51 protein-coding genes and 1 pseudogene are annotated in these 56786 nt (G+C 73.4%); 22 read left to right on the top strand and 30 right to left on the bottom strand.

What is annotated here, in order from left to right:
• Together ACIG0D_RS23510 and ACIG0D_RS23505 are read right to left on the bottom strand one after the other, a co-directional pair.
• Positions 1-977, bottom strand: a 977-nt coding sequence (locus ACIG0D_RS23510) for a maltotransferase domain-containing protein (protein ID WP_399804111.1), incomplete at its 3' end; no start/stop codon positions are given.
• Between the two features lie 71 nt (positions 978-1048).
• Positions 1049-1345 (bottom strand): DUF5133 domain-containing protein, encoded by a 297-nt coding sequence (locus tag ACIG0D_RS23505; protein ID WP_365765129.1) that lies wholly within the window; start codon positions 1343-1345, stop codon positions 1049-1051.
• Between the two features lie 310 nt (positions 1346-1655).
• On the opposite strand from ACIG0D_RS23505, the gene ACIG0D_RS23500 reads away from it, so the two are divergent.
• Both ACIG0D_RS23500 and glgX read left to right on the top strand, forming a co-directional pair.
• Complete coding sequence (locus ACIG0D_RS23500; protein ID WP_399804108.1) at positions 1656-2168, top strand: pep a2; 513 nt, start codon at positions 1656-1658, stop codon at positions 2166-2168.
• A complete protein-coding gene (gene glgX, locus ACIG0D_RS23495) occupies positions 2165-4315 on the top strand; it encodes a glycogen debranching protein GlgX (protein ID WP_399804105.1) in 2151 nt (716 codons plus the stop codon). The genes ACIG0D_RS23500 and glgX overlap by 4 nt, the downstream gene beginning before the upstream one ends.
• 62 nt (positions 4316-4377) lie before the next feature.
• Here the strand turns inward: glgX and ACIG0D_RS23490 are convergent, their stop codons facing one another.
• A complete protein-coding gene (locus tag ACIG0D_RS23490) occupies positions 4378-5181 on the bottom strand; it encodes a VOC family protein (RefSeq protein ID WP_399804102.1) in 804 nt (267 codons plus the stop codon).
• 126 nt (positions 5182-5307) lie between these two features.
• Here ACIG0D_RS23490 and ACIG0D_RS23485 point away from each other — a divergent pair, with 126 nt between their 5' ends.
• Positions 5308-5652 (top strand): ANTAR domain-containing protein, encoded by a 345-nt coding sequence (locus ACIG0D_RS23485; protein WP_399804099.1) that lies wholly within the window; start codon positions 5308-5310, stop codon positions 5650-5652.
• Between the two features lie 36 nt (positions 5653-5688).
• Here ACIG0D_RS23485 and ACIG0D_RS23480 read toward each other — a convergent pair whose 3' ends face one another.
• Positions 5689-6489, bottom strand: a complete 801-nt coding sequence (locus ACIG0D_RS23480; RefSeq protein WP_399804096.1) for a SigB/SigF/SigG family RNA polymerase sigma factor — start codon at positions 6487-6489, stop codon at positions 5689-5691.
• 437 nt (positions 6490-6926) lie between these two features.
• Between ACIG0D_RS23480 and ACIG0D_RS23475 the strand changes: the two genes are divergently transcribed.
• Positions 6927-7448, top strand: coding sequence for a hypothetical protein (locus tag ACIG0D_RS23475; protein ID WP_399804093.1), 522 nt, complete (start codon positions 6927-6929; stop codon positions 7446-7448).
• A 76-nt stretch (positions 7449-7524) separates the two neighbouring features.
• On the opposite strand, the gene hemC is transcribed toward ACIG0D_RS23475, so the two are convergent.
• The 5 genes from hemC to ACIG0D_RS23450 all read right to left on the bottom strand — a co-directional run bounded on the left by hemC (position 7525) and on the right by ACIG0D_RS23450 (position 12180).
• On the bottom strand, positions 7525-8460 hold the full coding sequence (gene hemC / locus ACIG0D_RS23470; protein WP_399804090.1) for a hydroxymethylbilane synthase: 936 nt from the start codon (positions 8458-8460) through the stop codon (positions 7525-7527).
• Positions 8461-8575: 115 nt separating this feature from the next.
• On the bottom strand, positions 8576-9094 hold the full coding sequence (locus tag ACIG0D_RS23465; protein WP_399804087.1) for a hypothetical protein: 519 nt from the start codon (positions 9092-9094) through the stop codon (positions 8576-8578).
• A 28-nt stretch (positions 9095-9122) separates the two neighbouring features.
• Positions 9123-10139 (bottom strand): questin oxidase family protein, encoded by a 1017-nt coding sequence (locus ACIG0D_RS23460; RefSeq protein WP_399804084.1) that lies wholly within the window; start codon positions 10137-10139, stop codon positions 9123-9125.
• Between the two features lie 139 nt (positions 10140-10278).
• Positions 10279-11055 carry an NPP1 family protein gene (locus ACIG0D_RS23455; protein WP_399804081.1) on the bottom strand — a complete coding sequence of 259 codons (777 nt, stop codon included), beginning with the start codon at positions 11053-11055 and terminating at the stop codon, positions 10279-10281.
• Positions 11056-11199: 144 nt separating this feature from the next.
• A complete protein-coding gene (locus ACIG0D_RS23450; protein ID WP_399804078.1) occupies positions 11200-12180 on the bottom strand; it encodes an ATP-dependent DNA ligase in 981 nt (326 codons plus the stop codon).
• A 407-nt stretch (positions 12181-12587) separates the two neighbouring features.
• Between ACIG0D_RS23450 and ACIG0D_RS23445 the strand changes: the two genes are divergently transcribed.
• The 3 genes from ACIG0D_RS23445 to ACIG0D_RS23435 all read left to right on the top strand — a co-directional run bounded on the left by ACIG0D_RS23445 (position 12588) and on the right by ACIG0D_RS23435 (position 14692).
• Positions 12588-12968: a hypothetical protein gene (locus tag ACIG0D_RS23445; RefSeq protein ID WP_399804075.1), complete on the top strand. Its 381-nt coding sequence runs from the start codon at positions 12588-12590 to the stop codon at positions 12966-12968.
• On the top strand, positions 12965-13432 hold the full coding sequence (locus ACIG0D_RS23440) for a peroxiredoxin (protein WP_399804072.1): 468 nt from the start codon (positions 12965-12967) through the stop codon (positions 13430-13432). The genes ACIG0D_RS23445 and ACIG0D_RS23440 overlap by 4 nt, the downstream gene beginning before the upstream one ends.
• A gap of 189 nt (positions 13433-13621) precedes the next feature.
• The gene (locus ACIG0D_RS23435) at positions 13622-14692 is read left to right on the top strand and encodes a LacI family DNA-binding transcriptional regulator (RefSeq protein ID WP_399804069.1); all 1071 of its coding nucleotides are present in this window, start codon (positions 13622-13624) and stop codon (positions 14690-14692) included.
• Between the two features lie 403 nt (positions 14693-15095).
• On the opposite strand, the gene ACIG0D_RS23430 is transcribed toward ACIG0D_RS23435, so the two are convergent.
• From ACIG0D_RS23430 to ACIG0D_RS23415, 4 genes are read right to left on the bottom strand one after another with little or no spacing between them, the layout of a single operon-like run.
• Positions 15096-16454, bottom strand: coding sequence for a glycoside hydrolase family 32 protein (locus ACIG0D_RS23430; RefSeq protein ID WP_399804066.1), 1359 nt, complete (start codon positions 16452-16454; stop codon positions 15096-15098).
• The gene (locus ACIG0D_RS23425; protein WP_399804063.1) at positions 16451-17305 is read right to left on the bottom strand and encodes a carbohydrate ABC transporter permease; all 855 of its coding nucleotides are present in this window, start codon (positions 17303-17305) and stop codon (positions 16451-16453) included. The genes ACIG0D_RS23430 and ACIG0D_RS23425 overlap by 4 nt, the downstream gene beginning before the upstream one ends.
• A 14-nt stretch (positions 17306-17319) precedes the next feature.
• Positions 17320-18273 carry a carbohydrate ABC transporter permease gene (locus ACIG0D_RS23420; protein WP_399804060.1) on the bottom strand — a complete coding sequence of 318 codons (954 nt, stop codon included), beginning with the start codon at positions 18271-18273 and terminating at the stop codon, positions 17320-17322.
• Positions 18270-19676, bottom strand: coding sequence for an ABC transporter substrate-binding protein (locus tag ACIG0D_RS23415; protein ID WP_399804057.1), 1407 nt, complete (start codon positions 19674-19676; stop codon positions 18270-18272). The genes ACIG0D_RS23420 and ACIG0D_RS23415 overlap by 4 nt, the downstream gene beginning before the upstream one ends.
• Before the next feature lie 183 nt (positions 19677-19859).
• On the opposite strand from ACIG0D_RS23415, the gene ACIG0D_RS23410 reads away from it, so the two are divergent.
• The gene (locus tag ACIG0D_RS23410; protein WP_399804054.1) at positions 19860-21419 is read left to right on the top strand and encodes a glycoside hydrolase family 32 protein; all 1560 of its coding nucleotides are present in this window, start codon (positions 19860-19862) and stop codon (positions 21417-21419) included.
• A gap of 96 nt (positions 21420-21515) precedes the next feature.
• Here the strand turns inward: ACIG0D_RS23410 and ACIG0D_RS23405 are convergent, their stop codons facing one another.
• From ACIG0D_RS23405 to ACIG0D_RS23390, 4 genes are all read right to left on the bottom strand, one after another.
• Positions 21516-23015 carry a metallophosphoesterase family protein gene (locus ACIG0D_RS23405; protein ID WP_399804051.1) on the bottom strand — a complete coding sequence of 500 codons (1500 nt, stop codon included), beginning with the start codon at positions 23013-23015 and terminating at the stop codon, positions 21516-21518.
• Between the two features lie 90 nt (positions 23016-23105).
• Positions 23106-24308, bottom strand: a complete 1203-nt coding sequence (locus tag ACIG0D_RS23400) for a glycoside hydrolase family 64 protein (RefSeq protein ID WP_399804048.1) — start codon at positions 24306-24308, stop codon at positions 23106-23108.
• Positions 24309-24444: 136 nt separating this feature from the next.
• Positions 24445-25191 (bottom strand): dienelactone hydrolase family protein, encoded by a 747-nt coding sequence (locus tag ACIG0D_RS23395; RefSeq protein WP_399804045.1) that lies wholly within the window; start codon positions 25189-25191, stop codon positions 24445-24447.
• A 107-nt stretch (positions 25192-25298) separates the two neighbouring features.
• Complete coding sequence (locus ACIG0D_RS23390) at positions 25299-25919, bottom strand: L-threonylcarbamoyladenylate synthase (protein ID WP_399804042.1); 621 nt, start codon at positions 25917-25919, stop codon at positions 25299-25301.
• Positions 25920-26261: 342 nt separating this feature from the next.
• On the opposite strand from ACIG0D_RS23390, the gene ACIG0D_RS23385 reads away from it, so the two are divergent.
• The 4 genes from ACIG0D_RS23385 (at position 26262) to ACIG0D_RS23370 (ending at position 29520) form a co-directional block, all read left to right on the top strand.
• A complete protein-coding gene (locus ACIG0D_RS23385) occupies positions 26262-26849 on the top strand; it encodes an NADPH-dependent FMN reductase (RefSeq protein WP_399804040.1) in 588 nt (195 codons plus the stop codon).
• 33 nt (positions 26850-26882) lie between these two features.
• Entirely contained in the window at positions 26883-27365 is a 483-nt protein-coding gene (locus tag ACIG0D_RS23380) for a MarR family winged helix-turn-helix transcriptional regulator (RefSeq protein WP_399804037.1), read from the top strand.
• A gap of 175 nt (positions 27366-27540) precedes the next feature.
• Positions 27541-29130 (top strand): MFS transporter, encoded by a 1590-nt coding sequence (locus ACIG0D_RS23375; RefSeq protein WP_399804034.1) that lies wholly within the window; start codon positions 27541-27543, stop codon positions 29128-29130.
• Positions 29131-29283: 153 nt separating this feature from the next.
• Positions 29284-29520 carry a hypothetical protein gene (locus ACIG0D_RS23370; protein ID WP_365765181.1) on the top strand — a complete coding sequence of 79 codons (237 nt, stop codon included), beginning with the start codon at positions 29284-29286 and terminating at the stop codon, positions 29518-29520.
• Positions 29521-29664: 144 nt separating this feature from the next.
• Here the strand turns inward: ACIG0D_RS23370 and ACIG0D_RS23365 are convergent, their stop codons facing one another.
• The 4 genes from ACIG0D_RS23365 to ACIG0D_RS23350 all read right to left on the bottom strand — a co-directional run bounded on the left by ACIG0D_RS23365 (position 29665) and on the right by ACIG0D_RS23350 (position 37249).
• Entirely contained in the window at positions 29665-32277 is a 2613-nt protein-coding gene (locus ACIG0D_RS23365; RefSeq protein ID WP_399804030.1) for a SpoIIE family protein phosphatase, read from the bottom strand.
• Positions 32278-32553: 276 nt separating this feature from the next.
• Positions 32554-35541 carry a SpoIIE family protein phosphatase gene (locus tag ACIG0D_RS23360; RefSeq protein WP_399804027.1) on the bottom strand — a complete coding sequence of 996 codons (2988 nt, stop codon included), beginning with the start codon at positions 35539-35541 and terminating at the stop codon, positions 32554-32556.
• Between the two features lie 42 nt (positions 35542-35583).
• Positions 35584-36285 (bottom strand): lipoprotein, encoded by a 702-nt coding sequence (locus ACIG0D_RS23355; RefSeq protein ID WP_399804024.1) that lies wholly within the window; start codon positions 36283-36285, stop codon positions 35584-35586.
• A 91-nt stretch (positions 36286-36376) separates the two neighbouring features.
• Positions 36377-37249, bottom strand: coding sequence for a fructosamine kinase family protein (locus ACIG0D_RS23350; protein ID WP_399804022.1), 873 nt, complete (start codon positions 37247-37249; stop codon positions 36377-36379).
• A gap of 211 nt (positions 37250-37460) precedes the next feature.
• Between ACIG0D_RS23350 and ACIG0D_RS23345 the strand changes: the two genes are divergently transcribed.
• The 3 genes from ACIG0D_RS23345 to ACIG0D_RS23335 all read left to right on the top strand — a co-directional run bounded on the left by ACIG0D_RS23345 (position 37461) and on the right by ACIG0D_RS23335 (position 40044).
• Complete coding sequence (locus ACIG0D_RS23345; protein WP_399804019.1) at positions 37461-38099, top strand: class I SAM-dependent methyltransferase; 639 nt, start codon at positions 37461-37463, stop codon at positions 38097-38099.
• 125 nt (positions 38100-38224) lie between these two features.
• Positions 38225-39763: an FAD-dependent oxidoreductase gene (locus ACIG0D_RS23340; RefSeq protein WP_399804016.1), complete on the top strand. Its 1539-nt coding sequence runs from the start codon at positions 38225-38227 to the stop codon at positions 39761-39763.
• Positions 39764-39870: 107 nt separating this feature from the next.
• Complete coding sequence (locus ACIG0D_RS23335; protein ID WP_399804013.1) at positions 39871-40044, top strand: CsbD family protein; 174 nt, start codon at positions 39871-39873, stop codon at positions 40042-40044.
• 160 nt (positions 40045-40204) lie between these two features.
• On the opposite strand, the gene ACIG0D_RS23330 is transcribed toward ACIG0D_RS23335, so the two are convergent.
• The 3 genes from ACIG0D_RS23330 to ACIG0D_RS23320 all read right to left on the bottom strand — a co-directional run bounded on the left by ACIG0D_RS23330 (position 40205) and on the right by ACIG0D_RS23320 (position 42144).
• Positions 40205-40942, bottom strand: coding sequence for a D-Ala-D-Ala carboxypeptidase family metallohydrolase (locus ACIG0D_RS23330; RefSeq protein WP_399804011.1), 738 nt, complete (start codon positions 40940-40942; stop codon positions 40205-40207).
• A gap of 373 nt (positions 40943-41315) precedes the next feature.
• Positions 41316-41810 (bottom strand): NUDIX hydrolase, encoded by a 495-nt coding sequence (locus ACIG0D_RS23325; RefSeq protein WP_399804008.1) that lies wholly within the window; start codon positions 41808-41810, stop codon positions 41316-41318.
• Position 41811: 1 nt separating this feature from the next.
• Entirely contained in the window at positions 41812-42144 is a 333-nt protein-coding gene (locus tag ACIG0D_RS23320; protein ID WP_399804006.1) for a MazG-like family protein, read from the bottom strand.
• Positions 42145-42394: 250 nt separating this feature from the next.
• On the opposite strand from ACIG0D_RS23320, the gene ACIG0D_RS23315 reads away from it, so the two are divergent.
• The 5 genes from ACIG0D_RS23315 to ACIG0D_RS23295 all read left to right on the top strand — a co-directional run bounded on the left by ACIG0D_RS23315 (position 42395) and on the right by ACIG0D_RS23295 (position 49849).
• Entirely contained in the window at positions 42395-42898 is a 504-nt protein-coding gene (locus tag ACIG0D_RS23315; protein ID WP_399804003.1) for a hypothetical protein, read from the top strand.
• Positions 42898-44292, top strand: a complete 1395-nt coding sequence (locus tag ACIG0D_RS23310; RefSeq protein ID WP_399804000.1) for a hypothetical protein — start codon at positions 42898-42900, stop codon at positions 44290-44292. Before ACIG0D_RS23315 ends, ACIG0D_RS23310 begins: the two co-directional genes overlap by 1 nt.
• Entirely contained in the window at positions 44289-45833 is a 1545-nt protein-coding gene (locus ACIG0D_RS23305) for a VWA domain-containing protein (RefSeq protein WP_399803997.1), read from the top strand. Before ACIG0D_RS23310 ends, ACIG0D_RS23305 begins: the two co-directional genes overlap by 4 nt.
• A 63-nt stretch (positions 45834-45896) precedes the next feature.
• Positions 45897-47009: an AAA family ATPase gene (locus tag ACIG0D_RS23300; RefSeq protein WP_399803994.1), complete on the top strand. Its 1113-nt coding sequence runs from the start codon at positions 45897-45899 to the stop codon at positions 47007-47009.
• A 29-nt stretch (positions 47010-47038) separates the two neighbouring features.
• Positions 47039-49849, top strand: coding sequence for a hypothetical protein (locus tag ACIG0D_RS23295; protein WP_399803991.1), 2811 nt, complete (start codon positions 47039-47041; stop codon positions 49847-49849).
• A 76-nt stretch (positions 49850-49925) separates the two neighbouring features.
• Here the strand turns inward: ACIG0D_RS23295 and ACIG0D_RS23290 are convergent, their stop codons facing one another.
• Positions 49926-50504, bottom strand: coding sequence for a hypothetical protein (locus tag ACIG0D_RS23290; RefSeq protein ID WP_399803988.1), 579 nt, complete (start codon positions 50502-50504; stop codon positions 49926-49928).
• A 2-nt stretch (positions 50505-50506) separates the two neighbouring features.
• Entirely contained in the window at positions 50507-51469 is a 963-nt protein-coding gene (locus tag ACIG0D_RS23285; protein WP_399803986.1) for an ankyrin repeat domain-containing protein, read from the bottom strand.
• 134 nt (positions 51470-51603) lie between these two features.
• On the opposite strand from ACIG0D_RS23285, the gene ACIG0D_RS23280 reads away from it, so the two are divergent.
• A complete protein-coding gene (locus tag ACIG0D_RS23280; protein ID WP_399803983.1) occupies positions 51604-52764 on the top strand; it encodes a hypothetical protein in 1161 nt (386 codons plus the stop codon).
• A gap of 38 nt (positions 52765-52802) precedes the next feature.
• On the opposite strand, the gene ACIG0D_RS23275 is transcribed toward ACIG0D_RS23280, so the two are convergent.
• Positions 52803-53612, bottom strand: a complete 810-nt coding sequence (locus ACIG0D_RS23275) for an alpha/beta fold hydrolase (protein ID WP_399803980.1) — start codon at positions 53610-53612, stop codon at positions 52803-52805.
• A complete protein-coding gene (locus ACIG0D_RS23270; RefSeq protein WP_399803978.1) occupies positions 53599-54432 on the bottom strand; it encodes an NAD(P)H-binding protein in 834 nt (277 codons plus the stop codon). Before ACIG0D_RS23270 ends, ACIG0D_RS23275 begins: the two co-directional genes overlap by 14 nt.
• Positions 54433-54520: 88 nt before the next feature.
• Between ACIG0D_RS23270 and ACIG0D_RS23265 the strand changes: the two are divergent.
• A pseudogene (locus ACIG0D_RS23265) lies at positions 54521-55446 on the top strand (AraC family transcriptional regulator).
• Between the two features lie 128 nt (positions 55447-55574).
• On the opposite strand, the gene ACIG0D_RS23260 reads toward ACIG0D_RS23265, so the two are convergent.
• Positions 55575-56309 carry a hypothetical protein gene (locus tag ACIG0D_RS23260; protein WP_399803974.1) on the bottom strand — a complete coding sequence of 245 codons (735 nt, stop codon included), beginning with the start codon at positions 56307-56309 and terminating at the stop codon, positions 55575-55577.
• Between the two features lie 62 nt (positions 56310-56371).
• On the bottom strand, positions 56372-56653 hold the full coding sequence (locus ACIG0D_RS23255; protein WP_399804147.1) for a zinc-ribbon domain-containing protein: 282 nt from the start codon (positions 56651-56653) through the stop codon (positions 56372-56374).
• Positions 56654-56786: the final 133 nt, after the last annotated feature.

Genomic DNA, 56786 nt, shown 5'->3' with positions numbered 1-56786 from the left:
TCCGGATGCTTGTCCACCCAGGGATGGTCCGGCGAGCACTGCAACGCGAAGTCCAGCGCGATCTCCAGACCCAGCCCGCGCGCCTGCTCCACGAACCAGTCGAAGTCCTCGATCGTGCCCAGGTCCGGGTGTACGGCGTCGTGCCCGCCCTCGGGCGAGCCGATCGCCCACGGCACCCCCACATCGTGAGGGCCCGCGGACAGGCTGTTGTTGGGGCCCTTGCGGTGGGTCGTCCCGATCGGGTGGACCGGCGGCAGATAGACGACGTCGAAACCCATCCCCGCGATCGCGGGCAGCCTGCGCGCCGCCGTGCGGAACGTGCCGTGCGGACGCTCCTCCGTCCCCTCGGAGCGGGGGAAGAACTCGTACCACGAGCCGTACAACGCCCGTTCCCGCTCCACCAGCAGGGGATACGGCGGAGTCCGCGTCAGCAGCTCCCGCAGCGGGTACCGGGCGAGCACCGCGTCCACCTCCGGGGTCAGCGCCGCCGCCAGGCGGGTCGCCACCGGCAGGGAGTCGTCGCGCAGGGTCCGTACGGCGGCCAGGACCACCGCGCGGGCGTCGTCCTCGGAGACCTCGGCGGCGGCCCGTTCGTACAGGTCGGCGCCCTCCTCCAGGACGAACCCGGTGTCGATCCCGGCCGGGACCTTGACGCCGGCGATGTGTCGCCAGGTGGTGAGCGGGTCGCTCCACGCCTCCACGGTGAAGGTCCAGCGGCCCTCGGCCGTCGGAGTGACCTCGGCGCCCCAGCGGTCGCTCCCGGGGGCGAGTTCCCGCATCGGCGTCCACGGGCCGGGGCGGCCCGCGGGGTCGCGCAGCACGACATTGGCGCCGACCGCGTCGTGGCCCTCGCGGAACACGGTGGCGGTGACCTGGAACGTCTCGCCCGTGACCGCCTTCGCCGGGCGCCTGCCGCACTCGACAGCCGGGTGGACGTCCCGTACCGGGATGCGCCCGATGGCCACCGTCGTGTTCATGGGTCTCACCTCCGCCGTACTCGGAGCCGGGCCCTGCGGCCCGGCTCGTGATCCTGCGCCGAACGGGTGACTTACCGGGCCACCCGGGAACGGGGTCCCGAGGGCGGGCCGCGCCGGGCGGCGCCGCTCCTGTGGGGCCGGTCGTTCTGTTCCTGCAAATAGGTGGTCAGCGTGGTGCGCAGAAACCGTTCGGCCGCGTCCGCGGCCTCCCGAGCACACCGCTTCCCCATGAGCACACACAGGGTGTAACCCGAGTCCTCGAAAGTCGCCCGCACCGCGCGGTCGGTCGGGGAGGCGAGCATCACTCGCTCCCACGCCCGGTACCGCCGCAGCTGCCGGGCGACTTCGGCTCTGGCGGGTAGCAGCATGGCGCCCTTCACCTTCCGGGGCACTCGAGGCGCGTTCCCGACGGTCGGGCCGGTGCCGTGCACGACAGCGGCACGGAGTTCCGTTACGGCGATCGAGGCCTTCACTCATGGTGCACGTACGACGACCCAGCGTCTTGTTAGAGCTTCAACCACCTCTCGTGTCCCGCTCGTGTTGCACGAATGGGCTAGCACCCCCAGTGTTGAGGTGACTCAGAAGCGATCGGTGTTCACGCTTCGTGTCCGAGGAGGGGGATCCGGCCCGCTAGGGCGAGGAAGGGAGCGAGATCCTCGCCGGTGAGGAGCCAACACGATGAAGACCGCAGTGCCCTGCTACTACCACCTCGACGTGGAAGTCAGTCCGGAACGCGTGGGACAGGTCAGCCGCATCCTGGCCGCTCACCTCAGGTACTGGGACCTCGAGAACCTGGTCGACACCGTCTGCCGCAGTACCGAGCTGCTGCTGAAGGCCATCGACGAACACGCCACGGACAAGAACACGTCGATCGAGATGTGGTGGAACGGCCAGCACCTGATCACCGCCGTCGGCGACGATGACCAGAACCTCCGCCCGGACCAGGACCTGCGCGGCTGCCTCGAGCACATCGCCGCGATCAGCGACGGCTGGGGCTGCTGCGCCACCGACACCGGCTCCAAGGTGATCTGGTTCTCCCAGCGCGCCCGCGCCGGCCGCCGCGCACCGCTGGTCCCGGCGGCCCCCGCGCCGCGTCTGCGCGAGGGACTCCAGGTGCCCCGCACCCTCCCGGTCACCGTCCTGGCCGCACCGGCCGACTCCGCCGACGGCGCTCTGGAGGACGCACGGTGACGACGAAACCGCACCGGAACACCGGGGTGCCCGCGTGGAGCGGGCACCCCTACCCGCTGGGTGCCTCCTACGACGGTCAGGGCACCAACTTCGCGCTCTTCAGCGAGGTCGCCGAACGCGTCGAACTCGTCCTCGTCGACGACGACGGCAGGCACCGCACGGTGCCGGTGAACGAGGTCGACGGCTTCGTCTGGCACTGCTACCTGCCCGGCGTCGGACCGGGCCAGCGGTACGGCTACCGGGTGCACGGTCCGTGGCACCCGGCCGTCGGCCAGCGCTGCAACCCCGCGAAGCTGCTGCTCGACCCGTACGCCACCGCCGTCGACGGGCAGATCGACAACCACCCGTCGCTGTACGAACGGTCGCCCGCCGGGCCCGACCCGGCCGACAGCGCCGGGCACACCATGCTCGGCGTGGTCACCGACCCGTACTTCGACTGGGGTGACGACCGCCCGCCGCGCCGCCCGTACGCGGACACCGTGATCTACGAGGCCCATGTGAAGGGCATGACCCGCACCCATCCGGAGGTGCCGCCCGAACTGCGCGGCACCTACGCCGGGCTCGCCCACCCCGCGGTCGTCGAGCACCTGACCTCGCTCGGCGTCACCGCCGTCGAGCTGATGCCCGTGCACCAGTTCGTGCACGACGGGGTGCTCCAGGACCGCGGGCTGTCCAACTACTGGGGCTACAACACCATCGGCTTCTTCGCCCCGCACAACGGCTACGCCGCCGACTCCACCGGAGGCCGGCAGGTCGCCGAGTTCAAGGCGATGGTCAAGGCGCTGCACGAGGCCGGCCTGGAAGTGATCCTCGACGTGGTCTACAACCACACCGCCGAGGGCAACGAGAAAGGCCCCACGCTGTCCTTCCGGGGCATCGACAACGCCTCGTACTACCGCCTGGTCGACGGCGACTGGCGGCACTACTACGACACCACCGGCACCGGCAACAGCCTGCTGATGCGGCACCCGTACGTACTCCAGCTGATCATGGACTCGCTGCGGTACTGGGTCACCGAGATGCACGTCGACGGCTTCCGCTTCGACCTCGCGGCGACCCTGGCGCGGCAGTTCCACGAGGTGGACCGGCTGTCGGCGTTCTTCGACCTGATCCAGCAGGACCCGGTGATCAGCCGCGTCAAGCTGATCGCCGAGCCCTGGGACGTCGGCGAGGGCGGCTACCAGGTGGGGAACTTCCCGCCGCTGTGGTCGGAGTGGAACGGCATGTACCGGGACACGGTCCGCGACTTCTGGCGCGGCGAGGAGTACACGCTCGGCGAGTTCGCCTCCCGGCTGACCGGCTCCTCCGACATCTACCAGCACAGCCGCCGCCGCCCGCGCGCCAGCGTCAACTTCGTCACCGCGCACGACGGCTTCACCCTGCGCGACCTGGTCTCGTACAACGACAAGCACAACGAGGCCAATGGCGAGGGCAACCGGGACGGCGAGAGCAACAACCGGTCCTGGAACTGCGGCGCCGAGGGCGAGACCGACGACCCGGCCGTCCTCGAACTGCGCGCCCGGCAGCAGCGCAACTTCCTCGCCACGCTGATGCTGTCCCAGGGCATCCCGATGCTCTGCCACGGCGATGAGCTGGGCCGCACCCAGCGCGGCAACAACAACGCGTACTGCCAGGACAACGAGGTCTCCTGGATCGACTGGCGGCTCGACGGGGGCCGGTGCGACCTGCTGGAGTTCACCCGGTACGTGATCGGGCTGCGCGCGGCGCACCCGGTGCTGCGGCGCCGGCGGTTCTTCCGCGGCGAGACGGCCATGCACGCCGACCAGCCGCTGCCCGACCTCGTCTGGCTGCTGCCCAACGCCTGCGAGATGACCGACCAGGACTGGCAGCGCTCCGACGCGCACTGCATCGGCGTCTTCCTCAACGGCGACGCCATCGCCGAGCCCGACGCCCAGGGCCGCCCGGTCGTCGACGACTCCTTCCTGCTGCTGCTGAACAGCTACTGGGAGCCCGTCGACTTCCGCCTCCCCGACGCGACCTACGGGGAGCGCTGGACGACCGTCCTCGACACGGCCGACCCGGACACCCCGGACGAGACCGAGCACAAGGCCGGCACCGTCGTGGCGGTGGAGAGCCGCAGCCTGGTCCTGCTGTCCCGGCCGCCGCGCGGGACGAAGACCGGCTGAGCCGTACGGCGTACACGTGAGCGGGCGGCCCGTACGGGCCGCCCGCTCACCACGTCGTTCCCCTACCGCTCCCGCCGGGACGTCACCGTGAACTGGGCGCCGTCGGGATCGCGGAGGACCGCCTCGTCGGGCGACTCGCGCAGCACGCTCCCGCCCCGCACCTCCGCGGCGCGGGCACAGGCGGCCACGTCGGGCACCGAGAAGTGCACCTGCCAGTGGGGCCGGATGGTGGGGTCGGGGGCCGACTCGACGGCGCCGGACTCGATCCGGGCGACGATGTCGCCGCGGCTGCGCAGCACGACCTCCTCGCCCTCGTACTCCACCTCGCAGCAGCCCGGCTGCGCCGAGGCCCAGTCCAGGACCTCGCCGTAGAAGATCGCGGCGTCGAAGGCGTCGCGGGTGTGCAGCCGGATGAACGCGGGCGCCGCCCGCCGCCAGGTCTCCCAGTCGGAGAACAGCGCGCCCTCCCAGACCCCGAAGGTCGCCCCGTCCCGGTCGGCCAGCAGCGCCCCGCGCCCGGGCGGGAAGGAGATCGGGCCGACCGCGACGGTGCCGCCGCGCTCCTGCACCCGGCTCGCCACCTCGTCCGCGCTGCGCACGGCGAAGTACGGCGTCCAGGCGACCGCCGCGATCCCCATGCCGGCCATCCCGGCGATCCCGGCCACCGGCGCCCCGTTCGCCAGGGCGATCCGGAAGCGGTCACCGAGCTTCCCCGACCGCCACTGCCACCCCAGCACGGCCGAGTAGAACGACTCCGTGGCGGCCAGGTCCCGGCTGGTCAGGCTCACCCAGCAGGGTGCGCCGAAGACGGAGTCGGTGGAGACGACCTCCCTCGGACGGGCGGAGGGTGTGGGGTGCTGTGTCATGGCAGTGGTCCCTGGGTTCGTGGGGCCGGCGGCCACCGGTTGCACACCAGTGTCCAACCGGAACCACCCTTGGCGCCTGTCGAGTACCCCGGTGGCACGACAGACTCGCGGTGGCACGATGGACGGGTGGCACACACACCCAGCGAGCCGGCCGACGAGACGGACCGGATCTCGGCACTGCAGCAGGAAGTGGCCCAGCTCAAGGAGGCCGTCTCCTCCCACGCCGTGGTGGACCAGGCGATCGGGATGATGGTGGCGCTGGGCCGGGTCACCCCCGACCAGGGCTGGATGGTGCTGAAGGAGGTCTCCCAGCACACGAACGTCAAGCTCCGCAATGTCGCCGAGCTGATCCTCATCTGGGGCCGCCGGGGGCAGCTGCCCCCGGAGATCCGGGCCGAGCTGGAGGACGCCCTGGACCGCCACGGCCCGACCCAGATCCCGGGGGCACTGCCCGAGGACGGTTTCTCCTAGCGACGGTTACTCCTAGCGGAGGGCCTCCCGCGGAGGCTACCGCTCGCGTGCCTCCGTGAGCAGTTCCCCCCGTAGCCGGGCGAAGCATGCGCTCAGCAGCCGGGAGACGTGCATCTGCGAGATGCCGAGCTGGTCGGCTATGGTGCTCTGCGTCATGCCGCAGAAGAACCGCAGGTAGAGGATGGTGCGCTCACGCTCCGGCAGAGCCTCCAGGCACGGCCGGACGGCCACCCGGTCGACCACGACGTCGTAGCGCGGATCGGGCCCGCCGAGCGCGTCGCCGAGGGCGTAGCCGTCGGTGCCCGGCATCTCGGCCTCCAGGGAGAGCGCGGTGAAGCACTCCAGGGCCTCCATGCCGGTGGCCACCTCGGCCTCGCTCAGGTGGGCGTGCTCGGCGATCTCGGCGACCGTCGGGGCCCTGCCCGGGGTGGTCTGGGACAGTTCCTTGGCCGCCCGCCGCACCCGGTTGCGCAGGTCCTGGACGCGCCGCGGCACGTGCAGGGTCCACATGTGGTCCCGGAAGTGCCGCTTGATCTCACCGGTCACGGTGGGCACGGCGTACGCCTCGAAGGCGCGGCCGCGCGACGGGTCGTAGTGGTCGACGGCCTTGACCAGTCCGAGGGCCGCCACCTGGTAGAGATCCTCCAGGGCCTCTCCGCGGCCGCGGAAGCGGACGGCGATCCGCTCGGCCATCGGCAGCCAGAGCCGGACCAGCTCGTCCCTGAGGGCCCGGCGCTCCGGGCTGCCCTCGGGGAGTTCCTGGAGTCGTTCGAACGCTTCCGTGGTGTCCGGAGCGTCGTCGTGCGGATGCTGCTTCGTTCTGCCGGCCGTACCCATGGCGCGTGTGCCTCCCTCACGGGGTGCCGGATGGGCGGACACCGTGGGAGATGCGTTCGGGCACTGGCATACGGGACGCCGGGGTCCCCTGCGCACAGGCTCCCACGGACGTGCCTCCTGTCCGAAGCACTTCCCAGGAGATTCCCGGGACAAATCGGGACGAAACGCCTTCCATGAACTTTCCGGCGTTTTCGTAGGGAACGACAGAACGCGGGCGGCCACCGGCCCAGGGAGCCGGGACGCTGGCGCCAGGGGCCGGAACGTGATGTACGGCACGCCCGCCCACCCCGCCGGACCGGGCCGCGGCGGATTCCTCCTGCCCACGGCTTGATCACCGATCAAGGCCCGGAAAACCGGGGCAACAGCCCATTCCGCTCATTTGACAGTGCGCTCAGCCCACGGATAGGAAGCAGCTCTTAGAGGTCGAGAGGTGCAGTGTGTACGAGCCGAACGTGGTCGGGGACTGGCAGGACTACGAGGAGCACGCCGGTCTGCGTCTGCGCGTCCACCGACTGGAACTCGCCGAGCCGCCGCGCGGCCGGGACGACGCCGCGGACGGGCTGACGTACTTCCGCCTCCGCGTCACCGTAGAGAACCGCGGCACCGAACGGTTCGGCGTCCACCTGGAGGACGGCCAGATCGACGTGCGGATCGGCCCCGAGGGGGAGAGCGTGTTCATGGACTGGCGCAACTCCCAGTTCATCGAGGGCTACGACATCTACCCGCTGCGCCGGGTCACGGCCGTCTTGTACGCCGCCGGACCGGAGGCGGCGCTGGGGCAGGTGGACGTGCAGATCCAGCTGCGGGTCGACGACGACTGGACCGACCGCCGGATGTGGTCCGGCGGCATCGGCCTGCCCGAGGGCACGGCGTACGCGCACTCGCCCGTCGGCCGGGACAGCCTCGCCCACCAGGTGAGCACCTTCCTGCGCGACCAGGCGGAGGAAGGCACCGCCTGACCGGCGCCCTCATCGCCGCTTGATGCGCGCCCGGCCTGCGCCCGGTCGGCGCCGGGCGCACGCACCGGACCGCCGGTCAGTGCGGGATGCCGTCGATGATCTCCCGGGCGCCCTGCCGCAGCAGCGCCACCGCGACCGAGGTGCCGAGGGTGGCCGCGTCCAGCCGCCCGGCCCACTCGTGGGCGTTGAGGCGGGTCTTGCCGTCCGGGGTGAACACACAGGCCCGCAGCGACAGTTCACCGCCGCGGTCCACCCGGGCGTAACCGGCGATCGGGCTGTTGCAGTGCCCCTGCAGCACATGCAGGAACATCCGCTCGGCGGTCGCCTCCCGGTGGGTGTCCGGGTCGCCGAGGGCGCTGACCGCGTCGATGAGGGCGGTGTCGTCCTCGCGGCACTGCAGGGCGAGGATGCCCGCGCCGATGGGCGGCATCATCGTCTCCGGCGACAGCACCTCGCTGATCACGTCCCGCCGCCCGATGCGCTCCAGACCGGACACCGCGAGCAGCAGCGCGTCCGCCTCGCCCGCGGCCAGCTTCTCCAGCCGCCGGTTGGCGTTGCCGCGGAACGGCACGCACTCCAGCTGCGGGTGCGTGGCGGCGAGTTGGGCGATCCGGCGCACCGACGACGTGCCGATCCGCGTCCCGGGCGGCAGCTCGTCCAGAGTGAGGCCGCCGGGGTGCACCAGCGCGTCGCGGATGTCGTCCCGCTTCAGGAACGCGGCGAACACCGTGCCCGCAGGCAGCGGCCGGTCGGCGGGCACGTCCTTCACGCAGTGCACCGCGAGATCGGCCGCGCCGGACAGCAGCGCGGCATCGACCTCCTTGGTGAAGGCCCCCTTCCCCTCGACCAGGGAGAGGTCCCCCAGCCACTTGTCGCCCGTGGTCTTCACGGGCACCACGTCGGTACGCACGCCGGGGTAGCGGGCGGACAGCTCCGCGCGGACGCGCTCTACTTGGGCCAGGGCCATGGGCGAGTCGCGGGAGACGATACGGATCAGTTCCGGAACGGACATGCCGGACACGATAGACCCACCGGCGCGTCCGTCTCCTAGCATCCGGGTCGAATCCCCCGACGGCGCACGCCGGTTACCTCATCGCTCCGGTCCGGACCCCGCCGGGGCGCGTCGCTCAGCGCACCGTCCCCTCGACGGTGTCCGCGCTCCAGGCGGCGAGCCGGCCGGACAGCGGTCCCGTGCCGTCCAGGACGTGCCGGGAGAACGCCTCCCGCTCGTGCGCCAGCAGCGCCGCCTCCCACACACAGGGCGCGAGCCCCGCGCGCCCCGGCCGCAGCAGCGCGGGCTCACCGGCCGGGCCGGTGAAGAGCGCGAGGTCCGCCATGTGCCCCTCGATCCAGGTGTGGACCAGCACGTAGTCGCCGTCGCCGCCCGCGTGCACGATCAGCACGGACAGCCCGAGGGAGCCGTGTTGCGCGCCGAGCGCCAGATGACCCTCGGCGAGCCGCAGGGCGGCCTCGACGTCCCGTTCGGCGACCGTGCGGCCCGGTGCCTGGAGGGCGTACGTCTTCACCAGGTGCCCGGCGGCCTCCCGGGTGCCGACCGGGCGTACGGTGCGGGCGTGATGGCCTTCGGCGAGGGCGAGCAGGGTGTCGGCGGCGACCGCCGACGGGAGCTTGTCGTCATGATCCATCCGGTCATCATCGGCCGACGGGGTGCGATCAGACCAGGGGTTCGCTGAGTTCAACCGAGCGCTGGGCTGCGGCGAGCGCCTGCTCGTCGCCGACGTCGAGGGCCGTGTCGGTGAACTTGATGACGTGTTCGTCGCCGTGCGCGAGGGCGCGTTCGACGACCTCTTCCGCGGTGAGCCGGGCGGGCGGCGTGTAGTCGGCGGGCTCGGCGGGGGCGTACATCGCGGTGATCGCCGCCGAGGCCGTCCACGCGGCGTGCAGGCTGGGCGCCCACAGCTCGCGGGGCAAGGCCTCCAGCGTGCGCAGCACGGCGTTCGGGGCGGTCGCCGCGTGGACGAGCATCGTCTCGTCGCCGTGGCCATGGGTGGCGTAGCGGTGGGTCGCGGCCCGGACCAGTTCGGTGAGCCGGGCCCGCGCGGTGTCCGGGTCGGTGACGTCGGCCGCCCAGACGGGCAGGTCCCGTACGGCGGCGAGCCGGTCGAGATAGCCGCCCTCGGCGGCCTCCAGCGGGGGCACGGCGTCCAGGCTCAGGGCCGCGCTGGGGGCGCCCGGCAGCGCCGTGATGCCGGAGACGGGGAGGTGCCGGGCCGCCCAGTAGCCGAGGGCGTGGGCGAGTTCGGTCAGCCGCGGTGCGTTCTCCTCGGCCTCCAGGGCGCGTACGGCGTGCCCGACGCGGATGACCGGGTGGGTGGCCGCGGCGTACAGCCCGGGCAGCAGACGCGGCCACCACTCGGCGAGGACGGCCCGCCACGGGCGGTCGGTGACGGCCCGGGTGAAGTGGTCCACCCAGTCGGCGGCGCGCCGCGGATCGCCCAGCGCGGCCCGCCAGTTGGCGTCGGTGACGGGCTCGACGCGGGAGGGGAACTCCTCCAGCCGGTCGCTGTACAGGTCCAGCCAGCGGTGCACGGCCCCGGCCTGACCGTGCGCGGCCAGCGACTCGACCACCATGGGCGCGTGGTTGCTGAGCCAGCCACGGAACTCCGGGCCGGAGCCGTGGAGCCGTTCGAATGCCTCGTCGAGCCGTCCGCTCGTGTCGTTCGTGGTCATGGCCGGGACGCTACGGCCCCGGCGGGCCACCGGGATCGGTCAGGGGGCCGAACCCGCGCAGGGCGCGGGTCCTACGCCCCGGGCCCGATCCGGGGCCCCATACCGGCCGCGGCCACGATCTCGGCCTCGTCCCGCGGTGTCACGCGTACGGGTCGAAGGCGATTCCCGACGGCTTCGCCGACGCGAGGTGGTTCGCGAAGCTCGCGTCCTTCAGGCCGAAGTGGGCGCTGCCGAAGTCGTACGCGCTCAACTTCTCCCGGACGCCCGCCGGGTAGCCGTTCCAGCCGACCAGCGGCGGGTACTGCCAGGTGCCCTTGTGGTTCTCCGGCGGTTCGTCGCCCGCGTTCGCCGGGCGGAAGCAGTGGGTGCCGACGCCGTCCTTGTGGTAGACGACCTTGGCGTGGGTGCCGTCGAAGCGCACCTGGGAGGCGGCGGTGACGGTGAACGAGCCGTGGTTGGACGTCGCGACGTACCGCACCTGGCCGCTCTGCACCCACACCACGACATGCTCCCAGTCGTGCCGGTGCCCGCCGAGGCTGGTGCCGGGGAGGGCCTGGTCCTTCTCGAAGTACAGGCCGTACAGGTAGGCGCACCAGCCGTTGTTGCACTTGTAGCGGGAGTAGCTGTTGGTGTTGTCCAGGTCGAAGGCGTCCCGGCAGTTCCCGTTGAGGGCGCCGGTCGGGGCGAGCCCGCCGTTGACCGTGCCGTCCGCGCTGACCGCCGGCGTGGGGTAGCAGCCGTCCGTGTCGTAGTCGAACGCGGGCTGGTAGGCGCGCTCGGCCGCCTCCGCGTTGGCGGGCAGCGCCGGTGGCGGGGCGGCCAGGGCGGTGCCGGGGAAGGCGACGACGAGGGCGATGGCCCCGGCGAGACCGGTGAGCCATCTCCTGCGGTGCGAAACGGACTTCTGCGACGACACTGCGTCCTCCTCCGAGATCCGGGCGCAGCCCAACGGCTGTGGGGGGAAAGGCAGTTCAGGATGCCCACAAACCCCGGCCGTGCCAAGGGATCACGGATGACCCGGCAGTGAACCGCGGTTCAACAGCCGGTGCCCGGGCAGCCGTCACGGACCCGTCTCGGGCAGGTCGGCCGACGACTCCTCGGGGGTGAGGTCGGGTCGCAGCCGCAGCCACGACGGCTGGCGCAGCAGTCCGGCCCGGGTGCGCGTGCTGTAACGCACCTCGCCCACCAGCCGGGGCAGCACCCAGTGCGCGCCCGGCGCCGCCGGCCTCGGCCGGAACGGGCAGACGTCGGTCGCCAACTCGCCGAGCAGCGCGGCCAGTTCGGTGCGCTCGGCCTCGCTCCAGCCGGTGCCCACACTGCCCACGTAGCGCAGCGTGCCCGCGGCGCGCTGGCCGACCAGGACAGCGCCCGGCAGCCCGGTCAGGCGGCCCTTGCCGGGCAGCCAGCCGCCCACGACGACGTCCACCGCCCGCATGTTGCGGATCTTGATCCAGGCCCGGGAGCGCACCCCCGGTTCGTACACCGAGTCCAGCCGCTTGCACACCAGCCCCTCCAGGCCGTGCTCGCGGGTGGCCCGCAGCGCCTCCTCGCCGTGCCCGACCAGCGCTCCCGGCGTCGACCAGAACGGCCCCTCCAGACCCAGCTCCCGCAACCGGGCGCGCCGCTCGGCGTACGGCAGGCCGATCAGGGAGCGGCCCGCCAGGTGCATCACGTCGAACAGCACCAGATGGACCGGCACCCGGGCCGCCCGGCGCGCCGCCCGGGCGGGCGCGTGGGCGAGCCCCATCCGGGACTGGAGCAACTGGAAGTCGGCCCGCCCCCCTTCGTCCAGCGCCAGCACCTCGCCGTCGAGGACGGCGGGCGTACGGCCGAGCGCGCCGCCCAGGGGCAGCAGCTCCGGGTAGGCGGCGGTGATGTCGTCCCCCGAGCGGGCGCGCAGCACCAGGCCGCCGTCCCCGGCGAGATACACCACCACGCGCTGGCCGTCCTGCTTGGTCTCGTACGCCCAGCGCGCGTCCTGGGCGGCGGGCGGGAGGGTGCCGGGGGTGGCGAGCATGGGGGCGATCAGCGGCAGGGTCACGGCCCTAGATGTCGACGCGGTGGACGGCCGTCACGCGTGTCGCACGACGGTTTCCCCTGAACGGCGCCGGGCGCGCGGGCCGGGCGGCCGGGCCGCGGACCTTCCGGGGCGTGCCGTCGCGCGGGCAAACCTGGGGGTGCCGTCGCGCGGGCCTTCCGGGGGGTGCCGTCGCGCGGTGGCATTCCTAGGGGTGCCGTCGCGCGGGCCTTCCGCCCGGGACCCGGCCGCGAACCGGCCGCCCGTCAGGGCACCCGCGGCCGGCGTCGAGCGGCGGCGGCTCGACCGGCGTCCGTGACCGGGCGGTCTGACCGATGCGGCCCGTCACTCGGCGTCAACGGCCACGGGGGCTGCGAAGCCTCCGTTACCGTCGGGTAGCATCCGGCGGCAGCCGCCATCGAGGAGGAACCGTGTCACGGTCCGCACGCTCGCCCCTGCTGCTCGCCGGCCTGCTGGCCGCCGCGGGCGCCGCCCACTTCGCCGTCCCGCGCCAGTTCGACGCGATCGTCCCGCGCGCCCTGCCGGGCGAGCCGCGGACCTGGACCCACGTCAGCGGACTCGCCGAACTCGCGCTCGCGGCGGGAGTGGCCCTGCCGAGGACCCGCAAGGCCGCCGCGCATGCCACCGCCGCCTTCTTCGTCGGCGTCTTCCCGGCCAACGTGAAGATGGCCGTCGACTGGCGGCACCGCCCCGCCCCGCACAAGGCCGTCGCCTACGGGCGGCTGCCGCTGCAACTGCCGCTCGTGCTGTGGGCCCGCAGCGTGGCGAAGAACGCGGAGGGACGGTCGTGACCGCACCCGTGAACGTCGGCGACAAGGTCGAGGACTTCGCGCTGCCCGACGAGACCGGCGTCACCCGCAGCCTCACGGGACTCCTCGCCGAGGGGCCGGTGGTGCTGTTCTTCTACCCCGCCGCCCTCACCCCCGGCTGCACCGCCGAAGCCTGCCACTTCCGGGACCTGGCCGCCGAGTTCGCCGCCGTCGGCGCACGTCCGGTCGGCGTCAGCGGCGACAGCGTCGAACGCCAGCAGGAGTTCGCCGGCCGGCACACCCTCGGCATGCCGCTGCTGTCCGACGCCGACGGCACGGTCCGCGAACGCTTCGGGGTCAAACGGGGGTTCAGCCTGGCGCCCACCAAGCGGGTCACCTTCGTCATCGCGCGGGACCGCACCGTCCTGGAGGTCGTCCGCAGCGAACTGCGCATGAACACCCACGCCGACCGCGCCCTCGCCGCCCTGCGCGCCCACCGCGGGTGAGGGCCTGCGCACCCGCGCGAGCGTACGGCCGCCGCGCACCCCGACCGGGCCCGGCGCGGATCTCGCCCACCCGCCGCCCGCCGGGCCCGCCCGCCGCATCCTCCCGCGGGCGGTCGCACACGGCCCGGCGCCGATAGGCTGAGCAGTGATCAACCGTACGGGTGGGGGAAGCAGAGGGCAGCGGACGGCATGACGAGCGCCGAGGACAAGCACACGACGGGACCCGGGCGTCCCACCTCACGGGACGTCGCCCGGCTCGCCGGCGTGTCGCACACCGCGGTCTCCTTCGTCTTCAACGGCCGCGCCGCGGGCAACCTCTCGCCCGCCACCCAGGAACGCATCCGACAGGCCGCCGCCCAGCTCGGCTACCGCCCCGACCCCGTCGCCCGCGGCCTGCGCCGCCGCCGTACGGCCGTGATCGGGCTGGTCACCGACGAGATCGCGTCCTCCCCGTTCGCGGGCCGGCTGCTGCGCGGCGCGATGGAGACCGCCTGGGCGAGCGAGCACCTCGTGCTCACCATCGACTCCGGCGGCGACCCGGCCAAGGAGGACGCCGCCGTTGCCGAACTCCTCGACCGGCGCGTCGACGGCATCATCTACGCCGCCATGTCACTGCGCCGCGTCCGCGTCCCCGAGGGCCTGCACCGCACCCACTCCGTGCTCGCCAACTGCCTGCCCGAGGACGACTCCCTGCCCGCCGTCATCCCCGCCGAGCGGGCGGGCGGCCGTACCGCGGCCCGGCTGCTGCTCGACCAGGGGCACCGCCGGATCGCCCACATCGGCGGCATGGACGACATCGCGTCGGTGGAGCGGCTGCGGGGCTTCCGCGACGCGCTGCGCGCCGAGGGGATCACCGTCCCCAAGGAGTGGGTGGTCCGCACCGGCGGCGAGATCTCCGGCGGCTACGAAGGCGCGACGCGGCTCCTCGACGGCGCCGACCCGGCCCGGCGCCCCACCGGCGTCTTCTGCTACAACGACCGGGTCGCGGCGGGCGTCCTGCACGCCGCCACCCGGCTCGGCATCGCCGTCCCCGGCGAGCTGTCGGTGGTCGGCTACGACGACCAGGAGCACATGGCCGCCTTCCTCACCCCCGCCCTCACCACGGTCGCCCTCCCGCACCGCGCGATGGGCGAGGCCGCCACCCGCCTCCTCCTCGACGCCATCGGCACCGGCCGCACCCCACCGGCCACCGTCCGCCGCCTGGCCTGCCCGGTGGTCACCCGCGCGTCGGTGGGCCCGGCTCCTGGTCCGGCTCTGTGAGGGGGCCACTGGTCTTCCGATGGTGGCCGGGGTCCGGCGCGCCGAGCGACTGTCTCCCGCTCCGTGACGGGCGGAGCCGGGGGAGTGGGGCGTGGAGCCCGGTGTGTGGAAGCGCGGCCGGCCGGCCAAGAAGCCGTCCCCGCTCCCGGGGTGGCCGACGGCGGACCAGCCCTTGAGCGTCCCCGGCTGTGTGGTGGTCGTGCGCTGGGGGAGTGAGGCCCGGCCGCGGTCTTGCCGCAGGGAGCGGCTGAAGGCCGGCCAGGGGGCGGGGCGTGGGCGGGGCCAGCCCCCCGGCGCGCCGCGCCCCCGGCCCTCGCCTCTCCCCCCGGACCGCTTGACTGCCTCCCAGCGGCGGGCCGCGCCCGACGGGCTCCGTTCGGCGCGGCCCAGTGTCTGCCGGTGATCAGTTCAGCGCCGGAGGTGTCAGCCCCCACGCCGTGACCGTCGCTTCGGAACCCTCGACGCTCAGCTCGGGCGCCTCACCGGGCCACCGGTGGATCCGCTCGGTCACCATGGCGCGGTCGCCCGCGAACACCTCGTACAGCGAACCGTCGACGAGGACCCGGACGGTCAGCTCCCCGCCGGGCGGTGTACGCACCTCCACGGGCGCGGGGCGCGCCGCGCTCCGGACGGTCAGGGTGCCCTCGGCGGGGTCCAGGCGGAGGGTCAGGGCCTCGCCCAGGCGCACGGTGGTGACCGCGCGGGCGGTGACCGTCAGGTCGTACGCGTCCGGGAGCCGCGTCCCCGCGCCGGGTGCCGTGACGAACGGCCGCGCCGCCCGCAGCGCGTCCAGCTCCGGCGCGGGGACGACCCGCAGGGCGCCGTCGGGGTGGACGTCGACGACCCGTGGGGCGGTGAGCACCCCGGCCCAGCCGGCCCGCTCGACCTCGGCGGGCTCCCGGGACTCCCAGGACCAGCCCCACATCAGGGCCCGCTCGGGCTCCTGGAGGACGGCGGGGGCGTAGAAGTCGCGGCCGTGGTCGAGAGGGCCGCCGGTGCGGGGAGCGAACCTCAAGTCGCCGTCGCCGACGACACTCAGACTGCCCGTCAGGTAGCCCGTCGAGACGGGGTCGCCGTCCCACAGCGACACCACCAGGACCCACTCACCACCCGGTGTCCCGAACAGCTGCGGGCACTCCCAGCCCACCGCCTTGTCGCCGAACGCGTCCACCGCCACCGGGTCGTTGCCGTCGAGGAGCACTCCCGCGAACCGCCAGTCGGCGAGGTCGTCGCAGTCGTACAGCAGGACCGACGGGGTGCCGTCGGCGTGGCCCGCGCCGACCAGTGCCCAGCGCCGGCCGGCGTGCCGGAAGACGAACGGGTCGCGGAACATCACCACGTCCAGGCCGGATGGCGGCCCCGCCACCACGGGCGTGGGCGACGGCGTCCACTCGGTCAGCGCCGGGTTGTCGGGGTCCGCCGCGCGGGCCAGGCAGATCGCGCCGAGGCCGGTGTGGTGCCGGTCGATGCCCGTGTACACGGCCGTCGGCACTCCGCCGTCGTCGACCACGCAGCCGGACCAGCAGCCCGCCTCGTCGGGGCCGCCGGGCGTCGGGGTGAGCGCGATCGGATGGTGCTCCCAGCGGGCCAGGTCCGGGCTGGAGGCGTGGCCCCAGTGGATGTCCGCGTGCACGGGGGCGTTCGGATTGTGCTGATAGAAGAGGTGGTAGCGGTCACGCCAACGGAACGGGCCGTTCGGGTCGTTGACCCAGTTGGCCGGCGGACGGACCCGGAAGCGCGGGGCGTTGGGGTCGAGGCTCAACGGTTGACTCCTGCCGAGGTGATGCCCTCACGGAGAGGGCGCTGGCCGACGACGAACACGGCGACGGCGGGGATCATGGACAGCACGACTCCGGCGAGCACCACCGAGACGGAACCGGTGCCCAGGTTGCCCTGGAGGGAGACCAGCCCCAGGGGCAGTGTGTAGTTCTGCCCGGAGGTCTCCAGGATCAGCGGGCGGAAGAACTCGTTCCAGTGGTAGTTGAAGGCGAGTACGCCGACGATCGCGAGACCGGGCGCGGCCAGCGGGGCGTAGACGGACCGGAACACCCGCCACGGGCCCGCGCCGTCGAGCATCGCCGCCTCGCCGAGGTCCTTCGGCATGCCCAGGAAGTACTGGCGCATCAGGAACGTGCCGAACGCGGTCGGGAAGGCCGGGATGATCAGCCCGAGCAGGGTGTCGGTCAGCCCCATCGACTTCAGCACCAGGAACACCGGCACGATGGTGACCTGCAACGGCACCATCATGGTCGCCAGGACCAGCGCGAACAGCGGCTTCTTGAAGCGGAACTCCAGACGCGCGAAGGCGTACCCCGCGAGCCCCGCCGTGATCATCTGGCCCACCGCGATCAGCGCCGTCACCAGCGTCGAGTTCAGCGCGAGCAGCCAGACGTCGATCTGGTCGAAGACCCCGCGATACGCCTCGGCGGTCGGCTCGGACGGGATGATCCTCGGCGGCAGGTCGAAGGACTCGGCGGGCACGCGCAGCGAGGTGGACACGGTCCAGATCACCGGGCCGAGGGTCAGCAGCGCGCAGACGGCCAGGCCGGCGATGCGCGCCCACGGCGCGAGCGCGTACCGCGCCCGGCCGGCGGTCAGGGTTGTGTGGCTCATGGGACTCACCCGGCTCACTGGTAGTGGACGAAACGCCGGCTGAGCCGGAACTGGAGGGCGGTCACCGCCATGATCAGCACGAACAGCAGCACACCCACCGCGGACGCGGTACCGAACCGCAGCTGCTCGAAGGCGGTCTCGTAGATGACCATCACGACGGTGCGGGTGGAGTCGCCGGGCCCGCCGTTCGTCAGCACGTACGGCTGCTCGAAGACCTGGAGCGCGTTGATGATGCCGACCACGGACGCCACCAGCAGCGTCGGCGACAGCAGGGGCAGCGTGACGTGGAGGTGCTTGCGCAGGCCCGTCGCACCGTCGAGCGCGGCGGCCTCGTGGACCTCCTTCGGGATGTTGTTCAGCCCGCCCACGAACAGCAGGAACGAGAACCCGAACTGCTGCCAGACGTAGACCAGGACCACCGCGGCCATCGCCCCGTTCTCCGAGGTCAGCCACGGCACGGGTGCGATCCCGACCAGGCCGAGCAGCCAGTTCACCACCCCGAAGTCCTGGTTGAACAGGTACTTCATCACCACCGAGATGGACGCCGCGGACAGCACCAGCGGGAAGAAGAACGCCGACCGGAACACCGACCGCAGCCACACCGGCATCCGCCCGTTCACCGTGATCGCCAGCACCAGCGCGATCACCAGCTGCAGCGCCACCGCCAGCACCATGAAGAGCAGCGTGTTGCGGAAGGAGACCAGCACGGTGGAGTCGCTGAACACCTCGCCGTAGTTGGCCGCCCCCGCGAACCGCGGGGAGTCGATCACGTTCCAGTGGAACAGGCTCAGCACCACCGAGCCGGCGATCGGGACGACCGTGAACACGACGATGCCGACGATCGTCGGCGCCAGGAACAGGGCGGCCAGCAGCCGCGTGCCGCGCTCCCGCGCCGGGGGGCGGGCCGGGACCGCGGGCGGCCGGGACACGGGCCGAGTCTCCACCGGCGGGATCTGGGTGTTCGTCATACGTCACGCTCCATGGCCTTCTCCAGATCGCCCTGGAGCCTGCGCAGCGCCGGACGCACCGCGCGCGGGGCGGCCAGGGCGGTGCCGGTGTGCTTCAGCAGCACCTGCTCGACCTCCGCCACCTGCGGCGGCGCCGGGATCGGCCCGGTGTCGGGGAACCGGTCGAGGGTGTCGTAGAAGACCCGCCAGTGGTCCGGGCCGGTCTCCCGGTAGCGGCCGGCGGTCAGCATCGAACGGCGCGCCGGAGTCGTCTGGTTGGTGGTGAACAGCCGGGTCAGGGTGTCCTTGCGCGTGGCGTACTTGATGAACTCCCACGCCTCGTCCTGCCGCTTCGACGTGCGCAGCAGCGCGTAGCCCGCCGCGCCGAACTGGTGGCGCTGGGTGCGCCAGCGCGGGAAGTACTGCACGTCGTAGGCGTCGGCCCGCATGCCCGCCTGGTGCAGGCCGCCCGCCCAGAAGCCGCCCGCGGGCGTGACCCCCACCCGGCCCGTGGAGAACACCCCGACGAGGTTCTGCCCGTTGCCGCCCTCGGGGCGGGTGCACAGCCCCTCCTCGATGAGCGAGGCGAGGTAGTCGTACGTCTCCTCGAAGCGGGCGCCGGTCGCCTGCGGCGTGGTCCAGCGGTAGCCGCCGCCGCGGCCCCGGCGCTGGTCCGCCGGATAGAAGGTGTCCCACAGCCAGTCGCCGCCGGGCGCCTTGGACTCGGCGAGGAGGTTGGTCCCGTTGGCGAAGAGCCAGGGCACGACCCCGCCCCACAGGCGGTTGGTCCAGAAGTACGGCGTGAAGTGGGAGCCGCTCGACTTCTTCATCCGGCGCAGCAGCGCGGTGAAGTCGTCCCGGGTCCAGTCGGGCGGCGGATGATCCGCGCCGGACCGCCGCAGCACCTGCCGGTTGAGGTAGATGTCGGCCGCGTTGAACTCCACCGGCAGCTGGTAGAGGCTCCCCTCGTACATCATCGACTCCACCAGCGAGGGGTGGACGTCGGCGAAGTACTCGCGCAGCTCGGCGGCGTCGCGGCGGACCCAGCGGTCCAGCGGTACGCCGAGCCGCTGCGCGAAGAGCTGCACGCCCTCCGTGGCGACGTAGACCAGGTCGGGAGCCGTGCCCGCGGCGATCTGGGTGAGGATCTTCGCGAAGAAGTCCGACCAGTCGACGGCCTGCACCGCGTTGATCCGGAGCTTGATGTCGGGGTGCTGCTCGGCGAAGCCCTCGGTGAGGGTGCGCACGGCGGCCGGGCCGTAGGCGGGGCCGAGGGTGGCGACGACGAGGGAGCCGTCGTCGCGGCCGGGTATGTCGGCTCCGGTGAGCCGGTCCCAGGCGGCGGCGGTGCCGGCCAGCGCGGCGGCGGCCGTGCCGTAGGCGCCGTACCGCAGGAGAGCGCGGCGGGTGTGCGAGTCGGTCATCGGGCGGGCCTAACTCGTGTTAGTCGAGAACTGATGCCGACGATGATGAGAACCGCGTTACAGGACTGTCAAGAGCCTGGAACCACTTGACCTTTAACGAGTTAGGTCTACAGTCCTGGTCCACATGAGCCGCCGTTCCGAGCCGCTGTGCCGGGCTCGCTTCGACGAGAGGAACGATGTGTGATGCGTGGACTGTCCAGACGAGCGCTCCTCGCCGGATCGGCCGCGGGCGCCGGAGCCGCGCTGCTGCCGCCCGCGGCGACCCCCGCGGCGGCGGGACCCCGCACCGGTGCGGCGCCCTGCGCCCGCTACCGGGCCGCCTACCACTTCACGGTCCCCGACCAGTGGAAGAACGACCCGCAGCGCCCCGTCTGGATCGACGGCGAGTACCACTACTACTACCTGTACAACCCGGACTACTTCACCGGCGGCACCACCGCAGGCACCGCCTGGCGCCGGGCCACCAGCACCGACCTGGTCCGCTTCACGGACCGGGGGATCGCCGTGCCGAAGGACACGACACCCAACGGCGACGTCTGGTCTGGCTCGGCGGTCGTGGACACGGAGAACACGGCGGGCTTCGGTGCCGGAGCGGTCGTCGTGCTGGCTACGATGGAACCGGTGGAGGGCGCCCACACCCAGGCCCAGTACCTCTACTACTCCACCGACGGCGGACGCACCTTCCGCCACCACGGCACGGACCCCGTCCTGCCCAACCCCGGCGTACGCGACTACCGCGACCCGAAGGTGATCCGCGACGAGGAACGCGGCCGGTGGGTGATGGCGCTCGCCGAGAACAACAAGGTCGGCTTCTACCACTCGGCGAACCTGCGGTCGTGGACGTACGCCGGCGGCTTCGTCAAGGACGGCATCGGCGTACTGGAGTGCCCCGACCTGTTCCGCATCACCGCCGAGGACGGCACCGTGAAGTGGGTCCTCGGCGTCAGCGCCAACGGCAAGGGCGCCGGGCTGCCCAACACCTACGCCTACTGGACCGGCGCCTTCGACGGCAGCGCCTTCACCCCCGACGCCGCCGACCCGCAGTGGCTCGACCACGGCTGGGACTGGTACGGCGCCGTCACCTTCGAGAAGCGCACCGCCACCGGCGCCCTCGACGAACGCGTCCGCCACGCCATCGGCTGGCTCAACAACTGGGACTACGCCAACACCACGCCCACCATCGACACCGACGGCTTCAACGGCACCGACTCCGTCGTCCGCGAGATCACCCTGAAACGCGACGCCTCGGGCACGTACTACCTCGCCTCCCGCCCGGTCGCCGCCCTCGACCGGTACGTCTCCCGCACCGTGCGCCTCGGCGACCTCGAGGTCCAGGGCACCCGCCTCCTCGACTACCGGGGCACCGCCTACGAGCTGACCTGCGACCTCACCTGGGACCAGGTCACCGGCGCCGGCGTCCAGCTCCGCCGTTCCCCCGACGGCGTGCGCCACATCGACGCCGGGGTCTACCGCGACTACGCCTTCCTCAACCGCCGCCCCACCGTGAACCCCGACGCCTCCGGCCGCTGGCAGGAGAGCAAGAGCCCCTTCGACCCGTCGGCCCGCCGCGCCCGCCTGCGCATCCTCGTGGACCGCACCTCGGTGGAGATGTTCGTCGACGACGGCCGGTACGTGCACACCTCGGAGGTGTTCCCGTACCTCATCGACGACCGACTGGCCCTGTTCACCATCGACGGCCGGGCGGTGTTCCGCGACACGGTGATACGCGAGTTCACCGTCTGACCCACAGCCCGACCGACGGGCGCCCCTACGGGCCGGCGCGAGGACGATGTCGCCCATGGCTGTCCCCGCGCCGGCCGGTACGGCCAGGCCGCCCGTTCAGATCAGTGGGATGGTCACCTCGTCCTCCACCGGTGGGTCGAGTTCCTGGGCGCGGTGGCCTGTTGCGGCGTGGCAGCGGAGGCGTAGGGCTTCGGGGGACACGTCGATGCGCAGGAACGACTTGAAGAAGGGTGGGGCGTGGGTGGCGCAGGAGGGGGAGAGGAGGCCGGTGTAGAGCTTGCGGAGCGGGAGGCGGAAGCGGCGGGGGCGGCGGCCGGTGCCGAGGAGGGTGGCGACGAGGCGGGTGCGGGGGGTGACGAGGGCCGGTGAGTCGGGGGTGCGGGCGGGGCGGCCCTCGAGGCGTTCGGCGACGACGGCCGCGGCCTGCGCTTCGGTGAGGGTGAAGAAGCGGCGCAGGCGGGTGCGGCGGGCGTAGATGCGGCTGTAGAAGGCCAGGGAGTCGCCGCGCAGGGGGTAGCAGCGGAAGTCGGCCTCCGTCAGGCCGGCCATGTGGACCGGGGGGATCGTGTGGGTGGCGTGGGTGAACGCTCCGCCGCCGCCCGCGACGACGTACTGGATGGTGCGGTTCCCGTCCACACGTATCGGATAGCGCTGGTAGTTGTGGATGTCGCCGCCGATCGCCGCGACATAGCGGTGCGCGGGGTCGCGGACGATCTCGTCGACCGTGCCGCCGCCCTCGATGGGACACGGGCGGAGCACGCCGTCGGCGCACAGCGGCTTCCCGGTGATGAGGATCTTCGGGCGCGGGTCGCGGGACACCTCGCGCAGCCAGGCGCCCTGCTCGGCGTCGACGGTGCCGAGCAGCCCGGTGTCGATGCCGACGATCCGGATCGGCCCGGCGTCGATCGCCCAGTAGGGGCCCGGCTGGACGGCCATCTGGGCGGGCGCGGAGCGCAGCTTGCGGGCCTGCGCGAAGTCCGCCTCGTCGACCGGGCTCGGCCGGTGCCACAGCCGGTCGCGCAGCCGGCCCCGGGTCAGCGGGCGCGGCCGGGGCTCGGGCGGCAGCGGCGGCGCGTCGTCGCAGAACACGCGCATGAAGCCGTGCAGGTCCTCGTACCAGTCGTGGTTGCCGGGGACGGCGTAGATCGGCGCCGGATAGTCCTGGTACGGGCGGAAGAACTTGTCGCCGTAGTCGTCCGTGGCGCCCACGGGGTAGATGACATCGCTCGCGATGATCATGAACTGGGTGTCCTGGCCCACCCTCAGCAGGCCCGGCACCACCGCGTACTGCGGTTCGCCGCCCTCACCCGTGTCCCCGGCCACCAGGAACGCGAACCGGTCCGGATCAGGGCGGCGGATCACCTTGTCCGCAGGTGCCCCGGCCGCCGCCTGCTGGGCCACCCAGCGGCTGCGGGTACGGCCCGTGGGGTCCCCGAACCAGGACGCCAGCATGCCGTTGCGGGCGAGCCACAGCGTCCTGGGATCGAGCCACGACAGTTTCCGGCCCCGAGCGGGCGGGACCAGCTGCCGGTAGTCGCCGGGGTCGGGCGCGCCCCAGCCGGCGCCCTCGGCGGTATCACGTGAGGAGTCAGACACCAGGGCATCGTAATGATGATCGAAAGCGGCGCGAGACGGAACCCGGGACGAAATCCGGGCCCCATCTCGCGCCGCACCGCGCCGAGTTGCTCAGCTGAACGGATCGAGCGTCAGATACGCCTGCCGCGGAGCGCCGTCGTGGACCAGCGACTCGTGGTGGCCGACGTCGTCGAAGGCGAACGCGTACGCCTTCCCGTCGACCATCCGCTCATGGATGATCCGCGCGTAGTGGTTGGTCACCCCGTCCTGGTAGAACGACGCCGACGAGGCGTCCGGCTGGTTCGGGTTGGTCAGCAGCGTGGAGCGGTTGAAGCCCGCGCACAGGGTGCGGGAGATCGGCCCGCGCACCTGGTCGTTGGGCGCGTCGAGCAGCTTGTGGCAGCCGAAGACGCTGTCGGCGTCCGGCTTCTGGAAGCTGGTCACGACCGCTCCGGAGCTGTCGGTGAAGCGCAGCACGCCACCCGACACCCGGCCCTGGTACTTCGTCCCCGGACGGTCGGCGAAGGGGGTGACCGTCAGGGTCGTCGTGGCGTACTTCTGCCAGACGCGGTTGATGTAGTCGTCCATCACGGACGCCGGGATCCGCCCGGTGCCGACCCCGTGCGCCGGCGACAGCGCCCGCAGCACGGTCCCGTCGGACCGCGTCTGCACCAGCCCGCCCCAGCCGCCGGGCTGCGCCCGCAGCGCCGCGAACACCCCGTTGTAGCCACCGGGCTTGAGCCGCCCGGTGCTCGCCGTGGTCCCGTCACCACGCTGTACGCCGACCGCGTACGGCGCGGAGAACATGTCGACCTGGGTGCTGTTGAGCCACAGCCCGGAGTCGTTCAGCGTGTACTCGGACCAGTTGAAGAGGATGTCGTGGTTGGGGTCGCTCGGGTTCTGTACGGCCGGCTGCACCAGACCGCCGGTGGCGAGCCGGAAGTCGAGCTTGCGGCCGTAGGAGAAGTAGATCCGCCCGGACAGCTTGGGGATCCGGATCGTCTTGGACTGCCCCGCGGCGGGGCCGGGGATCGAGGCGTCCGGGGCCGGGACGGGCGGCACCCCGCCGGCCGGCCAGGGGTGGAAGGTGCCGGCGGCGTCGGCCCAGCCCTGCTGACCGGTGGTCAGGGAGGTGCCGAGGACGTAGACGTGGACCTGGTCGCCGCGGCCGGAGTTGTTCTTGATCGTCAGCGGGATGGTGGCGGGCACCGCGGCGTCGGCGGCCCGCGGCGTGCCAAGGGTGAGCAGGGTGCCGAGCAGGGTCGCGGCGAAAGCGGCGACCGTTAACCGGCGCCTTCTGAGGGATGCGAGCATCCTCACCTCCGTGCGGGGAGCGCTGTGGGGGGATGGACCGGACACGTGGGGATTGGTCCGGACCAGCTCTTGAGAGCGCTCTCAGATTGGCCTGTCGCCACGCTCATGTCAATGAGGGAGGATGCCTGACGATACGTCAGAAGGTGCGGTCCAGCAGATCCAGCACCGCCGCCCAGTGCCGCCGGTCGCCCTCCGGGTGGTATGCGGAGGTGTCGGCCTGGGTGAAGCCGTGCTCGGTGCCCTCGTAGACCTCGCAGCGGTGGCGGACCCCGGCCTCGGCGAGCGCCTTTTGCAGCAGCTCCAGCTCCTGCGCGGAGTCGTTCTCCGCCTGCCCGAAGTAGATCTCGGCGGTGATGCGGCCGGCGAGCAGATGCGGGCTGTCCGGGGCGTCCGTCGCGAGCCGCGCGCCGTGGAACCCGGCCACCGCCGCGACCCGGTCCGGGTGGGTGCCCGCCGTCAGCAGGGCCAGCTGGGCGCCCATGCAGTAGCCGACCAGCGCGACCGGGCCGTCCGCCGCCGCGGGACACGCAGCGAGATACCGCAGATACGCGCCCGCGTCACGCATCGCGGCGTCCGCGGAGAGCCCGAGCACCAGCGGGGCGAGGTGCCGGAACAGCTCCGGCCGCGCCTCCTCGTCGATGAACTCGGGCAGCTCCACCACCGGGGCCCGGCCGTCGCGGTAGAGCACGTTGGGCAGCAGCACCGTGTACCCGGCGGCGGCCAGCCGGTCGGCCATCGACCGCAGCGCGGGGCGCGGCCCGAAGGCGTCCATGAAGAGCAGCACCGCCGGGTGGGGACCACCGTCCTTGGGGTGGACGAGGTAGGCGTCGGCGGTGCCGTCCTCGGTGCGGACGTCCACGGCGGTTCCCTGTACGGCGGTCATGGCGGTGCGGTCACCTCTCTGCGCTGCTGGAGACAAGTCGGGCCCGGCGAGCGGATCTTGGGCCATGGTGACATGTCCGGCGCCGGCCGCCACGGCCGCCCCCGGGGCTACTCGAAGCGGCTCGGGTCGCCCGCTCCCCGCCGGACGATCTCCACGTCGCCGCCGGAGAAGTCGACCACCGTCGTCGGCTCGGTGCCGCAGTCGCCGGAGTCGAGCACCGCGTCCACCACATGGTCGAGCCGGTCCTTGATCTCCCAGCCCTGGGTCATCGGCTCGTCCTCGTCCGGCAGCAGCAGCGTGCTCGACAGCAGCGGCTCACCGAGTTCGGCGAGGAGCGCCTGGGTGACGACATGGTCGGGGATGCGCACCCCGACGGTCTTCTTCTTCGGGTGCATCAGCGCGCGCGGCACCTCCTTCGTCGCCGGGAGGATGAAGGTGTAGCTGCCCGGGGTCGACGCCTTGACCGCCCGGAACACGTCGTTGTCCACCCGGACGAACTGGCCGAGCTGCGCGAAGTCCTGGCACACCAGAGTGAAGTGGTGCCGGTCGTCCAGCCGGCGGATGGAGCGGATCCGGTCCACCCCGTCCTTGCTGCCGACCCGGCAGCCGAGTGCGTAACAGGAGTCCGTGGGATACGCGATGAGGGCACCCGACCGAACGGCGTCGGCGATCTGCGCGATGGTCCGCGGCTGAGGGTTGTCGGGGTGCACGTCGTAGTACTTCGCCATCCGCCGAGCTTATGCGGTACGGCCCGCCAAGCAGCCGATCGGCCCCGTATGAGCGGGCCGCGCCTTGGTCCGCGCGGGCCGCTCGAGCGGGACGCGAGCGCGATCGACGAACCTGGGATGCTGCGGGCCGCGCGGGGGAACGGTGCGCGGACCGGACCGTTCCGGCAGCGCCTCCTTCCGGCGCGGCGTGAGTCGCACGAAGGCGGCCGGGTACGTCACCAGGGGCGTACCCGCCGTTCCGGCAACCGGCTCCGGCACCGGGGCCGGCACCGACAGACGGTTCCGGCACCGGCAGGCGCAGACCGACGAACACGGATCGACGAACACAGATACGGAGTCCTCGTGTCCCAGCCCGTCCTGCAGATCATCGTCGCCAGCACCCGGCCCTCCCGGGTGGGTGCCGCGGTCGGCGCCTGGGTCGCCGAGGCGGCCCGCGCCCACGGCGGATTCGAGGTCGACGTCGTCGACCTGGCCGAGATCGATCTGCCGATCTTCGACGAGCCGCACCACCCGATGACCGGGACCTACGTCCACGAGCACACCCTCCGGTGGAGCGCCCGGGTCCGGCACGCCAACGCCTTCGTGCTGGTCACCCCGGAGTACAACAACGGCTATCCGGCCGCCCTGAAGAACGCCCTCGACTATCTCAGCCGCGAGTGGTGGTACAAGGCGGTGAGCTTCGTGTCGTACGGCGGTGTCTCGGCCGGGCTGCGCGCGGTCCAGCAGCTCAAGCAGGTCGTGGGCACGCTGCGGATGGTGCCGGTCGCCGACGCCGTGTCGATCCCGTTCGTCGCCCGGCACATCGCCGAGGACGGGACCTTCCGGACCGGCGAACTGCTCGACGCCTCCGCGAAGAGGATGTTCGACGAGCTGCGGCTGGTCGGCACCCCGCTGATCCCCCTCCAGAGTGGGGGCGGGGCAGCGCTTTGACATAGGTATGCCTCCATACCTATCCTGGACGGCATGTCCGACTCCAGCGCCCCCACGCAGCGCACGGCCCGCGTAGCCGCCGAGCTCGCGGCCTGCCTGCCCGCGCTGTACCGGGCGCTGGACCGGCGGATCGGCAGGGACTACCCGCACCCGAAGCCGCCGGAGGGCCAGCTGATGCTGCTGCGCTTCGTCGCGCAGCACGAGGGCTGCACCGTGCGCGAGGCCGCCGACGCCCTGCTGATGAAGCCGAACAACGTCAGCGCGCTGATCGCCCAGCTGACGGAGCAGCGGCTGCTGGAGCGCCGGCAGGACCGCGACGACAAGCGCGTCGCGCACCTCCACCTCACCGAGACCTCACGGCGCCGGATCGCCGAGGTCCGTGAACTGGAAGAGGCCCACCTCACCGAGGCGCTGGCCGCCCTCACCGACGGCGAGCTGGACGCCCTCGGCTCCGCCACGGGCGCGCTCATCTCGCTGACCCGTCACCTCCACACCGCGCCCGCCGCGACCCGCTGAGGCCCGTCCTCCCCGTACGGGAGGACCCACCGCCCCGCCGGGCCGACGGCCCCGCGTCGTGTGCGAGGAACCTTCCGCCGTGACGGCGCGGCGTTCTCCCCTTCTCTCCGTACGGCTCGCCGCACATCCCGCCGTGCATCCCCCCGTACAACTCCCGTACAGACAAGGCTTCCCCATGCCCTCCACCACCGTGGACCGCTCCGGCGTGCCCGCGTCCCTCCCGCCGCGTCCGCCCGCCGGGCGCCGCGCCAACCCCTGGCTCACCCTGTGCGCCGTCGCGTTCGGCCTGTTCATGGTCCAGCTCGACGCGTCCGTCGTGGCCATCGCCAACCCGGAGATCGGCCGCGACCTCGACGCCTCCTCCGCCGAACTCCAGTGGGTGACCAACTCCTATCTGCTCGCGCTCGCCGCCACCCTCATCCTCGGCGGCAAGCTCGGCGACCGCTTCGGCCGCCGCACCTACTACCTCGTCGGCGTCGTGGGCTTCACCGTCACCTCGGTCGCGATCGGCCTGGCGGGCTCCATCGAGGGCGTCATCGTCTTCCGCGCGCTCCAGGGCCTGTTCGGCGGCCTGCTCATGCCCAACACGCTCGGCCTGCTGCGCGCCGTCTTCCCGCCGCGGAAGTTCGGCATGGCGGTCGGCATCTGGGCCATGGTGTCGGCGGTCTCCACCGCCCTCGGTCCCATCGTCGGCGGCCTGCTGGTCGAGCACGTCAGCTGGGAGTCGGTGTTCTTCGTCAACGCGCCGATCGGCGTCGTCGCCCTCCTCTTCAGCGCGTTCGTGTTGCCGCGGGGCAAGAGCGCGGAGGAGGGGCCGCAGCGGTTCGACGTGGCCGGCGTGATCCTGCTGGCGCTCGGTCTGCTCGCCGTCGTCTTCGGCGTCGTCAAGGGCGAGACCTGGGGCTGGACCTCGGCCGGCACCTGGGGTGCCGTACTCTCCGGTGTGCTGGTCCTGGTCGTCTTCGGCTGGTACGAGACCCGGATCGGGCATCCGCTGCTGCCGATGCGGCTGTTCCGCAACCGCGCCCTCACGGTCGGCGCGATCGTCACCGCGCTGAACTTCTTCGTGATGCTCGGCGTGATCTTCTTCGTCATGCTCTACCTGCAGAACGTGCGCGGCTACACCCCCGTCGAGGCCGGTGTGCGCACCCTGCCGCTCAGCCTGGCCTCCCTCGTCGCCTCCCCGCTCGGCGCGGCGCTGACCCAGCGGCTGGGTGCCCGCGTGACCATGCCGCTCGGCATGGCCCTCCAGGCCGCCTCCTGCTTCGGCATGCTCACCTGGTCCACGGACTCCTCGTACACCACCATGTGGCCGCCGTTCGTCGCCCTCGGGCTCGGTGTCGGCATGGTGCTGGCGGCCTCCTCCGACGCCATCGTCGGCAACGCGCCCGTCCGGGACGGCGGCGTGGCGGGCGGACTGCAGGCCACCACGCTGCAGATCGGCGGCGCGCTCGGCACGTCCGTGCTGGTCTCCGTGATCAGCGCCAGGGTCGGTGCGACCCTGCGCGGCGAACTCACCGGCGCCGGAGTGCCGGCCGCGATGGCCGAGCGGTTGCAGGAGGCCAGGGACGCCGTCGCGATGGGTGTCGCGCCGGTCTCCGGCAGCATGCCCGGGCGGCTGCGGGCGGCCGTCGCCGAGGGCAGCGGCGCCGCCTTCATGAACGGCGTGCACCAGGCCGTGGTCGTCACCGGCCTCCTCTGCCTCGCCGGCGCGGTCGTCGCCGCGCTCGGCCTGCGCACGGGCGGGCGGCCGAAGCAGCACTGAAGCAGGCCGGCTCCGTCGCCGCCTCCGTGCCTCCCTCCGGGCCTGTGCCTCCGGACGTCTCGATTCCTCCCTGTGTGTCCCTCGGCAGGACGGGTACCCGGCTCGCAGCGCAAGCGCGAAGAGCGATCCACAGCACAGAAGGAGGAGGCCCGAGTGACCAGCAGCACGGAGACCGGCGGTGTGACCGGCACGGCAGACAAGGACTACAACCTCATCTGGTACGTGGAGGCGTGCCTCAACAACGTGCTCCGCCTGGAGACGTACATCCAGGACGCGGAGCGCGCCAAGGACACCGAGGTCGCGGAGCTGTTCCGCAAGGCCCAGGCCGACAGCCGCAAGGGCGCCGAGCTGGGCAAGGAGCTGCTGCGGAAGCGGCTCAGCGGCAGCTGACGGGCACTCACCCCACACGGCCCGGATCCCGGCGACGCCCGGGGTCCGGGCCGCCGCGTGCCGGTCCTTCCGGTCGGTCGCGTGCCGGTTCTCCCTGGCGACGGACGACGCACGACGTGACGGCGGGCGGCCGGGCGCGGCGAGTCACGGAAGCGGCTGCTCCGCCCAGATCACCTTGCCCGTCGGCAGATACCGGGTGCCCCAGCGCTCGGCGAGCTGGGCAACGAGGAACAGACCGCGCCCGCCCTCGTCCGTCATGCCCGCGTACCGCAGATGCGGAGCCGTACTGCTGCTGTCGAAGACCTCGCAGATCAGCGCGCGCTCGCGCAGGACCCGCACCCGGATCGGGGCGCCGCCGTAGCGGATCGCGTTGGTGACCAGCTCGCTCAGGATCAGCTCCGTGGTGAACGCCAGCTCGTCCAGCCCCCACTCGGCCAGCCGCCGGGTGACCGAGGACCGCACGTCCGCCACGGCCGCCGGGTCGGTCGGCACGTCCCAGGCGGCGACCCGGTCGGCGCCCAGCGCCCGGGTCCGCGCCACGATCAGCGCGATGTCGTCGCTCGGCCGGGCCGGCAGCCGGGCGTCCACCACCGCCCGGCAGGTGTCCTCCGGGGACGTACCGGCCTGCTCCAGCGCCTCGCGCAGCAGACCGAGGCCCACGTCGATGTCCCGGCCGCGGTCCTCCACCAGCCCGTCCGTGTACAGCACCAGCCGGCTGCCCTCCGCCAGCTCCAGATCGGCCGTCTCGAACGGCAGCCCGCCCAGACCCAGCGGGGGACCGGCGGGCACCTCCGGGAACTCCACCCGGCCGTCCGGCAGCACCAGGGCGGGCGGCGGATGGCCCGCGCGGGCGATGGCGCAGCGCCGCGCGACCGGGTCGTAGATCGCGTACAGGCAGGTCGCGCCCGTCACTGGGGCGCTGCCGCCCTCCTCTGCCTCGTGCTGGTCGATCCGCGCCACCATCTCGTCGAGCAGCGTCAGCAGCTCGTCGGGCGCCAGGTCCAGCGCCGTGAAGTTGTGCACGGCGGTCCGCAGCCGGCCCATCGTGGCCGCCGCGTGCAGCCCGTGCCCCACCACGTCCCCGACCACCAGGGCGACCCGGGCGCCCGACAGCGGCAGTACGTCGAACCAGTCGCCGCCCACCCCGGCCTGCGCCGGCAGATACCGGTAGGCGACCTCCAGCGCGTTCTGCTCCGGCAGGCTGCGCGGCAGCAGACTGCGCTGCAGGGTCACCGCCATGGTGTGCTCACGGGTGTAGCGGCGGGCGTTGTCGATGGACACGGCGGCCCGCGCCACCAGCTCCTCGGCGAGCTCCAGATCCTCCGCGTCGAACGGCTCCGGCTGGCGCGAACGCCAGAAATTGGCCAGCCCCAGGACCAGCGACCCGGCCCGCAGCGGCGCGGTGATCAGCGAGTGGATGCCGTACTCCAGCACCTGCGCGGTCCGCTCCAGGTCCTGCGCCTGCCAGCCCGGGGCGTCGTTCAGCCGGGGCTCGAGGATGGCCTGCCCGCTGCGCAGGCTCCGCGCCTGCGGGGAGGACGGCACGAAGTGGATGTGCCGGCCCACCGGGTACAGCGGCGCGTCGTCCCGGATCCCGCCGAAGGCCGTACGGCGCAGCTCCAGGCCGGCCTCCGGCTGCTCCCCGGCGAGCACCGCGTCGAACAGGTCCACGGTGACGAAGTCCGCGAACCGCGGCACGGCCAGCTCCGTCAGCTCCTGCGCCGTCCGGGTCACGTCCAGGCTGGTGCCGATGCCGACCCCGGCCGCGTACAGCATGTCGAGGCGTTCCCGCGCCACCTCCGCCCGGCCCGACAGGGCGCGCAGCTCCGTGGAGTCGCGCAGGGTCACCACACTGCCCGGCGGGCCGCCCGTCAGGTCCGTGGGCCGCTGGTTGATCGCCAGCAGCCGGTCCTTCACCAGCCGCACCTCGTCCGTGGCGACCCGCCCGGAGGCCAGCACCTCCGCGGTGGCCGGATCCAGACCCAGCTCGCGCACATGCCGGCCCTCGGCGTCGTCCGGCAGGTCCAGCAGCCGGCGCGCCTCGTCGTTGGCCAGCAGCAGCGCGCCGTCCCCGTCCAGGATCAGCACGCCCTCGCGTACGGCGTGCAGGACCGCGTCGTGGTGCTCGTACATCCGGGTCATCTCGCGCGGCCCCAGCCCGCGGGTCTGCCGCAGCAGCCGCCGGCTGACCAGCGCGGTGCCCGCCGTCGCCACCGCGAGACCCACGCCCGCGGCGGTCAGCACCAGCGGCAGCTGCCGGTCGGCGGCGCCGCCGACGTGCTCGGTGGTGATCCCGGCCGACACCAGGCCGACCACCGTCCCGTCGGGCTCCTGGATGGGTACGACCGCCTGCACCAGCCGCCCGATCGTGCCCTCGATCTCCTCGGTCACCGGCTCCCCGGCCAGCGCCGGCTCGATGGTCCCGACGAACTTCTTGCCGATGCGGTCCGGCAGGGGATGGGTGTAACGGGTGCCGTCCGGCGCCATGACGACGATGAAGTCGACACCGGTCGCCTCGCGGGCCGCCTCCGCCCGGGGCTGGAGCACCGCCGTGGGGTCCCGGGCGCGCAGCGCCGCCAGGGTGCCCGGCGCCTCGGCGAACGTCTCCGCGACCGCCAGCGACCGGTTGCGGGCCTCCTGGGTGCTGTCGTACCGCGCCTGGAGCACCAGCGCCACCACCGCGGCGGCGACCAGCACCAGCACCACGACGACCTGGAGCACGAAGACCTGCCCGGCGACGGTGCGCCGGCCCAGCATCGGCCGCAGCGCTGCGGCAAAACGTCGTCGGCCGACGCCCCGGCGCGGACCCGGTCCGCCCTCCGGCAGCGCCCGTGACGCACCCCGCGGGCGCACGGCGCCGGGCGGTCCGGTGGACCGAGCCCGGGATCGACCCAAATGTCGGACCATGTGCCCTGTCTACACTCCCCGGCCCGAGGAGGCGAGGGGCGTCACCCCGGGCGGCGGTCGTACGAGCGGGTGCACGCGCCGCACGCGTGCGGGTCGCGGATTCCCGGCCTGCCCCGGCCGTCGTGTCTAACCGCGCCGGAAGGCGAGCAGCAGGGCGATGTCGTCCGGCCGGTCGACGGCGTGCCGGGCCGCCGCGGTGAGACGGTCGGCGACACCCGCGAGCCAGCGTCCGCCCGGGCGCGGCGGCGGCGCGCCCGCCCTGGCCAGTGCCAGTCGCAGCGCCGTGATGCCGTCGTCGATGTCACCGCCGGGCCGCTCCACCAGCCCGTCCGTGTACAGCGCCAGCAGCGCGCCCGGCGCCATCGGCAGCTCCGACACCGGATAGTCCGCGTGCGCGTCCACCCCGAGCACCACGCCGCCGGGCAGGTCCAGCACCCGGGTGCGGCCGTCCGGGTGACGCAGCAGCGGCGGCGGATGGCCCGCCCGGACGATCCGGGCGACGCCGGTGACCGGGTCCAGGCGCACATAACAACAACTTGCGAACTGGCCCGGGTCCAGGTCGATGAGGAGCCGGTTGACGCCGCCAAGCACCTCGTCCGGCGGCCGGTCGTCGAGCGCGAACGCCCGTACCGCGCTGCGCAGCTGCCCCATCGTCGCCGCCGCCTGCACCCCGTGCCCCTGGACGTCCCCGATCACCAGGGCCACCCCGTCGCCCGACCCCACCACGTCGTACCAGTCCCCGCCGACGTCCATCCCCTGGGTGCCCGGCAGATAGCGCCCCGCCGCCTCCACGCGCGGGTGGACCGACAGCCGGCGGGGGAGCAGCGCCCGCTGCAGGCCCCGGGCCAGCGCGGCCTCCGTCTCGTAGCGCTGGGCCTTCTCCATCGCGTGCGCGATCACCCCGGCCAGCGCGGTCAGCACCGTGCGCTCCTCGGTGCTGAAGCTGCGCACCCGGTCGAAGCCCAGGATGCAGGAGCCCACCGGCCGCCCCGAGGCGATCAGCGGGAGGAACGCGCGGGCGCCGACCCGCGCGTCCAGCGGGATGCCGGGGTAGGCCGCCGCCAGCTGCTCCATCGAGTCGAAGAACAGCGGCCGGCCGGTCGTCAGCGTCTCCACGCCGGGCAGCCGCGCGTCGAGACCGACCCCCTGGAACGGGTCCAGGAACCCGGGCGGGAAGCCGGTCTCCCATGCCAGGTACAGATGCCGGTCCTGGAGCAGATAGATGGCGAGGCGGCGCCCGCCGAAGGCCGGGAGCAGCTCCTGCATGACCACCGCGGAGACCTGCCGGGCCGTGACCGCCTCGGTCAGCGCCAGCGCCAGCACGATCGGCCGGAAGGCCGGGGAGGCGACGGCCGCGTCGGTGTCCGGGGCGTCGGGTATCGGGGTGCCGCCGATGGGTGCGGGGGTTCCGGCGGTCTGGTTTTCGGCGGTCTGTGCGGTGGGGGGCGTGTCGGTGAGTGGGGTGTCGGAGGGCGGGGTGGGTGGTGTGGCGGTGGCCGGGGTGGGTGGTGTGGCGGTGGCCGGGGCGGGGCTGTCCGGGGTCCGAGCCGACGTTTCGGTGGGAGGTGGCGGGCCGGCCGGGGCCTGGGCCGGTGTTCCGGTGGCGGGTGCGAGGCCGTCCGGAGCGTGGGCTGCCGTCTCGGTGGGGGATGGCAGGTTGCCCGCGGCGTGGACTGCCGTCCCCGGGGCGGGGGACAGGCCGTCCGGGCCCTGCGCTGCCGTTCCGGCGGCGGGTGGCGTCCCGGCGGGCCGGGCGGGCGGTGTCCCAGCGGCGGGGGTCAGGCCGTCCGAAGTCTGGGGCGGAGCCCCGACGGCCGGACCCCCGACGGCCGGAGCCCCGACGGCCGGAGCCCCGACGGCCGTTGCTGCGGCGGTCGGGGCCGCGGCGGCGTCCGTTCCCCCGGTGGACCGGGTCACGGTGCAGGTCAGCACCTCGGTGCCGGGGTACACCGACACGGCCAGCCAGTCGCCCCCGCCCGGCTGGAACGGCTCACCCGTCGGGGCCGATCCCGCCGCGCCCTCGCGGCGCCCGCGAGGCGGGCGGCGGACGTGGAAGTGGACCGGGTCGGGGGCGAGCAGGGCCGCCCGCAGATGGTCCTCGAAGGCGGGCCGGCCGAGCCACGGCACGCCCTCCCACAGGGGTCGTCCGAGGAACCGGGCCCGCGGCTCGCCCAGCAGCAGGGCCGCGTGCGGATTGGCGTGCACGATCCGCCCGAGCCGGTCCAGGCTGAACAGGCCCTGCGGCAGCTGGTCGGCCGCCGCGTCGGCGACCGAACCCGCGTCGACGACGATGCCCTCGACCTGGGACGGCGTCCACAACTCCACCCGCAGCGCGGCACCGTCCACGGTCCGTACGTACAGCGGCTCGGCCGTACGCGGACCGCCGTCGGCGGTGTCGCGCAGCAGCTCCAGGAAACGGCCGGCGTCCGCCCTGGCCAGGGTCCGGACGAGAGCGCGAGCGCTGCCGGGCAGGTCGGCGGGCGTCAGCCCCAGCAGCGTGCGCACGGTGTCGTCGCCGGTCACCACGTCCGCCGCCGGGTCCCAGCGGAACCGGCCGACGCGCACCGTCGCGGGCCGGACGGTCGGCGGCGAGACGCACACCGGCTCCTCGTCCCAGGTCAGCGGCTCCCCGTCGGCCTCCAGCGGTCGTACCGCCGCGCCCACTTCCTCGGCCAGCTCGGCCAGCCGGTCGCGCGCGGGCAGCACCTCGGCGGCGTCCGCCGCGCTCGGCAGCAGCACGGTCAGCACCCCGAACGTCTCCGTCGCCCCGGTGAGCGGCACGCAGACCGACCCGATCGGGAACGGCAGGGCGGCGGCGAACTGCGGGTAGCGGCGCATGGTCTCCGTGGTGTTCGCCAGCACCACCTGGACACCGAGCCGGTAGGTGTCGGAGACCGGGAAGCGCCGGTCCACGTGCACCCGCCACCAGGGCCGGAACAGCACGCCCGGCAGCCCCACCAGGGCGGCCAGCCGCAGCTCGGCCCGGCTCGCGGACCGTACGTACACCCCGGCGGCCCGGGCCTCCGCGGCGCGGGTCGCCTCGACGGCGGCGTCGGTGAGCAGCGCGGTCAGCCGTGCGTGCGTCCCGCTCCTGGCCTCACCGCTCCCAGTCATCGGCTCCTGTCCCGTCCACGCGCGCCGTCGCGGACCCGGCGGTCAGGAGATGCGCAGGGTCCGCTTGGCGAGGTCGAACGCCGGGAGCATCGCCTCGTGCTCCTCGTCGTCCAGCCCGCCCAGGTGCAGGACGACCGGCCCGTCCGCCGTGACGACGGCGAGCGCGCGCTGCTTGGTCGTCTCCTCAAGGATCTCGCTGGAGCGCAGGTATGACACCTCGACGCCGGTCAGGCCGCCCGACCGGAAGGTGCGGTACCGCTGCTCGTCGAGGCTGACCTCCTCGCTCTCCTCCGCGAGTACGAAGTCCTCCAGGACGGTCCGCGCGTCGTCGTCGCCCGGTTCGCCGGTGAAGACGCGCAGGAAGCCGATGTGCCCGGCGGGCTTGGCGTCCACCTCGCAGGCGGCCGTCACCGGACCCTGGGTCAGCAGGGAGTCGGCCAGCTCGGCGGCCAGCTCCTTGTCCAGGCTGTCCGGGTCGTCGGAGCCCTCGTCCGCCATCTCGTCGACCTCGGCCCGGGCCGCGGCGGCGTCGATCGCCTCCGGCTCCCAGCTCTCGGCTATGTCGAAGCGGACGGGCAGTTCGCAGGCGGAGCCCGCCGCGCCGATGCTGCCGCCGCTCCCGACGCCCGCCGGCTTCGCGTCCGCCGTGGCGCCGGCCGACGCACCCCCCGATTCCCCGGCGTCCGGCTCGGCGGTTTCCGAACACCCGGTCAGCACCATGGCCACCACCGCGGCATGGGCCATGGCCCGTCCCGCCTTCCCCACCCTGACCCGCACGGTCCTGTCTCCTCTCGATGTGGCGCGCCACTGTAACCGAGAGCACTGACAGTGATGATCAGCGGGTCAGCGCGGTGCGCGCGGCCTCGACGGCCTGTCCCGCGTACGACCGTCCGAACAGGACCACGTGCACGAGCAGCGGGAAGAGCTGGTGCAGGGCGACGCGGTCCCGCCAGCCGTCGGCGAGCGGCGCGACCTCCTGATAGCCGGCGAGGACCCGGTCCAGGTGCGGGCAGCCGAACAGCTGGAGCATCGCCAGATCGGTCTCGCGGTGCCCGCCGTGCGCGGCCGGGTCGATCAGCCAGACCCGCCCGTCGGTTCCCCACAGCACATTGCCGTTCCACAGGTCCCCGTGCAGCCGGGCGGGCGGCTCCGCGGGCCCGGCCAGCTCGGGCAGCCGCGCGCAGACCCGTTCGAACACCGTTGCCTCGTCGGGGCGCAGGGTGCCGTCGTCGACGGCGCGGCGCAGATAGGGCAGGACGCGGTGCTCGGCGTACCAGCGCGGCCAGTCGGCGCCGGTGACGTTGCGCATCGGCGCCAGCCCGATGGCCGCGTCCTCGGGGCCGCCCGGCGGGGGCGCCCCGAACGCGGGCGCGCCCGCGGCGTGCAGCGCGGCCAGCTCCCGCCCGAACCGCACCGCCGCCTCCGCGCCGGGCCGGCCCGCCGGTACCCGGTCGATGACCAGCCACGGCCCGTCATGCCCGTGCACCGCCGGCACCGGCACCGCGCCGGCCTCCGCCAGCCACCGCAGCCCCGCGGCCTCGGCCCGCACCCCGCCCGGCGCCTCCTGCCGCTTCACGATCACCACCGGGCCCCCGCGCAGGGTGACCTCGGCGAGCGCCCCGGACACCGGCCGCACCCCGGTCACCGCGCGCCCGGTGAACCGCTCCGCCACGGCCGCCGGACCGTACTCTCCGTCCACGTCACGCACGGCGACCAGCGTACGGCCGGCCCCGCGCCGGATGTGCCGGATGCGCGGAACGGGCGTCGCCCGAGCGGAACCCCGACCTGGATTTGCGGAACCGGCAAAGAACGTTGCTGTACGCGGAGGTTCGATCCAGGCTCGACGACGTAGGGCCGTACGCGACACGCGGGGCCGTACGCGACACGCAGGCACGTACGCGACACAGGGAGGACCCACCATGACGCACACCCCCGCCCCGGACCGACCCGCCGACTTCTGGGAGAGCTTCTACCGCAACGGCGACCGCATCTGGAGCGGCCGGCCCAACCCGCTGCTGGTGCGGGAGGCGAGCGACCTGACCCCGGGCAACGCCCTCGACCTCGGGTGCGGGGAGGGCGCGGACGCGGTCTGGCTGGCCTCCCGGGGCTGGCGCGTGACCGCGGTCGACATCTCGGCGACCGCCCTGGAACGCGCAGCCCGGCACGCCGCCGACGCGGGCGTCGACGAGCGGATCGCCTGGCAGCGCCACGAACTGGGCCGCACCTTCCCCGACGGCACCTTCGACCTGGTCAGCGCCCACTATCTGCAGTCCCCGGTCGAACTCGACCTGTACGGGATCCTGCGCCGCGCCGCCGCGGCCGTCGCACCGGGCGGCACCCTGCTGATCGGCCTGCACGCCACCTGGCCCAGCTGGCAGCACGAACCGCCGTTCGACGGCGAGTTCCCCACCCTCGACGGCCTGCTGGCCGAACTCGCCCTGCCCGAGGGCGAGTGGACCGTCGTCACCGCCGAGACCGTCCACAAGCCCAGCGTCTCCCCGGAGGGCGTCGAAGGCTTCCGCGGCGACAACGTCTGGCGGCTGCGCCGCGAGGGCTGACCCGCACTCGGCCGTCCTTGTCCCGGCCGCCCCCGTCCCGGCATCTCCGATCCCGCCACCTCGACCCGGCCGTCCGCGCGGGGCCCTCGCCGTGTGATCGCCCCGCGCGTGGGCACTCGACGCGCATGAGCGAACAGGCGGACACCTTCGGGTCGTACTGGCTGCAGACAGTGCCCCCCGGCGATCCGGCCCCCGCGCCGGAGGGCGATCTCACCGTCGACGTGGCGGTCGTCGGGGCGGGCATAGCCGGCCTCAGCACCGCATGGGAGCTGGTCCGGCGAGGGCACGACGTCGCGGTGTTCGAGGCCGACCGGATCGCGGCCGGTGTCACCGGGCACACCACGGCGAAGGTCAGCGCCCAGCACACCCTGATCTACGACCGGCTGCGCCGCACCCGCGGCGAGGAGGGCGCGCGGCTGTACGCCCGCTCCCAGATGGACGCGATCGGTCATGCCGCCGAGGTCGCCCGGGAGCTGGGGGTGGACTGCGACTGGGAGGAGACGGCCGCGTACACCTATGTGCAGGGCCGTCACCGCGTGCCCGAGGTGCGGGCCGAGGCGGAGGCCGCGCGGGAGGCGGGGCTGCCCGCCGAGTTCGTGACCGAGACGGACCTGCCGTTCCCCGTGGCGGGCGCCGTCCGCGTCGCCGAGCAGGCCCAGTTCCATCCCCGTAAGTATCTGATGGCGCTGGCCGACAGTGTGCGCCGGGGCGGGGGGCGGCTGTACGAAGGCACCCGCGTGGTGGGGCTCACCGAGGGGGAGCCCTGCGTGCTGACCACGGAAGGGGGCATCCGCGTCACCGCCCGTGACGTCGTGGTCGCCACCCACTACCCGATCTTCGACCGCGCCCTGCTGTTCACCCGCCTCACCCCGCGCCGGGAACTCGTGGTCGCCGCCCCGGTGCACGAGGCGAAGGCCCCCGAGGGCATGTACATCACCCCCGAGCACCGGACCCGCTCCGTGCGGACCGCCCCCTACAAGGACGGGCAGCGGCTGCTCATCGTGACCGGCGAGCACTTCACCCCGGGCGGCGGCGCCGACGTGGAGGAACGCTTCGCCACGCTGACCGGCTGGGCGCTTCGCCAGTTCGGCGATCTGCACGTCACCCACCGGTGGGCCACCCAGGACAACGACTCCACCGACTCGGTGCCGCTCGTCGGCCTGCTGCACCCGCGCGCCCGGCACGTCTACGTCGCCACCGGCTTCGGCGGCTGGGGGATGACCGGCGGGATCATGGCCGGACGGCTGCTCTGCGACCTGATCAGCGGCCGGGACAGCCCTTGGAGTGGCCTGTACGACCCGCGCCGGATCGCCACCGTCGTCCGCGAGGGCGGGCAGTTCCTCAAGAACCAGGCCAAGGTCGCCCGGCACTTCGTCGGGGACCGGCTGTCCGGGCTGGCGCCCGGCCTGCACCCGCGCGTGGACGATCTCGCGCCGGGGGAGGGCGCCGTCATCCCCGTCGGCGGCCGGCACGTGGCCGTCCACCGCGACGAGAACGGCGAGCTGCGCGCCCTCTCCGCGCGGTGCACCCACATGGGCTGCCTGGTCTCCTTCAACCGGGCGGAGGGCGCGTGGGAGTGCCCCTGTCACGGGTCCCGTTTCGCACCCGACGGCAGTGTCCTCCAAGGTCCGGCGGTCCGCCCGCTGCGGCCCCGCGAACTGTGAGGCGGCGCGAGGCCGCCCGGCCGGGCCACCCCGCGCGGGTTTGCCCTCCCCCGCGCGGGGTCACCCGGTGTGTGACCCCGCAAGCGAGTCCTGGAGAGTGAGCGAGCGTGGCCCGCAACGAGAAGTCCAAGGCGAAGATGGAACAGGTCAAGGGCAAGGTCAAGGAGACGGCCGCCCGCGCGGTCGGCAACGAGAGCAAGACGTCCGGGGGCCGGATGGAGAAGGCCAAGGGCGACATGCGCCAAGCGAAGGAGAAGACCAAGGACGCCTTCCGTAAGTGACGCCGCCGACGACGGCGTGAACCGCTGAATGACGACTGGCCGTCCGGTCGGCCCGTCGAGCGCTCGACAGGCCGACCGGTGAGGCTCATGAGACGGGCCGGGCCCCGCGTACGCCGCGGGGCCCGGCCCGCCGGTGTGTGACCGCCGGTGTGCGGCGTGATCAGATGCCGCAGGTGGGGGCCGACCAGAACTGGCTGTCGCGGTGGTCGAGGTGCGTGTGGTCGTTGTGGCCGGGGTAGCCGGGACCGAGGATGCCGCGGAAGCCGTGGTAGCGGGCCTGCTTGGCCAGCGTGCACAGGGAGTGCGGCCCGGCGCCGAGATCGGCGGCGTCGCCGTAGAGGTGACGGCTGTTGCTCGCTCCGCCGACCGCCTCGTTGCAGGCGTACGACCGGAAACCGCTGGTGACCGTGATCGGCTGGTCGCCGAGCGCGTGCCGCAGCGCTTCCAGCTTCCACATGGTGCGCAGGGCGTTGGCCTTGGCGGTGGCCGCGCTGACCGCCCCGCCGGACCAGGTGGTGTTGCAGTCGTTCAGCTCGCTGTAGGAGAAGTGGATCGGGGTGCAGTCGTCGTCCTGCAACGCGTACAGCTTGTTGTAGGTGCTGCTGCCCGCGACTCCGTCCGCGGTCAGGCCGTACGCCGACTGGAAGCGTTTGAGGGCGGCTTCCGTGGCCGGTCCGAAGCTGCCGTCGACGGCGAGGACGGAGCCGTAGCCCGCGTAGCCGCCGAGCCGGATCTGGAGCTGGGTGACGTCGGCGCCCGAGGCGCCCGGCGCCAGCGTGCGGGTCCAGGTGTAGCAGCCGTCCGCGTGCGCGGTGCCCGCCGTGGCGACGGTCCCGAGGAACGCGCCCGACAGGATCATGACAAATGCGGCGACGAGTCGTGCGGTGCGTCTGAGCATGCGACCTCCAGGCCGGGGGAGAGGTGAGCCTTGTGAGCCACTGCCGAACGTGAAGAGCCGTGTAACGCGCGTCAACGATGAGGCACGGGTGGGATGTGGCGCAAGAGTGAGGTGGGGGAACGCGGTCTCGCTCGGGCATGGGGTGCTTCGCCGGGGCGGGGGCAGCGGACTCGTCGGCCGCCGCCCGGGCCGCGGCGCCCCTGACCTCCCCCTGCGGGGTGTCACCGGGGATGACGTGCGGGGATCCTCGGCGTGCCCGTGCCCGTGCCCGTGCCCGTGCCCGTGCCCGTGCCCGTGCCCGTGCCCGTGCCCGTGCCCGCGCCCGCGCCCGGGCATCGGCCGCCCGCACTGCGCGGACCGCGCCCGGGCACCCTCACCAGGGCCGCCCCTCCCGCATGCACACGACGCCCCCGTCCCGGGCGGCGGTGTGCAGTGCGGCCAGTATCGGCCGGTGCACGGTCAGGGACGGTTCCGTGAGTTCGTCCAGCGTGAGGAAGGCGTATCGGTCGTGCTCGGGGCTCAGCCGGACGCGCTCGGTGCCGGCGAGGGTTCCGCCGTCGAAGTAGAAGTCGAGGACCGGGCCGGTGCCGAGGACGTCGACGCGGTGGTCGATGCCGATCAGCCGGGGTTCGTGGCCGATGTCCAGGCCGGTCTCCTCCGTGGCCTCCCGCCGCGCCGCCGTCCACGGGTCCTCGCCGTGGTCGAGCATCCCGCCGGGCAGCCACCAGTGACCTGCGTTCGGTTCCTCGGGGGAGTAGCGCAGCACCAGCAGCCGCCCCCGGGCGTCGTGGAGCAGCACGCACGAGGCGACGAGCGCCCGGGGCTGCGTCTTGACCCACTCCTCGCGCGGCATCCACCCACCGCTCATGTCAGTCCTTCCTCGCGGCCGGCGTGCGTGCGGCGATCCCGCGCAGGTGCTCGGCGAAGACAGCGGCCGGGTCGGGAACGCCGAGCCGGTGCAGCGCGACCATCGACGTGACGATGACGTCGCAGATCTCGGCCGTCACATCGTCCCAGGTGTGGCTCGTGCCTTTGCGCGGATTCACGCCGGTGACCCCGATCAGTGCCTGGGCGGCCTCGCCGAACTCCTCCCCGATCTTCAGCACCTGGAGCAACCCCCGCTGCGGGGCGGGGACATGAGGCGCCGCCTCGTCCAGGAACGCGGCCAGCCCCGCCGTGACCTCCCAGTGGTCCTTCTCCACGAACGCCCCCTTCCGGCGGGCCGTCCCTCGCCCCGCCTACTCGACTCGTGAACGATTCCGGACCGCGGGCGGAGACGGGCTCAACCGGCCAATTCCCGGGCGCCGACGGGCGTGGGGGAGCGCCGGGGAGCGCCGGGGGAGCGCCATCGCCGTCCGGCGGCAGGGGCGTTGTCAGTGGTCGCCAGTAAGTTCTCTCGTGTCCCGCCGATCCGGCGTCGGACTTCCCTTGTGCTGCAAAGGAGATGGTGCGTTGTCGCACTTCGAGAGGTCGAGCACGGCGCGGGTGATCCCGCCCGCCCGACCGCGCAAGCTCGCCAAGGTCCCGTTCGTGGAACTGGCCGACGGACGTCTGCAGGGCGTCGTCTCCAGTGGCTCCGACATCGGGCGGGTGTACGTCTCGTCGGTCGCCGCCGGGACGTACGCGTACGCGTGCAGCACCAACAACAACCGGCCGTGCGGCGGCGCCCGCGGCGGCTTCTGCAACCACATCGGCGCCCTGATCAACGAATCGGTGCTCCAGTACGGTGCCGAGCGCGTCGCCCGCTATCTGCGCGCCGACCTCGGGGACGGCGAGGCGACCGCCCACGCCCTCAACCTCGCGATGAGCGCCACCCGCCCGTCCCCGGCCGACAGCAAGGCCGCCGCGTCCGTCTTCAGCCGGTTCCTGCGCCACCTGGCCTACCTCGAACTCGCCGCGAGCACCGGGCCGTTGCCTGAGATGCAGTGGTTCCCGCCGACGAGGGCGGTGGCCTGATGCGACTCGATCTGCTCACCGAACCCGTCGACGGGCTGGACGAGGCCCTGGCCGCCGTCGACGCCTTCGACCAGGTCCTGACCGGCGGCCTGCTGAGGCCCCAGCCCGCCCAGGCGGCCGGCCTGATGGAGCTGGCCGACGCGGTCGCCGCCAGCCCGCTCGCCGCCCGCACCGCCGAGGCCGCCGAGAAGGCCGCGGCCGGCGCCGCGAGCGAGGACCACTTCCTGACGCTCGCCGCCGCCCGCACCGCCCTGCTGGGCTCCGTCCACGACGCGCTCGCCGCCCGCGTGGACGAGGCCACCGGCCGCCCCCGCGAGGACGCGCCCGCCACGGACACCGCCGGGCAGCAGGCACCCAACCTGCTCGCCGCCGCCCGCTCCTGGCTGAGCGACCTCGCGCGCGCCGGCTGGCAGGGCATCGACCACGACGTGGTCTCCGGCTCCGCCCAGGTGGTCTCCGCGATGCTCCCGGACCCGAAGCTGCGCCGCCTCGCCACCCTCCTCGACGGGTTCGCCGCCGAACTCGCCGCGTCCTGCCCGGGCGCCTCCCTCGAGCGGATACCCGTGCGCCGCTGGGCCGACCTGTGGGCCCGCGGGATGCTCCTGACGCTGCCCGGCGCCACCGCAGCGCCCGCCACGGACACCGTCACCGGACGGCTGCTGCCGCTCGGCGTCGACCTCCAGGAACACGCCACCGCCGCCCAGGCCCAGGTGCACGCCGTCCTCGAACCCGCCGACGGCGGCACGCCACGGCTGGTGCGGGCGAGCGTGTCCGCGCCGAAGCCCGACACCGTCCTCGGCGCCGGAGTCTGGCAGCTGCTGCGCCCGCACATGGCGCTGCTCGCCGCCCTCGGCGAGGGCCGTTCCATGGACCTCACCGACATGCCCGTCACCGCCGAGGGCGACCTGATCTGGAGCGACGAGCACGCCCGCCCGGGCGAGCCCGCCGACCCCTTCGCCACCGCCCGCGTCGCCCTGCCCACCGCCACCACCCCGCCGACCGCACCCCTGGACCGGCACCCGGCGCGCCTGACCCAGCCGGTCTTCCTGGAGGGCTACACCGTCGAACAGGACGCCGACGACGAGACGGTGACGTTCACCCTGACCGGGCGGCGACTGGACGTCGACACCGACCGCGTCCCCACCGCCGGACCGCTCACCCCGAAGGCCGTCGCCGCGTCCGGCGCCTGCATCGGACTGCTCCGCTGGGACGCCGGACGGTTCGTCCTCCAGCCGCTCGCCGTGGAGACCACCGTGCGCAAGAAGACGGTCGCCGTGCACGCGGGCGCCTGGGCCGGCGGCACCACCGACAAGGCCGGGGCCAAGCTCGAGAAGGCCGCCACCGACGCGGTGGCCGTGCTGCGCGAACGCGCCGGAAGGCTGCTCAGGAAATGACCGACCACGCCACCGATCAGACGACCGAAGACACCATCGGCGAGACCGCCGACGAGACGGTGACGGCGAACGCCGCCGAGACCACGACGGCGAACACGAACGAGCCCGTGACGGCGAACACGGACGAGCCCGTGACGGCGAACGCCGACGAGAACCGCCGGCAGGTGCTGTACTGGCGGCTGCTCGCCCGCCTCTTCGACCACGAGGAGCAGGCCGGCCTGGAATCCGCCTCGCTCGCCGTCGTCGAGGACATCGGCCTGCCGCCCGCCCTGCTGGACCCGCAGACGTCCGTCGACTCGATCGTCCAGCGCCACCCCGGACTCGCCGACGAGTTCGACCGCCTGATGGTGCCCGAGCCCGACGGCGAGGACCGGGACCGGGCCGCCGAGGTGCGCCGCGCCGCCCTGGTGTCGAAGGTGCTGCTCAACGTCTTCGCCTCCGGCTCCGGCACGGTCACCGCCGGGCAGCTCGCCCGGTGGCAGTCCGACGCCGGATGGCTGGAGCGGGCACTCGGCTGCAAGCCCGGCGACCTGCGCGGCGGACGCGGCGGCGCGCGTCCCGGCAACGGGGCGGGCCGCGCCGCCGGCGGGGGAGTGAGCCCGACCGGCACGGGAGCCGGCCACCCCACCCCCGACCTGAGCGCTCTCATCCCGGCGATCGGACCCGAACTCGGCGCCATCGAGGCCGACCTGGTCAAGCGGATGCGCCTGCGCGAAGTCCTCGCCGACCCGCATCTCGCCGCCCAGCTCACCCCGAGCATGTCGCTCATCGAGCAGCTGCTGCGCGACAAGAACAACCTCTCCGGAGTCGCCCTCGCCAACGCCAAGGCGCTGATCCGCCGCTTCGTCGACGAGGTCGCCGAAGTCCTGCGCACCCAGGTCGAGAAGGCCTCCGTCGGCACCCTGGACCGGTCGATCCCGCCCAAGCGGGTCTTCCGCAACCTGGACGTCGACCGCACCATCTGGAAGAACCTCACCAACTGGGACCCGGAGGAGGAGCGGCTCTACGTCGACCGCCTCTACTACCGGCACACCGTCCGCAAGACGACCCCCCAGCGACTCATCGTGGTCGTCGACCAGTCCGGCTCGATGGTCGACTCGATGGTCAACTGCACCATCCTCGCGTCGATCTTCGCCGGCCTGCCCAAGGTCGACGTCCACCTGATCGCCTACGACACGCAGGCGCTCGACCTCACCCCCTGGGTGAACGACCCCTTCGAGACCCTGCTGCGCACCAACCTCGGCGGCGGCACCGACGGCACGGTCGCCATGGCCCTGGCCCAGCCGAAGATCGCCGAACCGCGCAACACGGTCGTGGTGTGGATCTCCGACTTCTACGAATGGCGCTCCGAGCCGCTCTTCGAGAGCATGGCGGCCATCCACCGCTCCGGCGCGAAGTTCATCCCCGTCGGCTCGGTGACCAGCGCGGGCCGCGGCAGCGTCAACCCGTGGTTCCGGGAACGCTTCAAGGACCTCGGCACGCCGGTGATATCCGGCCACATCCGCAAGCTCGTCCACGAGCTGAAGTCGTTCCTCACCTGAGCCGTCCCGCGCCTCAGCACTCTTACCTCTCTTCTCTTCTCTTCTCACCGAAAGGCCTTACACATGTCCGACCTGCTGCGCGCCCCCGCCGAGATCAAGTACGCCGAGGAGCTGGACTGGCTGGAGTCGATCGACGACAACCCCAAGCCGTTCTCCTGGCGGCTGTCGCCGAAGATGATCCGGCTGTTCATCCTGGGCTCCGAGCGGGCCGACGGCCTCGACCGCGAGGTCTCCCAGAAGTGGTTCGGCGACCGCAGCATCGTCGAGCGGGCCATCGTCACCCTCGCCTCCGACCGCGGCCTGCTGCTGATCGGCGACCCCGGAACCGGCAAGAGCTGGCTCGCCGAACTCCTGGCCGCCGCCGTCTGCCGCAACTCCACCCTCGTCGTACAGGGCACGGCCGGCACCACCGAGGACCACATCAAGTACTCGTGGAACGTGTCCATGGTGATCGCCAAGGGCCAGTCCCGGGAGTCGATGATCCCCTCGCCGATCATGACCGCGATGGAGAACGGCGTCATCGGCCGCTTCGAGGAACTGACCCGCTCCACCAGCGACGTCCAGGACGCGCTGATCTCCATCCTCTCCGAAAAGTACATCTCGGTCCCCGAACTCGACAGCGACAACATCGTCTTCGCCAAGCCCGGGTTCTCCGTGATCGCCACCGCCAACAGCCGCGACCGGGGCGTCAACGACCTGTCCTCCGCGCTCAAGCGCCGCTTCAACTTCGTCCGCATCCCCGTCGTGACCAACAGGAAGAGCGAGGCGGAGATCGTCCGCTTCCGCACCGAGGAACTGCTGCGCCGCCACCAGATCGAACTCGACGTCCCGCCCACCCTGTTGGACGTACTGCTCCAGTCCTTCTCCGACCTGCGCGCCTCCGCCGCCGCTGCCGCCAGCGACGACGAGAAGCTGGAGTCCGCGCTGTCCACCGCCGAGCAGATCGGCGTCCTGGAGGACGCCATCCTGCACAGCAACTTCTTCGGCGAGCGCGCCCTGACCGCCCGTACCCTCGCCTCCTCGCTCGTCGGCTCCCTCGCCCGCCGCGAACCGGAAGACCTGGCCATCCTCAACAAGTACCTGCACGGCGTGGTCGAGCCGCGCAGCAAGGAGGAGGGCGGCTCCTGGCCCGAGTTCCTCGAGGGCGGCCGCGACGCGATCGCCACCCTGTCGTGAACGCGCGGAACAGCACCGTGGACAGTGCCATGAACGAATCGGCCTTCGCCGCCCTGCGCACCCAGCTCCAGGAAGCCGCCACCGCGTTCGCCGGCGGACCCGACGCCCTGGAGGGCATCCTCCTCGGCATCGTCGACGACGTCGACCGCGCGATACGCGAACCCCTGGAGATCTTCCCCGTCTGCCACCACTCGCCCGCCTCCGCGCTCGCCATGGCACGACGGCTGCGCGAGAAGCAGCCCAAGGTGGTCTACCTCGAACTCTGCGAGGACATGGCCCCGCTCCTGACCGAGCTGCGCAACTGCAAGCTCCCGGTCGCGGTGCAGGCGTTCGCGACCGAGGTCGACGGCTTCCCCGCCGAATGGGCACCGCTGTCGGTGGTCGCCCCGATCACCGAGGCGTCGGCCGAGTACCAGGCGATCGCCTACGCCCTGGACACCCCGGGCGTCGAACTCGTCCTCGTGGACCGCTCCTCCGACCACGTCTTCCAGTGGCAGGAGACCAAGGAGGACTCCGCTTCCCCGGCCGACCCGGACGCGCCGCCCGCCGAGGAGGAGGCGGCGCTGCACGGCGACGCGGTCGGCGTGGAGATCGGCGACCTGCGCCCGCGCTTCGCCGAACTGGAGGAGCACCTGCTGCGGCACGGCAAGGTGCGGCACTGGTCGGAGTGGTGGCACCAGTACGTCGAACTGCCCCTCGGCGACAGCGACCACGACACCTACCGCCAGGTCATGCTGCTCATCGGCAGCCTCTTCCGGCGCCTCGCCCCCGGCGACCCGCACCGGGTACGCGTCGACGAGGACCGCGAGCGGTACATGTGGACGCGGATGCGCCGGCACATGGCCGCGACCGGCACCGACCCCGCGGACGCCCTCTACGTCTGCGGCGCGTTCCACGCCGCCAGCCGCGTCGCCGAGTTCGGCGTCCACGGCGCCGACACCTTCGAGATCAGCCCGCCCAGCGCCACCAAGTGGCAGCACGGCCTGATCCCGTCCAGCCACGCGGCGATCGAGGCGCAGTTCGGGCTCGCCGCCGGCTCGGTGTCCATCGCCGCGACCCAGTGGACGAAGAACCTCAAGCGCACCCGGGTCAAGCCGTACCGGCTCGCGGGGCAGGCGGGCACGAAGACGTCGAAGAAGGCGGCGAAGACGGCGGTGAAGGCCACGGCAGCCCCTGCCGCCGCCGACCCGCCCGCCGCCACCGACAAACTCACCGGATTCCTGCAACGGCCACCGGTCCTGGACCGTCTCGACGAGGAGGAACTGCTCGGCTGGTCCGTGGAGATCGTGCGCGCCGCCCGCCGCAACGGCTACCTCGCCTCCACCGCCGACGCCATCGCCGTGTTCGAGACGTCGATCCTCCTCGCGGGCATGCGCGACCGGGCCAAGCCCACGCCGTACGACTTCCAGGACGCGGCGGTCACCTGCATCGAGAAGGACACCGTGCCGGGACGGCGCGATGTGCGCCGCCTCGTGGAGATCATGCTGGGCGGCGACCGCGTCGGACAGGTCGGTTACGACGCGCTGCCGCCGCTCGCCCGCGACGTCCACGACCGGCTCGCCCCGCTGAACCTCAAGCTCCAGCAGCGCGGCGTGCAACGGGCTCTGCTCGACATGGCCTCGCAGCCGGAGCTGGAACAGTGCTCCGACGTGCTGTGGATGCTGCGCTACCTCATGCCGCACGGCGCCGCCCGCCCCATCATGGGCGAACGCAAGCTCGGCGAGCGCCCCATCCAGGAGTCGTGGGACCTGGCCCTCGGAACCCACCAGCGGGCCCTGATCGAGCTCGGCTACGAGGGCGTCAGCATCGAGCAGGTCCTCGAACAGCGGCTGCGGCGCACCGCGTACGGCCCGCAGGCCACCACGGCGACCGTCCTCGAAACCGTCGAGGACGCCACCCTCTACCTGCGCAGCCGCCGCCTCGCCGACGAACTCGGCCGGCGCGCCCTCGAGGTGCTGGCGACCGAGCGGAGCGTCGACGGCGCGCCGGAGGTGCTGCGCCGGGTGCGCGGGCTGCTGGCGTACTACCGCACCAGCGAACCGTCCCTGCCCGCGTGGATCGAGTCCTTCGTCAAGACGGGCTACGCCCACTACTGCACCCTGCTGCCGACGGCGTTCACCGACGACGAGGCGAGCGTCCGCCAGGTCGCGGCCATGCTGGGCTTCCTGTTCAGCATGGAGAGCCTCGCCCTGTCGCTGGGCTGCGACCGCAACCAGCTGGAGCTGGCCGTCGCCCAGTCACACCCCGAGGACCCCGCCAAGACGGCGCTGCTCTGGGCGGCCAAGACCCAGCTCGGCACCCTCACCCGCGCCGACCTGCGCGCCCGCTGCGACGAGCTGCTGGGCAACCCCCTGGTCGTGCCCGCCTACCCGCGCTACCTCAGCGGCTTCCTGCACGCCCTGGAACCGGTGCCCGGCCTGGCCGACTTCGTCGTCGAAGCAGTGTCGAACGCGTTCGCCCGGCTGCCCGACCCGGTGCTGCTGCCCTGGCTGCCGACCCTGATCACCACCCTCCGCTCCGGCGGCGCGGACCTCACGCCCCTGCTGATCCGGGAGGCGGGCCGCGTCTTCCCCGGCCGCCTCACGGCCCTGGACGCGTGGACCCCGCCGTGGCGAGCCGAGCCGGCCCCGACGGACGTACGCCCGTCCCGCGCCCGCTCGTCCGCGCCGCGCGGCCTGCCCCTGCTCGCCGCCCACCCCGCGACCTGCGACGCGGTGGCGTCCCTCCTGGGCTGCGACGACGGCTGGGCCGAGGCGGACCAGCCCCCGTCCGGCGCGGCCCTCCTCGCCCACCACCCGCACACCGGGGAGGCACTGGCAGCCCTGCTGACCACTCCCTGAGCCGGCCGACCACCGGAGCCACCGCTCCCCTCCCGGGGGGCGGTGGCTCCGGCGTGGTCGTCGGGGAGGCACTGCGTCACGGCCGGCGCCCCGACCGCGCCCACGCGTGCCCGAAGTCCTCCAGGGCCCGGAAGTCGTCGCTCCGCAGCCCGAGCCGGGGATCGACGTACCGCAGCAGCGCCGCGCCCGCGTGGCGCACGGTCACGAACAGCCGGTCCCGCTCCCCGAGTTCGTCGTCCACCCAGGCGAACGGCCGTCCCGCGGCGTGCGCGACGAGATGCCGGGTCTTCCAGAAGACGCCGTCCGCGCCGGCGTCACCGGCGTCGTGCGGCGCGGGCCACTCCACCACGGGCAGCTCCGGCAGCCCGAGGACGGGCGAGACGAAGGTGTTCGCCTCCACGCCCCACGTGGTGGCCCACACCAGCTCGTACACCTCGCTGAGGGCCGGCAGCCGGGGCCCGTGGTCCGCGTTGAGCCACACGCGCAACGGCTTCACAGCCCCGGGCGGCTGACCGGGGTGCCGGGCGATCCACCCCTCGGGCTTCATCCGGAACGTCGCATAGCCCTCGGGACGGCGGTGCGGCTTCGCGGCGTACGGGTTGAGCGGGCCGTCGACGTCCAGGTAGAGCAAAGGGCGGGGCAGGGGAGTGCTCATGGTCAGTGGCCCCAGTAGTCCCGCTGCGGCAGTTCCACCCACACGTCCGGCGGGCCGACGACGGCGCGGGCGTCGGTCAGACGCAGGCCGGCGTACGCGCAGGAGTAGGCGACGGCGTTGTACCGATAGACGTACGAGAACAGGACCTCGTCGGAGGTCGACTCCGGGTCCGGCGTGCCGCCCGGGTGGAGGTCCCAGCCCTCGATGATCCCGTCGCGGGCGATACTGCCCTGGTTGCCGCTCTTGGCGTTGGCGTACAGGCCGTAGCTCACGGTGCCGACGGACAGCCGGGTGTGCACGCCCGGCATCGACGGCGCGTACCCCCACGGCTGGGTGATGACGCAGCCGCCCGGCACCGTGGTGACACCGACGAACGGAAGGCTCTCCTCGAGGTCGTACGCGAACGGGTCTCCCATGAGTTCCGCCATCTCCTCGCCGTCCGCCGGGGTCGCCTCCAGGCGGCGTATCGCCTCGTCGGCGTCGATGCCCGCCACGCACGCCAGGCCCGTGCCCTCGTAATGGAAGGTGCCGAGCGCGGCGCGGAGCCGTCTGCCCTCCTCGGCCACCGCGTGCTCCGCGTCGGTCAGGCCGGGCTCGCCCTCCGCCAGCGGGAAGAGATCCGGCGTCGGACCCGCCAGCGCGAGCCGTCCCGGCGACCAGCCGCCGATCAGCCGCCGCCAGAAATCCGCCCCCGCCTCCACCAGGGCGCGGGCGTTGTCGGGCCGGTCCGCCATGAGGGCCTCCCACAGCGCCGTCCCCCCGTACTCCACCGCGTCCACGTCCGCCACCCGCCGGGCCAGCTCCGCGACCACCTCCGGGGAGCCGAACACGGCCGCGCGGTGCAGGGGACGCCCGCCGCTCCACTTCTCCGGATCGGCACCCTCGTCCAGGCGCCGCCGCACCTCCTCGAGGTCCTTCCAGCCGTCCCAGCCGATACCGGTCCAGCCGTCGTCGCACCGTGTCATTCCGCCCCCTTCGCCACCGACCCGGGCGGCACCCGCGCCGCCCCGTCCGTCCACCCTCGCAGACGGGTCTGACAACGCCCCGCCCCACCTGGCTCGACGTGCGCACGCGCGGTGTCGGCGGCAGGCTGGGGACCATGCAGCGCAAGGGCGGACGCGGCGAGGGCGGCGGGGAATCCGGGAAAGCCACGGAGACCGGGGAGACCGGGGAGACTGGGGAAACCAGGGAGACCGGGGAAACCGGGGAATACGACGTCGAGGCGGTCCTCGACGAGCTGTACACCACGCCCCCGCCCGGATTCGTCGCCCGCCGCGAGGAACTGGCCGCCGCGGCGAGGACGGCGGGGCGCGCGGAGGACTCCCGGCGCATCCGCGCCGCCCGCCGGCCCACCCTGGCCGCCTGGGCCGCCAATCTGCTGCTGCGCGGCGAACCGGACGAGAGCCGCCGGCTGCTGGACCTGGGCGAAGCCCTGCGCGAGGCCTACCGCACGCTGGACCCCGCCGCGCTCAGGGACCTCTCCGCCCAACGGCGCCGCATCGTCGCCGCGTTGTCCCGGGAGGCCGCCCGGCTCGCCGACGCGGCCGGGCACCCGCTGTCCGCCGCCGCCCAGCAGGACGTCACCGCGACACTGCACGCGGTCCTCGCCGATCCCGACGCCGCCGAGCAGTGGGCCTCCGGCCGGCTGACCGGGGCCCTCAGCCCGCCCTCCGCCTTCCTGGCCCCCGACCCGGACGCGGCGGCGCTCGCGGCGCTCACGGCCCGGTCGAAGCCGAAGACGACGGCCGCTGCCGAATCCCGCGCGGAACCGGCCGGGAAGCCCACTGAGAGGTCCGTCAAGAAGTCCGCCGGGAAGCCCGCCGAGAGGTCCGCCGGGAAGTCCGCGGAAAAGTCCACCGGGAAGCCCGCCCGCCAGGCCTCCCCGCCCCCCGAGGACGAACTCGCCGAACGCCGCCGCATCCGCGAGGAACAGCTCGCCAAGGCACGCCGGGCCGCCGAGGACGCCGAGCGGCGTCTGAGCGAGCGCCGCGACCGGGCGGCCGAAGCCGAGGAGGCCCTGGCAGGCGCCCGCGAGCGAAGGGACGAGGCGCAGGCGGGGCTGGACGCCGCCGAGCAACGGCTGCGCGCCGCGCGCGAGGCCCTGCGGGACGCCGACCGCGCACACCGCGAGGCCGGCAAACGCCACCGCTTGGCCGCCGGCGCCCTCACCACGGCCGAACGGGAGGCCCGCACCGCGTCGACGGAGTTGCGGCGCCTGGAGAGCCGCACGGGACGGCCCCAACAGCCCCGTGACCGGTGACGAGGACGAGCGGGAGGCCGTCGTGACCGGGGGCGCGGTCAGACGTCCCGGTCGAGCCAGTGCCGTAGCGCGGCGGTGACCTGCGCCGGACGCTCCTCCATGATCCAGTGGCCCGCGTCGTCCAGCATGGTCGGCTCCGCGCCGGGGATGTTGCGGGTCGGTTCGAGGGCGATCGAGGCGCTGAGGTAGGAGTCGGAGCGTCCCCAGACGACCGCCGTCGGGCAGCCGATGTCGCCGAGCCGCCGCCGCAGTTCGGGCCGTACGGCGACCCGGTAGTGCGAGAAGTAGTGCAGCAGCCAGCGGCGGCCCTCGGCGGTGTCCATCCAGCCGATGTAGGCCTCCAGCTGCTCGTCGTCGAGATAGCCGCGCCGCACCAGGTACCCCAGCGCCCGGCGGTGCACCGCGCCCAGCGGCAGCGAGGGGGCCAGCGACCGCATCACGGGCGTCCGCCCGGCCGGCGTGACCAGTTCGAACGCGGCCTTCCAGCGCGGCGTGAAGGCGGCGTGGGCACGGGTGTTGAGCAGGGCGAGGCGGCGCACCCGGCCGGGGTGGTCCTGGGCGAAGCCGAGGGCGAGGAAGCCCCCGTAGTCGTGGCCCGCCAGGTTCACCGCCGGCCAGTCGAGCGCGTCCAGCAGCCGGCCCAGCCGGGCGACCTCCGTGGCGTAGTCGAAGCGCAGGCCCAGCGGTACGACGAAGCCCTCGCCGCTCCGTGGTGACCGGGTACCCGCGCGAGTGACGGCCACAAAGTGGTACGGGAGCGCCCGCGCCCCAGGGGGCGTGCCAGGCGTCGCGCGGCAGGCGCGACTTCGCGGACACCCCTCCCTGGGGGTCTCTCTAGTCCCACGCACCCGCCGCCGCGGCCCGGGCGGCGTACGTCGCGAAGTCGACCGGCGCGCGCCCCAGTACCTCCCGCACACCGGTGCCGGGCTCGGCGAAGTGTCCCGCGCGCATCGTGGCGAACATGGCGTTCAGCTCGTCCGCGGTCTCCTCCGGGACGCCCGCGGCGAGGAGGTCCGCCTTGTACTCCTCCGGCGTCAGCTCCGTGTACCGGATGGGCCGTCCCGCGGCCTCGGCGATCGTCGCGACGGCCGCCTCGAAGGTGAGCGCCCGGGGTCCCGAGAGCTCGTACACCCGCCCGTGGTGACCGTCCGACGTCAGTACGGCCGCGGCGACGTCGGCGATGTCCTGGACGTCGACGAAGGGTTCCGGTACGGCTCCGATGGGAAGGGCGAGGTGCCCGGACCGCAGCGGGGCGTGCCAGACGTCCTCGTCGAAGTTCTGGCTGAAGTTGTTCGGGCGCAGGATCGTCCATCGCGCGCCGGAGTCGCGCACCGCCTCCTCCGCCGCGGCCATGCCCGGGAAGAACCGGGGCGGCACCTGGTCGATGCCGCGCGCGGACAGCGCCACGAAGCGGGAGACGCCCGCCTCGGTCGCCTGCTTGACGAAGAGCGCTGCGAGGGCCGGGTCCTCGGGGGCCAGGAGGTGGACCGCCGACGCCCCCTCGAGGGCGGCGGACCAGGTGCGCCGGTCGGTCCAGTCGAACCGCACGGCGCCGGAGCGGGACGCGGCCCGCACGGGCCGGCCCGCCGCCCGGAGGGTGCGCACGAGCCGGCGTCCGACCTTGCCCGTCGCGCCGAGGACCAGGATCTCATCGGTGTGTGTCGTCATGACCGCCAGTCAACTCGCCAGGCCCGTCGCGGGACATGGCCGGGCGTCCGCCGGGAATGTCCGATCGTCCGGCCGGTTATCGTGAAGCGTGGATCCCTTGGACGACCTCCTTCAGGGCGTGCGCGCCGACGGCGCCGGCTTCGGCCGTACGGAGCTGTCGCCGCCGTGGACGCTGCGGTTCACCGACGGCGCGTCCCTGACCCTGTCCGCGGCGCTGCGCGGCGAGGCGTGGATCTCCCTCGACGCCGGCCCGCCACGGCTGCTGAAGCCGGGGGACACCGCGATCGTCCGGGGCCCGGCGCCGTTCACGGTCACCGACCGCCCGCAGCCCGGCTCCTTCACCGCGATCACCAGCGCCGACACCCCGCCGCCCGCCTCCACCGTGCTGCTGACGGGGACGTACCAGGTCCGCGGCCAGGTCGCCGCGCGGCTGCTCGGTCTCCTGCCGCCGCTGCTCGTGCTCCCGGGCACCGACGGCTGCTCCTCACTGTGTGACTTCCTGGACTCCGAGGCGGCGTCCTGCCGTCCGGGGCGGCAGGTGGTCCTGGACCGGCTGCTGGACTGGCTGCTGGTGTGCACGCTGCGCGGCTGGTTCGACCGCCCGGAGGCCGCGCCCCCGGCCTGGTACCGGGCGTTGGGCGACGAGGTGACCGGCCCGGCGCTGCGGGCGATGCACCAGGCGCCGGAGCGGCCCTGGACGCTCGCCGCGCTGGCCGCCGAGGCGGGCGTGTCCCGTACGACGCTGGCGGCACGGTTCACCCGGCAGGTCGGCAAGCCGCCGCTGGCCTATCTGACCGACTGGCGGATGACCCTGGCCGCCGATCTGCTGACCGGTCCACCGTGACCGTCGCCGCGGTGGCCCGCCAGGTCGGCTACGCGGACGCCTTCGGCCTGAGCACGGCCTTCAAACGCGTCCACGGCGTGAGCCCCAGCGAGTACCGCCGGGCCTGCGGCACGGCCGAGTGCGCCGGTGACTGCCTCGTGCCGACCGGGGACAACTCGACGCTCCGGTAGCGGTGCCGTCCCCGAGCAGGGCGGCGACGGGGACTGGAACGCCTCACGGGCACACCCCGGCGGATCACCGGCGGCGAGGTCGCGGTCGACGACACCGCAGGCCGCCGCCGGGCCCCGCGCCCGCTCGCTCACGCGCCGGAGCCGCCGTCCAGCGCGGCGCTCACCCGGGCCAGCCGGTCCGGCGGCAGCGCGAAGTGGTTGGCCGGGTTGCGGTAGGAGTACGGGCCGTCGCTGACCCGCCCCACGCCCTCCGCGGCGGACCACCGCGCGGCACCGGCCGGTCCCTGGGCGTCCAGCAGGGCCGCGGCCAGCGCCTCGGGCGCCTCCACCGCCGTACACGCGCCCAGCGCGTCGGCCACGCGGCCGGCCGCCTCGTCGGGCACGGCCTCGTCCCCGAGCGCGGGCAGCAACAGCAGCAGCCGCGCCCCGGGGTCGGACGTGCTGCCGCCGGGCAGGCCGTTGTCCGCCGCCGCGCACAGCTCGGGCCAGGACAGCGCGGGACCCACGAAGTGCCCCTCGTCCCGGGCGAGCAGTTCGGCCCGGTCCCAGTCCGGGTGGTGCAGGAGGTAGTCGACGCCCGGGTCGTCCGGGAAGGCGCGGTACACGACGTAGAGCCGGTGGTCGTGGTGGAGCGGCACGGTGAAGACGGGCCACTGCGCCCCCTCCATCAGGCCGCGCTGAAAACCGGCCGCGGCCTCCTCGTCCGCGCCGAGCAACAGCTCCTCGGCCTCGGCTTCGGCGGCACAGCTGTAGAGGTGGCCCAGCCAGAACAGGTTCTCGTCCAGCAGCTCGGGGCGGTGGGCGAAGGGGCCGCCGTCGTAACCCGGTATCCGGGAGGGATGCGTCGTCGCGCTGTTCGTCACGCACGCCATCATGGCGGGCCGCGCGCGCCCCGGCGCGGGCGGGGGCGGCGGCTGCGACGCGATCAGTGACGGTACGGCTGCTGCTGAGGCTGCCCGTGGGTCTGGCCGCCCGCGGCCTGGGCCTGAAGCTGCTCCGCCTGCTCCTGGGTCACCTGCTGCTCCGCCCCGCAGAACGTGCACTGCGTCGCGTACTTCGTCGAGAACGGGAACAGCGGCACGAAGAACAGGGTGAACTTGGTGACGCGCTTCCGGAGCGTGTGCGCGGCCGGATTGCCGCAGCGGCCGCAGACCAGCGTCAGTATCGCGAGCTGGTACAGATAACCCTTGGTGCCAAAGATGATCATGTTGCTGATCCCTCCCGAGCCGGCGCCCGCCGGCACCGTGCCGGCCGGGCGGTGAGCCACGCCCACGACCCCAGTCTTCCCCACCTGGCGGTGAGCGTCCTGACACGGACCCGCGCGCCGCGGACCGGACCCG

Source organism: Streptomyces sp. NPDC052773 (assembly GCF_044547145.1).
GTDB lineage: Bacteria > Actinomycetota > Actinomycetes > Streptomycetales > Streptomycetaceae > Streptomyces.
Note: the sequence above shows the minus strand (reverse complement) of the source record. Positions and strands in the feature narration are given on the sequence as shown.

Excerpts from the sequence above, each read along its gene's own strand:
- ACIG0D_RS23505 (WP_365765129.1), bottom strand. The coding sequence starts at position 1,345 with ATGCTGCTACCCGCCAGAGCCGAAGTCGCCCGGCAGCTGCGGCGGTAC.
- ACIG0D_RS23500 (WP_399804108.1), top strand. The coding sequence starts at position 1,656 with ATGAAGACCGCAGTGCCCTGCTACTACCACCTCGACGTGGAAGTCAGT.
- ACIG0D_RS23490 (WP_399804102.1), bottom strand. The coding sequence starts at position 5,181 with ATGACACAGCACCCCACACCCTCCGCCCGTCCGAGGGAGGTCGTCTCC.
- ACIG0D_RS23480 (WP_399804096.1), bottom strand. The coding sequence starts at position 6,489 with ATGGGTACGGCCGGCAGAACGAAGCAGCATCCGCACGACGACGCTCCG.
- hemC (WP_399804090.1), bottom strand. The coding sequence starts at position 8,460 with ATGTCCGTTCCGGAACTGATCCGTATCGTCTCCCGCGACTCGCCCATG.
- ACIG0D_RS23465 (WP_399804087.1), bottom strand. The coding sequence starts at position 9,094 with ATGGATCATGACGACAAGCTCCCGTCGGCGGTCGCCGCCGACACCCTG.
- ACIG0D_RS23460 (WP_399804084.1), bottom strand. The coding sequence starts at position 10,139 with ATGACCACGAACGACACGAGCGGACGGCTCGACGAGGCATTCGAACGG.
- ACIG0D_RS23435 (WP_399804069.1), top strand. The coding sequence starts at position 13,622 with ATGACGAGCGCCGAGGACAAGCACACGACGGGACCCGGGCGTCCCACC.
- ACIG0D_RS23425 (WP_399804063.1), bottom strand. The coding sequence starts at position 17,305 with ATGAGCCACACAACCCTGACCGCCGGCCGGGCGCGGTACGCGCTCGCG.
- ACIG0D_RS23420 (WP_399804060.1), bottom strand. The coding sequence starts at position 18,273 with ATGACGAACACCCAGATCCCGCCGGTGGAGACTCGGCCCGTGTCCCGG.
- ACIG0D_RS23415 (WP_399804057.1), bottom strand. The coding sequence starts at position 19,676 with ATGACCGACTCGCACACCCGCCGCGCTCTCCTGCGGTACGGCGCCTAC.
- ACIG0D_RS23410 (WP_399804054.1), top strand. The coding sequence starts at position 19,860 with ATGCGTGGACTGTCCAGACGAGCGCTCCTCGCCGGATCGGCCGCGGGC.
- ACIG0D_RS23400 (WP_399804048.1), bottom strand. The coding sequence starts at position 24,308 with ATGCTCGCATCCCTCAGAAGGCGCCGGTTAACGGTCGCCGCTTTCGCC.
- ACIG0D_RS23395 (WP_399804045.1), bottom strand. The coding sequence starts at position 25,191 with ATGACCGCCGTACAGGGAACCGCCGTGGACGTCCGCACCGAGGACGGC.
- ACIG0D_RS23390 (WP_399804042.1), bottom strand. The coding sequence starts at position 25,919 with ATGGCGAAGTACTACGACGTGCACCCCGACAACCCTCAGCCGCGGACC.
- ACIG0D_RS23380 (WP_399804037.1), top strand. The coding sequence starts at position 26,883 with ATGTCCGACTCCAGCGCCCCCACGCAGCGCACGGCCCGCGTAGCCGCC.
- ACIG0D_RS23375 (WP_399804034.1), top strand. The coding sequence starts at position 27,541 with ATGCCCTCCACCACCGTGGACCGCTCCGGCGTGCCCGCGTCCCTCCCG.
- ACIG0D_RS23365 (WP_399804030.1), bottom strand. The coding sequence starts at position 32,277 with ATGCTGGGCCGGCGCACCGTCGCCGGGCAGGTCTTCGTGCTCCAGGTC.
- ACIG0D_RS23360 (WP_399804027.1), bottom strand. The coding sequence starts at position 35,541 with ATGACTGGGAGCGGTGAGGCCAGGAGCGGGACGCACGCACGGCTGACC.
- ACIG0D_RS23355 (WP_399804024.1), bottom strand. The coding sequence starts at position 36,285 with ATGGCCCATGCCGCGGTGGTGGCCATGGTGCTGACCGGGTGTTCGGAA.
- ACIG0D_RS23345 (WP_399804019.1), top strand. The coding sequence starts at position 37,461 with ATGACGCACACCCCCGCCCCGGACCGACCCGCCGACTTCTGGGAGAGC.
- ACIG0D_RS23340 (WP_399804016.1), top strand. The coding sequence starts at position 38,225 with ATGAGCGAACAGGCGGACACCTTCGGGTCGTACTGGCTGCAGACAGTG.
- ACIG0D_RS23330 (WP_399804011.1), bottom strand. The coding sequence starts at position 40,942 with ATGCTCAGACGCACCGCACGACTCGTCGCCGCATTTGTCATGATCCTG.
- ACIG0D_RS23325 (WP_399804008.1), bottom strand. The coding sequence starts at position 41,810 with ATGAGCGGTGGGTGGATGCCGCGCGAGGAGTGGGTCAAGACGCAGCCC.
- ACIG0D_RS23310 (WP_399804000.1), top strand. The coding sequence starts at position 42,898 with ATGCGACTCGATCTGCTCACCGAACCCGTCGACGGGCTGGACGAGGCC.
- ACIG0D_RS23305 (WP_399803997.1), top strand. The coding sequence starts at position 44,289 with ATGACCGACCACGCCACCGATCAGACGACCGAAGACACCATCGGCGAG.
- ACIG0D_RS23300 (WP_399803994.1), top strand. The coding sequence starts at position 45,897 with ATGTCCGACCTGCTGCGCGCCCCCGCCGAGATCAAGTACGCCGAGGAG.
- ACIG0D_RS23295 (WP_399803991.1), top strand. The coding sequence starts at position 47,039 with ATGAACGAATCGGCCTTCGCCGCCCTGCGCACCCAGCTCCAGGAAGCC.
- ACIG0D_RS23290 (WP_399803988.1), bottom strand. The coding sequence starts at position 50,504 with ATGAGCACTCCCCTGCCCCGCCCTTTGCTCTACCTGGACGTCGACGGC.
- ACIG0D_RS23285 (WP_399803986.1), bottom strand. The coding sequence starts at position 51,469 with ATGACACGGTGCGACGACGGCTGGACCGGTATCGGCTGGGACGGCTGG.
- ACIG0D_RS23280 (WP_399803983.1), top strand. The coding sequence starts at position 51,604 with ATGCAGCGCAAGGGCGGACGCGGCGAGGGCGGCGGGGAATCCGGGAAA.
- ACIG0D_RS23270 (WP_399803978.1), bottom strand. The coding sequence starts at position 54,432 with ATGACGACACACACCGATGAGATCCTGGTCCTCGGCGCGACGGGCAAG.
- ACIG0D_RS23255 (WP_399804147.1), bottom strand. The coding sequence starts at position 56,653 with ATGATCATCTTTGGCACCAAGGGTTATCTGTACCAGCTCGCGATACTG.